At 71.9% G+C, this 57,179-nt stretch carries 51 protein-coding genes and 2 tRNA genes (1 of these 53 running past the window's edge); 42 read left to right on the top strand and 11 right to left on the bottom strand.

Annotation, left to right across the window (positions count from 1 at the left end):
- Positions 1–315: the 3' portion of an SCO2584 family spore wall biosynthesis protein gene (locus ACZ4VW_RS14285; protein WP_467961990.1), read on the top strand. Its footprint begins 228 nt before the window's first position; 315 of the gene's 543 nt are visible here — the last part of the coding sequence; the start codon falls outside the window, past its left edge; its stop codon occupies positions 313–315.
- A 163-nt stretch (positions 316–478) separates the two neighbouring features.
- Complete coding sequence (locus ACZ4VW_RS14280; RefSeq protein WP_467961988.1) at positions 479–1,558, top strand: SCO2583 family membrane protein; 1,080 nt, start codon at positions 479–481, stop codon at positions 1,556–1,558.
- On the opposite strand, the gene ACZ4VW_RS14275 is transcribed toward ACZ4VW_RS14280, so the two are convergent.
- On the bottom strand, positions 1,543–2,661 hold the full coding sequence (locus ACZ4VW_RS14275) for a M48 family metallopeptidase (protein ID WP_467961986.1): 1,119 nt from the start codon (positions 2,659–2,661) through the stop codon (positions 1,543–1,545). The two genes, ACZ4VW_RS14280 and ACZ4VW_RS14275, sit on opposite strands and share 16 nt — an antisense overlap.
- Before the next feature lie 228 nt (positions 2,662–2,889).
- Between ACZ4VW_RS14275 and ACZ4VW_RS14270 the strand changes: the two genes are divergently transcribed.
- The 7 genes from ACZ4VW_RS14270 (at position 2,890) to ACZ4VW_RS14240 (ending at position 7,519) form a co-directional block, all read left to right on the top strand.
- Complete coding sequence (locus ACZ4VW_RS14270) at positions 2,890–3,054, top strand: hypothetical protein (protein ID WP_329120641.1); 165 nt, start codon at positions 2,890–2,892, stop codon at positions 3,052–3,054.
- Positions 3,055–3,106: 52 nt separating this feature from the next.
- The gene (gene nadD, locus ACZ4VW_RS14265; RefSeq protein WP_467961984.1) at positions 3,107–3,727 is read left to right on the top strand and encodes a nicotinate-nucleotide adenylyltransferase; all 621 of its coding nucleotides are present in this window, start codon (positions 3,107–3,109) and stop codon (positions 3,725–3,727) included.
- 19 nt (positions 3,728–3,746) lie between these two features.
- On the top strand, positions 3,747–5,441 hold the full coding sequence (locus tag ACZ4VW_RS14260; protein ID WP_467961982.1) for an LCP family protein: 1,695 nt from the start codon (positions 3,747–3,749) through the stop codon (positions 5,439–5,441).
- A gap of 80 nt (positions 5,442–5,521) precedes the next feature.
- Complete coding sequence (rsfS, locus tag ACZ4VW_RS14255) at positions 5,522–5,962, top strand: ribosome silencing factor (protein ID WP_383554842.1); 441 nt, start codon at positions 5,522–5,524, stop codon at positions 5,960–5,962.
- Positions 5,959–6,612: a histidine phosphatase family protein gene (locus ACZ4VW_RS14250; protein WP_467962503.1), complete on the top strand. Its 654-nt coding sequence runs from the start codon at positions 5,959–5,961 to the stop codon at positions 6,610–6,612. The genes rsfS and ACZ4VW_RS14250 overlap by 4 nt, the downstream gene beginning before the upstream one ends.
- Positions 6,613–6,697: 85 nt before the next feature.
- Positions 6,698–6,770, top strand: a tRNA-Ala gene (locus ACZ4VW_RS14245).
- Positions 6,771–7,285: 515 nt separating this feature from the next.
- The gene (locus tag ACZ4VW_RS14240) at positions 7,286–7,519 is read left to right on the top strand and encodes a hypothetical protein (protein WP_260226316.1); all 234 of its coding nucleotides are present in this window, start codon (positions 7,286–7,288) and stop codon (positions 7,517–7,519) included.
- Here ACZ4VW_RS14240 and ACZ4VW_RS14235 read toward each other — a convergent pair.
- Positions 7,498–8,724, bottom strand: a complete 1,227-nt coding sequence (locus tag ACZ4VW_RS14235) for a glycosyltransferase 87 family protein (protein WP_467961979.1) — start codon at positions 8,722–8,724, stop codon at positions 7,498–7,500. The genes ACZ4VW_RS14240 and ACZ4VW_RS14235 overlap by 22 nt on opposite strands.
- A gap of 120 nt (positions 8,725–8,844) precedes the next feature.
- Here ACZ4VW_RS14235 and ACZ4VW_RS14230 point away from each other — a divergent pair.
- Positions 8,845–8,917: transfer RNA gene (locus tag ACZ4VW_RS14230), tRNA-Ala, on the top strand.
- A gap of 55 nt (positions 8,918–8,972) precedes the next feature.
- Here ACZ4VW_RS14230 and ACZ4VW_RS14225 read toward each other — a convergent pair.
- Positions 8,973–10,550, bottom strand: a complete 1,578-nt coding sequence (locus tag ACZ4VW_RS14225) for an NADH-ubiquinone oxidoreductase-F iron-sulfur binding region domain-containing protein (RefSeq protein ID WP_467961977.1) — start codon at positions 10,548–10,550, stop codon at positions 8,973–8,975.
- On the bottom strand, positions 10,547–11,692 hold the full coding sequence (locus ACZ4VW_RS14220) for a hypothetical protein (protein WP_467961975.1): 1,146 nt from the start codon (positions 11,690–11,692) through the stop codon (positions 10,547–10,549). Before ACZ4VW_RS14220 ends, ACZ4VW_RS14225 begins: the two co-directional genes overlap by 4 nt.
- Positions 11,693–12,180: 488 nt before the next feature.
- Between ACZ4VW_RS14220 and leuS the strand changes: the two genes are divergently transcribed.
- The 6 genes from leuS (at position 12,181) to ACZ4VW_RS14190 (ending at position 21,737) form a co-directional block, all read left to right on the top strand.
- Positions 12,181–15,072, top strand: coding sequence for a leucine--tRNA ligase (leuS, locus tag ACZ4VW_RS14215; RefSeq protein WP_467961973.1), 2,892 nt, complete (start codon positions 12,181–12,183; stop codon positions 15,070–15,072).
- 130 nt (positions 15,073–15,202) lie between these two features.
- Positions 15,203–16,027 carry a hypothetical protein gene (locus ACZ4VW_RS14210; protein ID WP_467961971.1) on the top strand — a complete coding sequence of 275 codons (825 nt, stop codon included), beginning with the start codon at positions 15,203–15,205 and terminating at the stop codon, positions 16,025–16,027.
- An 88-nt stretch (positions 16,028–16,115) separates the two neighbouring features.
- On the top strand, positions 16,116–16,961 hold the full coding sequence (locus ACZ4VW_RS14205; protein WP_467961969.1) for a DegV family protein: 846 nt from the start codon (positions 16,116–16,118) through the stop codon (positions 16,959–16,961).
- A 313-nt stretch (positions 16,962–17,274) separates the two neighbouring features.
- On the top strand, positions 17,275–18,258 hold the full coding sequence (locus ACZ4VW_RS14200; protein WP_467962501.1) for a ComEA family DNA-binding protein: 984 nt from the start codon (positions 17,275–17,277) through the stop codon (positions 18,256–18,258).
- Positions 18,255–20,711, top strand: coding sequence for a ComEC/Rec2 family competence protein (locus tag ACZ4VW_RS14195; RefSeq protein WP_467961968.1), 2,457 nt, complete (start codon positions 18,255–18,257; stop codon positions 20,709–20,711). The genes ACZ4VW_RS14200 and ACZ4VW_RS14195 overlap by 4 nt, the downstream gene beginning before the upstream one ends.
- 216 nt (positions 20,712–20,927) lie before the next feature.
- The gene (locus ACZ4VW_RS14190) at positions 20,928–21,737 is read left to right on the top strand and encodes an arylamine N-acetyltransferase family protein (protein ID WP_467961966.1); all 810 of its coding nucleotides are present in this window, start codon (positions 20,928–20,930) and stop codon (positions 21,735–21,737) included.
- Between the two features lie 28 nt (positions 21,738–21,765).
- Here the strand turns inward: ACZ4VW_RS14190 and ACZ4VW_RS14185 are convergent, their stop codons facing one another.
- Positions 21,766–22,011 carry a hypothetical protein gene (locus ACZ4VW_RS14185; protein ID WP_467962500.1) on the bottom strand — a complete coding sequence of 82 codons (246 nt, stop codon included), beginning with the start codon at positions 22,009–22,011 and terminating at the stop codon, positions 21,766–21,768.
- A gap of 53 nt (positions 22,012–22,064) precedes the next feature.
- On the opposite strand from ACZ4VW_RS14185, the gene holA reads away from it, so the two are divergent.
- Positions 22,065–23,051, top strand: coding sequence for a DNA polymerase III subunit delta (gene holA / locus ACZ4VW_RS14180; protein ID WP_467961963.1), 987 nt, complete (start codon positions 22,065–22,067; stop codon positions 23,049–23,051).
- A 358-nt stretch (positions 23,052–23,409) separates the two neighbouring features.
- Here holA and rpsT read toward each other — a convergent pair whose 3' ends face one another.
- Positions 23,410–23,676 (bottom strand): 30S ribosomal protein S20, encoded by a 267-nt coding sequence (rpsT, locus tag ACZ4VW_RS14175; RefSeq protein WP_137989361.1) that lies wholly within the window; start codon positions 23,674–23,676, stop codon positions 23,410–23,412.
- A gap of 184 nt (positions 23,677–23,860) precedes the next feature.
- Between rpsT and lepA the strand changes: the two genes are divergently transcribed.
- The 3 genes from lepA to hemW all read left to right on the top strand — a co-directional run bounded on the left by lepA (position 23,861) and on the right by hemW (position 29,159).
- A complete protein-coding gene (lepA, locus tag ACZ4VW_RS14170; RefSeq protein WP_467961961.1) occupies positions 23,861–25,732 on the top strand; it encodes a translation elongation factor 4 in 1,872 nt (623 codons plus the stop codon).
- A gap of 220 nt (positions 25,733–25,952) precedes the next feature.
- Positions 25,953–27,827: an AMP-dependent synthetase/ligase gene (locus ACZ4VW_RS14165; protein ID WP_467961960.1), complete on the top strand. Its 1,875-nt coding sequence runs from the start codon at positions 25,953–25,955 to the stop codon at positions 27,825–27,827.
- Between the two features lie 99 nt (positions 27,828–27,926).
- Complete coding sequence (hemW, locus tag ACZ4VW_RS14160; RefSeq protein WP_467961958.1) at positions 27,927–29,159, top strand: radical SAM family heme chaperone HemW; 1,233 nt, start codon at positions 27,927–27,929, stop codon at positions 29,157–29,159.
- A gap of 192 nt (positions 29,160–29,351) precedes the next feature.
- Here the strand turns inward: hemW and ACZ4VW_RS14155 are convergent, their stop codons facing one another.
- Both ACZ4VW_RS14155 and ACZ4VW_RS14150 read right to left on the bottom strand, forming a co-directional pair.
- Positions 29,352–30,152, bottom strand: a complete 801-nt coding sequence (locus ACZ4VW_RS14155) for a DUF3097 domain-containing protein (RefSeq protein ID WP_467961957.1) — start codon at positions 30,150–30,152, stop codon at positions 29,352–29,354.
- A 10-nt stretch (positions 30,153–30,162) separates the two neighbouring features.
- The gene (locus ACZ4VW_RS14150) at positions 30,163–30,888 is read right to left on the bottom strand and encodes an MBL fold metallo-hydrolase (protein ID WP_467961956.1); all 726 of its coding nucleotides are present in this window, start codon (positions 30,886–30,888) and stop codon (positions 30,163–30,165) included.
- Positions 30,889–31,042: 154 nt separating this feature from the next.
- Between ACZ4VW_RS14150 and hrcA the strand changes: the two genes are divergently transcribed.
- The 4 genes from hrcA (at position 31,043) to ACZ4VW_RS14130 (ending at position 35,154) form a co-directional block, all read left to right on the top strand.
- Positions 31,043–32,062 (top strand): heat-inducible transcriptional repressor HrcA, encoded by a 1,020-nt coding sequence (gene hrcA / locus ACZ4VW_RS14145; protein ID WP_467961954.1) that lies wholly within the window; start codon positions 31,043–31,045, stop codon positions 32,060–32,062.
- Complete coding sequence (gene dnaJ, locus ACZ4VW_RS14140) at positions 32,063–33,202, top strand: molecular chaperone DnaJ (RefSeq protein ID WP_361594062.1); 1,140 nt, start codon at positions 32,063–32,065, stop codon at positions 33,200–33,202.
- Between the two features lie 135 nt (positions 33,203–33,337).
- The gene (locus ACZ4VW_RS14135; protein WP_467961952.1) at positions 33,338–34,414 is read left to right on the top strand and encodes a nitronate monooxygenase; all 1,077 of its coding nucleotides are present in this window, start codon (positions 33,338–33,340) and stop codon (positions 34,412–34,414) included.
- A complete protein-coding gene (locus ACZ4VW_RS14130; protein ID WP_467961950.1) occupies positions 34,411–35,154 on the top strand; it encodes a 16S rRNA (uracil(1498)-N(3))-methyltransferase in 744 nt (247 codons plus the stop codon). Before ACZ4VW_RS14135 ends, ACZ4VW_RS14130 begins: the two co-directional genes overlap by 4 nt.
- 248 nt (positions 35,155–35,402) lie before the next feature.
- Here ACZ4VW_RS14130 and ACZ4VW_RS14125 read toward each other — a convergent pair whose 3' ends face one another.
- Positions 35,403–35,798: a hypothetical protein gene (locus ACZ4VW_RS14125; protein WP_467961948.1), complete on the bottom strand. Its 396-nt coding sequence runs from the start codon at positions 35,796–35,798 to the stop codon at positions 35,403–35,405.
- A gap of 66 nt (positions 35,799–35,864) precedes the next feature.
- Between ACZ4VW_RS14125 and ACZ4VW_RS14120 the strand changes: the two genes are divergently transcribed.
- From ACZ4VW_RS14120 to ACZ4VW_RS14090, 7 genes are all read left to right on the top strand, one after another.
- On the top strand, positions 35,865–37,280 hold the full coding sequence (locus ACZ4VW_RS14120) for an ATP-binding protein (RefSeq protein ID WP_467961946.1): 1,416 nt from the start codon (positions 35,865–35,867) through the stop codon (positions 37,278–37,280).
- Complete coding sequence (locus ACZ4VW_RS14115; protein ID WP_467961944.1) at positions 37,277–38,341, top strand: tetratricopeptide repeat protein; 1,065 nt, start codon at positions 37,277–37,279, stop codon at positions 38,339–38,341. The genes ACZ4VW_RS14120 and ACZ4VW_RS14115 overlap by 4 nt, the downstream gene beginning before the upstream one ends.
- Positions 38,341–39,426: a tetratricopeptide repeat protein gene (locus ACZ4VW_RS14110; RefSeq protein ID WP_467961942.1), complete on the top strand. Its 1,086-nt coding sequence runs from the start codon at positions 38,341–38,343 to the stop codon at positions 39,424–39,426. Before ACZ4VW_RS14115 ends, ACZ4VW_RS14110 begins: the two co-directional genes overlap by 1 nt.
- Positions 39,427–39,547: 121 nt before the next feature.
- Positions 39,548–39,907 carry a histidine triad nucleotide-binding protein gene (locus ACZ4VW_RS14105; RefSeq protein WP_467962498.1) on the top strand — a complete coding sequence of 120 codons (360 nt, stop codon included), beginning with the start codon at positions 39,548–39,550 and terminating at the stop codon, positions 39,905–39,907.
- A gap of 3 nt (positions 39,908–39,910) precedes the next feature.
- Positions 39,911–40,813, top strand: coding sequence for a ribonuclease Z (locus ACZ4VW_RS14100; RefSeq protein ID WP_467961940.1), 903 nt, complete (start codon positions 39,911–39,913; stop codon positions 40,811–40,813).
- A 98-nt stretch (positions 40,814–40,911) separates the two neighbouring features.
- Positions 40,912–41,916: an adenosine deaminase gene (locus ACZ4VW_RS14095; RefSeq protein WP_467961938.1), complete on the top strand. Its 1,005-nt coding sequence runs from the start codon at positions 40,912–40,914 to the stop codon at positions 41,914–41,916.
- A 181-nt stretch (positions 41,917–42,097) separates the two neighbouring features.
- Entirely contained in the window at positions 42,098–43,564 is a 1,467-nt protein-coding gene (locus tag ACZ4VW_RS14090; protein ID WP_467961936.1) for a purine-cytosine permease family protein, read from the top strand.
- A 59-nt stretch (positions 43,565–43,623) separates the two neighbouring features.
- On the opposite strand, the gene ACZ4VW_RS14085 is transcribed toward ACZ4VW_RS14090, so the two are convergent.
- Positions 43,624–44,967: an MFS transporter gene (locus tag ACZ4VW_RS14085; RefSeq protein WP_467961934.1), complete on the bottom strand. Its 1,344-nt coding sequence runs from the start codon at positions 44,965–44,967 to the stop codon at positions 43,624–43,626.
- A 260-nt stretch (positions 44,968–45,227) separates the two neighbouring features.
- Here ACZ4VW_RS14085 and ACZ4VW_RS14080 point away from each other — a divergent pair, with 260 nt between their 5' ends.
- The 5 genes from ACZ4VW_RS14080 to ACZ4VW_RS14060 all read left to right on the top strand — a co-directional run bounded on the left by ACZ4VW_RS14080 (position 45,228) and on the right by ACZ4VW_RS14060 (position 49,639).
- A complete protein-coding gene (locus ACZ4VW_RS14080; protein ID WP_467961932.1) occupies positions 45,228–46,343 on the top strand; it encodes a carbohydrate kinase family protein in 1,116 nt (371 codons plus the stop codon).
- A gap of 105 nt (positions 46,344–46,448) precedes the next feature.
- Positions 46,449–47,471: a PhoH family protein gene (locus tag ACZ4VW_RS14075; RefSeq protein ID WP_467961930.1), complete on the top strand. Its 1,023-nt coding sequence runs from the start codon at positions 46,449–46,451 to the stop codon at positions 47,469–47,471.
- A 12-nt stretch (positions 47,472–47,483) separates the two neighbouring features.
- Complete coding sequence (gene ybeY, locus ACZ4VW_RS14070) at positions 47,484–47,981, top strand: rRNA maturation RNase YbeY (protein ID WP_017239253.1); 498 nt, start codon at positions 47,484–47,486, stop codon at positions 47,979–47,981.
- A gap of 7 nt (positions 47,982–47,988) precedes the next feature.
- Positions 47,989–49,296, top strand: a complete 1,308-nt coding sequence (locus tag ACZ4VW_RS14065) for a hemolysin family protein (RefSeq protein WP_467961927.1) — start codon at positions 47,989–47,991, stop codon at positions 49,294–49,296.
- Positions 49,286–49,639, top strand: coding sequence for an MmcQ/YjbR family DNA-binding protein (locus ACZ4VW_RS14060; protein ID WP_467961925.1), 354 nt, complete (start codon positions 49,286–49,288; stop codon positions 49,637–49,639). Before ACZ4VW_RS14065 ends, ACZ4VW_RS14060 begins: the two co-directional genes overlap by 11 nt.
- Positions 49,640–49,686: 47 nt before the next feature.
- Here ACZ4VW_RS14060 and ACZ4VW_RS14055 read toward each other — a convergent pair whose 3' ends face one another.
- Entirely contained in the window at positions 49,687–51,099 is a 1,413-nt protein-coding gene (locus ACZ4VW_RS14055) for an MFS transporter (RefSeq protein ID WP_467961923.1), read from the bottom strand.
- A gap of 113 nt (positions 51,100–51,212) precedes the next feature.
- Here ACZ4VW_RS14055 and ACZ4VW_RS14050 point away from each other — a divergent pair, with 113 nt between their 5' ends.
- The 6 genes from ACZ4VW_RS14050 to era all read left to right on the top strand — a co-directional run bounded on the left by ACZ4VW_RS14050 (position 51,213) and on the right by era (position 57,007).
- Complete coding sequence (locus tag ACZ4VW_RS14050; RefSeq protein ID WP_467962496.1) at positions 51,213–52,079, top strand: helix-turn-helix transcriptional regulator; 867 nt, start codon at positions 51,213–51,215, stop codon at positions 52,077–52,079.
- Positions 52,080–52,194: 115 nt separating this feature from the next.
- A complete protein-coding gene (locus ACZ4VW_RS14045; RefSeq protein WP_467961921.1) occupies positions 52,195–52,920 on the top strand; it encodes a hypothetical protein in 726 nt (241 codons plus the stop codon).
- Positions 52,921–52,947: 27 nt separating this feature from the next.
- Positions 52,948–53,310, top strand: a complete 363-nt coding sequence (locus tag ACZ4VW_RS14040; RefSeq protein WP_467961919.1) for a cytidine deaminase — start codon at positions 52,948–52,950, stop codon at positions 53,308–53,310.
- A 347-nt stretch (positions 53,311–53,657) separates the two neighbouring features.
- Positions 53,658–54,992, top strand: a complete 1,335-nt coding sequence (locus ACZ4VW_RS14035; protein WP_467961917.1) for a WxL domain-containing protein — start codon at positions 53,658–53,660, stop codon at positions 54,990–54,992.
- Between the two features lie 101 nt (positions 54,993–55,093).
- Positions 55,094–56,035, top strand: a complete 942-nt coding sequence (locus tag ACZ4VW_RS14030) for a DUF916 domain-containing protein (protein ID WP_467961915.1) — start codon at positions 55,094–55,096, stop codon at positions 56,033–56,035.
- A 21-nt stretch (positions 56,036–56,056) separates the two neighbouring features.
- The gene (gene era / locus ACZ4VW_RS14025) at positions 56,057–57,007 is read left to right on the top strand and encodes a GTPase Era (RefSeq protein ID WP_467961913.1); all 951 of its coding nucleotides are present in this window, start codon (positions 56,057–56,059) and stop codon (positions 57,005–57,007) included.
- Positions 57,008–57,179 lie beyond the last annotated feature (172 nt).

The following is a 57,179-nucleotide window of genomic DNA, read 5'->3' as shown; positions in this document are numbered from 1 at the left end:
GACGAGTTCCACGAGGACGGCTACGACCCCTTCGCCGGTCCCTACGGGGACGGGCACGACGACCCCGACGACGACTCCGGGCCGTACGGACGCCACGGCGGCGCCCTGCGCCCCTACCGGGGCAGCGCCCGCTGGCACCGGCCGGTCGCCTGGGTGCTCGCCCTCGTGATGGGCGTCGGCATGGTCGCCCTCGCCTTCACCGCCGTCTACCGCGGCGCCTCCGCCAATCGCCAGGACCAGGTCCCCGCGCCCGCCACCACCGGTATCGACAAGCCCCGCGCGGTCCCTCCCGCGGTCACCGCCCCTTCCCCCTGAACCCTCTCGGCCGGGGGAGGGCCGTGCGTGGAACCCTCCGGGGTGGGGGGAGGGCCATGCGTGGAACCCTCCGGGGCGGGGGGAGGGCCATGCGTGGGAATTCTTCCGAACTTGTCGTGTACCTGGGCGTTTACCAGGGCTTCCGCGGACCTACTCTGAAGGTATGGCAGGGCGTGGCGACCCGCCTGAGGGGCCGGTACCCGACCCCGGCGGTGGTGAGGACGAGTACCGATCCGTCGTCTTCGACGAGTCGTTCGTCCGCGCTGCCCGGCTCCAGGAGTTCTCCGCCGAGGAGCGGATGGGCGAGCACTCCCAGGCCGTGCGGTCCCGCTCCACCTGGGAGGGCGGAAGCGGCTCCCGCCAGGCCGTACTGCTGGTGTTGGTGATCCTCCTCGCCTTCGGAACGGCCATCTATCTCGGTGTGCGCAACCCCTATCAGCCCCCGATGGACCAGCGCGCGGAACCCCTGCGGATCGCTCTGGTCCCGCTGGCCCCCCAGGACCCGGTGACGGGCGGTGAACCCGCCCAGCTGTTCGCGCGCAGCCCTGCTGCCGCGTACCGCAGCGGAGCCGCCGGCATCAACCTCCCGGTCACCGGACGCACCACCCACTTCTCGGAGAGCCAGGTGGTGACCGCCCTGACCATCGCCAAGGACTACCTCGTGGCCTCCTCGCTGGAGCCCGACGTACTGGCGGGTGTGACCGTCCGTCCCGCCCGGCTGCTGCTCGACCCCGACCAGCTGGCGCAGTTCGACCGGAGCGTCGAGTCCTCGCTCGACGACGGCCGCCACGCGGTCTCCGGCTGGCTGGTGCGCTTCGATCCGGCCGAGGTCGCCCTCGCCGATCCCTCGGTCCGCGTCCAGGGCATCCTCCGCTTCGCGGAGACGGGCACCGACATGCTGGAGGTCACCGCGGACCACACGTTCACCTACGCCCTGCGCCCCGCCGCCTCGGGCCCCGGCCCGGTCGGTCAGGCGTCCCTCTTCACCGTCCACCGGGAGATGCACTTCCGCTTCGACCGCGAGGACCTGCGGATGCACCGAGCGGAGTTGCTGACCAGCAACGTCGAGGCGGGCCCACAGGCATGCGGCCCCGACACCAGCGGGTCCTTCCGGCCACTCCTGGCGGGCGAGCGGACCCCCTCCTCCGGCGACCCGGCGGTCACCGACCCGTACGCCACGGGCCGGCCCGCCGTCTCCTCGCTGTGCGGGACCCTGGCCCCGAGCGCTCAGCCCTCGCTCTGACCCTTGCCGCTCTCGCCGCTGCCGTCCTGGCCGTCACCGTCGCTCCGGCCCGCGCCGTTCTGACCCCCACCGAACCGGCTGCGCAGCTTGCCGCCCAGATCGCCCGCCAGATCGCCCGCGCCGCCGGCTATGTCACCGACCAGCTTCATCAGCGGATCCTTGCTGGTGCGCACCGATTCGGCGTAATGCCCGGCCGATTCCCGGAAGGCGTCGGTCACCGAGGTGTCCTTGTCCTCCGAGCGCCGCGGGTAGTGCCCGTCCATGATCCGCTGGTACTCGCGGGTCTCGGCCCACTTCTTCAGCTCGGCCGCCCGAACGGTGGTGAACGGGTGCGAGCGCGGCAGCATGTTGAGGATCTTCAGGACGGAGTCACGCAGGTCGCCGCCCTTCTCGTACTCGTCGGCCTGGGCGAGGAACGCGTCCACGTTCATCTCGTGCAGGTGGTTGCCGCCGGCGATCTTCATCAGACCACGCATCGAGGCATGGAGATCCTGGCCGACCAGCAGACCCGCCCGGTCCGCCGAGAGCTCGGACTTGCGGAACCACTCCCGCAGCGCCGTCACGATCGCCATGATCGCGACGTTCCCAAGCGGGATCCAGGCGACCTTGAGCGCCAGGTTGGTGAGGAACAGCAGGATCGTGCGGTACACCGAGTGGCCGGAGAGGGCGTGGCCCACCTCATGGCCGACGACCGCCCGCATCTCCTCCTCGTCGAGCAGCTCCACGAGCCCGGTGGTGACCACGATGATCGGCTCGTCCATGCCGATGCACATCGCGTTCGGCTTCGGGTCCTGGGTGACGTACATCGGCGGGACCTTCTCCAGGTCCAGGATGTAACAGGCGTCCCGCAGCATGTCGTTGAGGTGCGTGAACTGCGCGTCGCTCACCCGCACGGAGTCGGAGAGGAAGAGCAGGCGAAGACTGCGCTCGGGCAGCAGCCCGCTCAGCGCCTTGAAGACTGTGTCGAAACCGGTGAGCTTGCGCAGGGCCACGAGCGCCGAGCGGTCGGCCGGATGCTCGTAGGCCCGTGAGGAGATGCCGGGGAAGCGCTTGCGCTGCCTGCTCGGCACGTTCCCGTTTCCGTTGTCGGTCTTCTCGGTCATGGATGCCCCCTGGTTCGTACGAGACCTTGCTCGTCCCCCTGATCGAAACCCAGCCTAGGCGCTGGGCCCACCGAGTGCCGGAGCCTGTGGATAACTCGGGCGCGGTGGACGACCGTGGGGTACGACCGCCGTGAGAACGACTGAGTCGGCGTGAGCGTGCCCGGACGGCCCGCATACGATGTGCGCGAAGTCTCCGCTCCCATCTCCGATCGATAGGTCCTGCCGAAGATGAGCCTCCACAGCACCGCCGCCAACCTGGTCTCGCTCGCCGAGGGCGCCGCCGAGCACGGCGGCAACCACGACAGCCTCAACCCGTACCTCACCGGCTTCGGCGCGCTGGGCGCGCTGCTTCTGCTGCTGTGGATCACCACGCGCTTCAACCGCGACCGCTGAGCCGGCGACCGCGGATCGGACGTTCGAAGCGGTGCCAGTAGGCTCTGCACGCATGGGAGAGCAGGAAGTGCCTACTGGCGCCCGCGGCAAGCGCCGACTCGGGGTGATGGGCGGAACGTTCGATCCGATCCACCACGGACACCTGGTGGCCGCCAGCGAGGTGGCCGCCCTGTTCCACCTCGACGAGGTGGTGTTCGTGCCGACCGGGGAGCCGTGGCAGAAGAGCCACAAGGCCGTATCGGCGCCCGAGGACCGCTATTTGATGACGGTCATCGCCACCGCGTCCAACCCGCAGTTCTCGGTCAGCCGCATCGACATCGACCGCGGCGGGCCGACGTACACCATCGACACCCTGCGGGACCTGCGCTCCCTCAACAGCGACTCGGACCTCTTCTTCATCACCGGGGCCGACGCGCTGTCGCAGATCCTCACGTGGCGCGATGCGGAGGAGCTCTTCTCGCTCGCCCACTTCATCGGCGTCACCCGGCCGGGCCATGACCTCACGGACGACGGACTGCCCAAGGGCGGGGTCTCGCTCGTGGAGGTTCCCGCGCTCGCGATCTCCTCCACCGACTGCCGGGCGAGGGTCGCGCAGGGCGACCCGGTCTGGTATTTGGTGCCGGACGGCGTGGTGCGCTACATCGACAAGCGCCAGTTGTACCGCGGCGAGTGAGCCTCGGAGAGGGGCACCGGTGAACGATCAGAACCCGTACGACCCGTACTACCCGCAGCCGCAGATCATCGGCTACGACGAGTACGGGCAGCCGGTGTACCAGCAGGTCCCACCGCAGGCACAGCAGCCGTACGACCCGTACGCCCAGCAGCGTCCGGCGCAGCAGCAACCGGGCGGGCAGCAGGGGTACGGCTACGACGCCTACGGGCAGCCGGTCCACCCCCAGCAGGCTCAGCAGCCGCAGCAGGCTCCCTACGACCCGTACGGGCAACAGCAGCAGCACGGATACGACCCGTACGCCTCGTACGACACCGGGCAGCAGTGGGCCGTGCAGGGAGATCCCGCGCCCGCCGCCCAGCCGCCGGCACCCGCACCCGCACCCGCCTCCGTGGCCGCTCCCGCGGGCGTGCCCGGTCAGCGCCCCGCCCCGGACGACGGCGGCGACGACCGTGCCTACCGCACCGAGCAGTTCTCGTTCATCGAGGAGCCGGACGAGGACTCCGAAGACGTCATCGACTGGCTGAAGTTCACCGAGAGCCGCTCCGAGCGCCGCGAGGAGGCCAGGCGGCGCGGCCGCAACCGGGTCGTGGCCCTGGTCGTGGCCCTGGTCCTCGCCGCCGTCGGCGGAGTCGGCTACCTCTGGTCCGCGGGCAAGCTCCCCGGCATGTCCGCCGAGGAGCAGAAGCAGAACACCGCGACCGGACCGCAGAAGCGGGACACGATCGTCGTCCATCTCCACGACACCAAGGGCGGCGGCACCAGCACCGCCCTGCTCGTGGACAACACCACGACCAAGCAGGGCACCACCGTCCTGCTCCCCAACGCGCTCTCCGTCGCCAACGACGAGGGCTCCGCCACCACCCTCGCCAAGTCCGTCGAGGACGACGGCTCCAGCGGCACCCGCGAGGCCATCGGCAACCTCCTCGGCGCGAAGATCACGGGCACCTGGCGGCTCGACACCCCGTATCTGGAGAACCTCGTCGAGCTGGTCAGCAACATCGACATCACCACCGACACCGACGTGCCCAGCGGGAAGAAGGGCGAGGCCCCGCTCGTCACGAAGGGCGAGAACCAGACGCTCAACGGTCGCGCGGCCGTCGCCTACGCCACGTACCGCGGGCCCGGCGAGGCAGAGGCGAAGCAGCTCCAGCGCTTCGGGCAGGTCCTCTACGGAGTGCTGCGGAAGATGTCCGACGACCCGCAGGCCGCCACGGTCACCGTCGAGACGCTCGCCCAGATCCTCGACCCGTCCCTGCCGGAGAAGGACCTCGGCGCCTCGCTCGCGAAGCTCGCCGAGCACGCCAAGGGCGGCGACTACAAGACGGCGCTGCTCCCGGTGGAGGAGGACGGCTCGCTGAGCGAGGGTGCGGCGGACAGCGTGGTCAAGGACATCCTCGGCGGCAAGGTCAGCGCCCCCGACCAGGGCAGCGCGGTCCGTGTCTCGATCCGGGACGCCAGCGGCAAGGACGCGACCGAGGCCGCCAGGGTCGTCCTGATCAACGGAGGCTTCGCCTTCGTGGGCGGGGCCAAGGCGGAGACCGTGGAGACCTCGCAGGTCCTCTACGGTGACGACGCCCAGAAGACGACCGCCGGCGAGGTGGCCAAGACCCTGGGCCTGCCGGCGAGCGCGGTCAAGAAGGGCAAGGCCGGCGGAAGCGGCGATGTCACGGTGGTTCTGGGCCGGGATTACAAGATCCCCGAGCGCGGAGAGTGATCCGGTTATAAGGGTTTGCGGGGTGGTCGGCGGTACGTGAGACCCTTGATGTGTCTCTGACCGCCGACGAAAGCCTGCTTGTGACCGCCACGGATCGCTCCATCGAGCTCGTCAACGCCGCCGCCCAGGCGGCGGCCGACCGGCTCGCGCACGACATCATCGCGTACGACGTCAGTGATGTGCTGTCGATCACCGACGCCTTCCTGCTCGCCTCCGCGCCCAACGACCGCCAGGTCAAGTCGATCGTCGACGAGATCGAGGAGCGGCTCAACAAGGAGCTCGGCGCCAAGCCGGTGCGCCGTGAGGGCGACCGAGACGCCCGCTGGATCCTCCTGGACTACGTCGACATCGTCGTCCACGTCCAGCACAGCGAGGAGCGTGTCTTCTACGCCCTGGAGCGGCTCTGGAAGGACTGCCCCGAGCTGCCGCTGCCCGAGGACGCCCTGAAGACCCGCGGCAAGGCCGCCGAGCACGCCGCGCTGACGGGTGCCGCCGACGAGACGGACGGTGAGCTGAGCTGAGCACCACCAAGGGCGGCAGCGGCCGCCGTATCGTCCTGTGGCGTCACGGCCAGACCTCGTGGAACCTGGAGCGCCGCTTCCAGGGCTCCACGGACATCGAGCTGACCGAGACCGGCGTCGCCCAGGCGCGCCGGTCCGCACGGCTGCTCGCCTCGCTGAGGCCCGACGCGATCATCGCCTCCGACCTGAAGCGGGCGGCGGCCACCGCCGCCGAGCTCGCCGGCCTCACCGGCCACCCCGTCGCGTACGACTCCGCCCTCCGCGAGACGTACGCGGGGGAGTGGCAGGGGCTGACCCACGACGAGATCGTGGCGCGCTACGGCGATCAGTACGCGGCCTGGAAGCGCGGCGAGCCCGTGCGACGGGGCGGCGGCGAACTGGAGACCGAGGTCGCCGACCGGGCCGCTCCGGTGGTCCTGGAGCACGTCGACAAGCTGCCCGACGACGGCACGCTCGTCGTGGTGAGCCACGGCGGCACCATCCGCACCACCATCGGTCGGCTGCTCGGCCTGGAGGCGCATCACTGGGAGAGCCTCGGCGGGCTCTCCAACTGCTGCTGGTCCGTTCTCGGCGAGGGCGCCCGGGGTTGGCGGCTCCTGGAGCACAACGCCGGCACGCTGCCCGAGCCGGTCCTCGGCGACGACGACTGAGCTGCCTCCTGGCCCGGATTTCACTTTCCGGCAGGTCGCAGGCTAAAGTTCTTCTTGTTCGCAGCGCGGAGCGCGAAGGACACGAGGGGCTATAGCTCAGTTGGTAGAGCGCCTGCATGGCATGCAGGAGGTCAGGAGTTCAATTCTCCTTAGCTCCACAGTCACCGAATCCCGTCCCCACCAGGGGGCGGGATTCGTCGTTTCGCGCGGCGGTCCCCCACCCGGGGCTCGCCCCCAGGGGCCGGATTCGCGCTCGTCCTCGGCACACTCACCTCGGCCGGCCGCATACGCCGGTGGCGCATGACTCCGCCGCAGCGCCGTCGGCGTGCGCCCTGGCCTCGGCGGTCGCATCGATCTTGGCAGCATCGGCCGACCTGGTAGGCCGAGCGCGCTGACCCCCTTGCGTGGCCATGGCAGAATCGGACGGCCGGAGGGGACCGAGGGTCCGGACGGGAGGGAGTGTGCGATGGCCGCGAGCGGTGCCCGGGGTGCCGAGACGGATGCCGTCGCCGAGCCCCCAGGAGGCCGCGCCACGGCCCACGGGGCGGCCCATGAGGCCGGAGCCCCGCCCGCCTGTCCCCCGTGCGGTTCCGCCCGGGTCGTCCACATGCTCGGCGACAACGGCGGAGTGTCCCTCGTGTGCACGTCCTGCGGCCACAGCTGGAGCTGATTGATGGGTGCACACAGGCGGAAATGCGACTGGTGCGGCAGTGGTACGCCCATCGTCCGCGACATGGACCCCGTCAACGCCGAGTACCAGTACTGGTGCGAGGAGTGCGCGCGGGCGCTGATCATAAAAGGCGACCCCATCGAGACCTACCGCGAGCTCGAAGGGGAGCCGATCTACGGACGGCTGCTCGACGAGCACTGCACCCTCAAGCGCTTCTACTCCTTCGCCACGGCCTGACGCCACCGGCCGAGGCCGTACCCCAGGAACAGGGCGGTCGCGGTCAGCGGATAGATCGCCGAGAGCAGCATCTGGCCGGGGTTCTGGTCGAGTTCGGGGCGACCCGGGTCGTGCGGGACCCACCACAGCGCGAACGAGGCGAAGGCCAGCGCCACCGCCACCACCGCCCACCGGGGCCGTACGCGATCCCGACGGTCCACCAGCATGATCAGCAGCGGCACGCACCACACCCAGTGGTGCGACCACGAGATCGGGCTGATCATCAGCGCCGTCACCGCACAGACGATCACGGCCAGTGCCTTGTCACCGCGCAGCGCGGCCCGCACCGCGAGCACCATGGCCGCGCCACCGAGCAGGGCGGCGACCACCGCCCACCACAGGCCCGGGTCGTCGGTGTGCATCAGCCGCGCGAGCACCCCGCGCACCGACTGGTTGGCGGTCTCCTCGGCGAAGCCGACCCGGCCGGTCTCGAAGAGCTTCTCGGTCCAGAAGCGCTTGGAGTCGTACGGCAGGAGCAGCGCGCTCGTCAGGGTCGCCCCGAGGAACACCGCGACGGCCGTGGCCGCCGTCCGCAGCCACTGGTTCCAGCCCTTCTCGCGGCGCCACAGGAGCAGGCCGGCGGCAAGGAGGAGGACGACGAACAGGCCGGGTGTGAGCTTCACCGCAGTCGCCAGGCCGATGCCCAGGCCCGCCCAGCGATTGCCCTCGCGGCGTGTGAAGTCCCACAGCACCGCCACCGCGACGAGCAGGTTGATCTGCCCGTACCGCAGCGTCGTCCACACCGGCTCGCACCAGACCACGACCGCCGCCACCCAGAGCGTCGCCCGCCACAGCCGCTCGCGGGACAGGGAGGGGCGGACGAGCTGCAGGGAGAGCTGGACCAGCGCGACCACGAGGAGGAGGTTCCCGGCGGTCGCCAGCGTCCGCATCAGCGGAACACCGACGAACGTGAGCGGGACGAACAGCAGCCCCGCGAAGGGCGGATAGGTCATGGCGAGATTCGCCGAGGTGGCGCGCATCGCGTAGAGGTCGCCGCCGGCCCGGACGGTCTCCCCCTCCGCCCGGTAGACCATCACGTCGAGCATGTTCACGTGGGCGAGCCGTTGCGCCACCCAGAAGGCTATGAACGACACGAGGCAGGCCGCCACGGCGGTGGCGAGAGGCCGCTGGCGGGCACGGGTTCTGGCAAGCACGGACACGGTCACAGAGGGGGACCCTACCCGCCGGTCCGGGACCGTCCGGGAAACGATTTGGTGATCCCCAGGGGGGCCGGTTAATGTTCTGTCTGTCGCCGCGGGGGAAACCCGGAACGGGGCGGACAGCACGGGGCTATAGCTCAGTTGGTAGAGCGCCTGCATGGCATGCAGGAGGTCAGGAGTTCAATTCTCCTTAGCTCCACAGAAAAGAAGCGGATCATCCGAATCGGATGATCCGCTTCTTCGTGTTCGGGGGCTCAACCCCTGCCGCTCCCCAGCGCCTTACGGCCCGTGCCCGGCGGCAGGGCCGGCCGCTCCTGGGGAGGCTGCTCGATCCGGAGCGCCAGCGCGGGACAGCGGCGTACGGCTCGCTGGGCCCGCCCCTGAAGGTGCATCGGCACGGAGGCGTCGGCGAGCACGGGGTAGCCGTCCGGCCCCAGCCGGATCAGCTCCGGGACGATGTCCGCGCAGAGACCGTGGCCTTGGCACAGCGTCCAGTCCACGGCCAGCTTCTCGCCGCTCGGGATCGACTCCTCCGCGTCCTGGTAGCCGGGGGCGGGGAGCGGCAGCACGCCGACGGTCGGGCGCCCGCAGCCGCCGTCGAGGACATGGGCGGCCAGATCGTCCGTGAAGGCCGAGAGCGTCGACGAGAAGAAGCGGGCCGAGCCGTCCGGGTGCTTGCAGGCGCCCCGGCCCTTCACCGCCTGGGTGACCTCCCGCAACGCCTCCAGGGCGGCGGGACCGCCGCCGTTCAGCACGTCGGAGAGGCCACCGGCCGCCGCGGGCAGGCCGAGCCGGCACGGGCCGCACTGGCCCGCGGTCTCCGCCGCGAGCCAGCTCGCGATCCGCAGCGACTCACCGAGCGGGCAGGTCCCGGGGCCGATCGGCAGGATCGCCCCGGCGCCCAGGGAGCCGCCGACGGCCGCCAGGGAAGCCCGCGAGACGACGGCGTTGTCGACGGCCGCGGAGTCGATCCAGTTGCCGTGGTACCCGCCCGTGAGGACGCCCTGCGGCAGCGGTGGGGCCCCGGCCAGCTGGAGCACGTACCGCAGCGGGACGCCCGTCGGGACTTCGATCACCATGGGCCGCGCCACCGCTCCGGAGAGCGTCAGAAGCACCGTGCCGGGCTCCGAGTCCAGGCCGCTGTGGCCGTAGCGGCGCGGACCGATCCGGGCGGCCACGGCCAGCTGCGCGAAGGTCTCGGCGTTGGACAGCAGGGTGGGCGCGCCGCCCACCCCGGACTCCGCCGCCCGCTCCCGACGCCCGGCCGGCAGCGCGGGCCCGCCGCCCGCCGCGCGGATCACCGCCGACGCCTCCCCGGAGACCATGCGCTCGGGAGTCCGGACGACACGCGCGCGCAGAGGCTGTCCACGGCGGTCAGACAGGCCCCGCTCGGCAAGGGCCGACCGGATGGAGATCTCCGTGGAGTTACGGGTCACGGCCACGATCAGCGTCCGGGCCCCGAGCGCCTCGGCCGCCAGCAGGGCGCCGTCCAGGATCAGATGCGGGGCCCGGTTGAGCAGCACCGTGTCCTTCCGGCAGGCGGGTTCGCCCTCGCTGCCGTTGACCACCACCACGGGACGCACCCCGCGGCGGATCGCCGCCTGGGCCACGGCCCTCAGCTTGCGGCCGAAGGGAAAACCGGCTCCACCGCGCCCGTGGAGGGATATCTCCTCGGCGAGCTGGGCGAGCCGCTCGCCGTTCATGGGATCCAGCGGCCCGTGCACCTTCAGGTGCATCTCCAGACCGAGCCGCTCGACCAGGTCGAACCCTTGGGTGAGCTGCGGCAGCCCGACCACGCGGACCTCGGGCACGTCGGGGAGCGGAGCGTTCACGGTCGGTCTCCTGCGGGGGCGGTCCAGGGCTCACCCGCGGGAGGCGGGGTGGAGTAGGTCGGCATCGGGGGCGAGGGCGTGGGCCAGAACCCGGGGCGCAGGGTGGGGTCGGGGACGACGGGGATCTCCTCGGTCATGGGGACGCGTTCGGCGAACGGAGCGCCGCCGGAGGCGTACGGGTCGGGGCCGGGGGCCTGGGCCGCGCGGGACACCGCGCGGTAGGCGGCCGAGAAGCCGGCGGAGGAGCCGGGGCCGGTGGTCGGGACGGCCTGGGGAGCCGCCTCGTAGGGCGTGGGAGGGCAGGGCGGGGGAGGGGGCGCGTAGAGCCGGCTGCTCGGCACGGGGGGCGGGAGAGGCGCGAGAGGAGGGAGATGAGGGCGGCCGGTGGGCCGGTCCAGCCATTCGGCGGACATGGTGGGCCGCCCGTGGCCGCCGCCCTCCTCCTCCGTCCCGGAGATCCCGGCGGTGGCCTCGGCCGGGGTCTCGGCCGAGGCCGTCGGGGCGTCGCCCCGAGGCGCCCGGGCGGTGCCTTCCAGGGACGCGAGGAGCCCGGTGAGCCGGTCGGCGAGCGCCCGCTGCGTGGGGGCGGGCAGCATCCGGAACGAGACCGCCGCGGCGACGGCGGTCAGTGTCAGGCCGTACATGACGACGACCCAGGTGGCGGCGGGCCGGCCCGCGTACAGACCGTGGACCAGGGCGAAGCACCACGCCGGGTACGCCAGCATGTGCAGCGGCCGCCAGCGGGCCGCGAAACGGCTCCGGCCCGCCAGAGTGCTGCGCAGGGCGCCCGTCGAGGCGGCGACGACCATGAGGAGCCCGGCGAGCGAGCCGAAGCCGATGAGCGCCGAGGTGCCCGTGACGCCGAGGCCGAAGGGGATCAGCGCGCCGATCGGCTCGACATGGCCGAGGGACACCTTGACGGTGCCGTGCAGCAGCAGGAAACCGAGGGAGGCGACCGCCGTGGCGCGGTGGACGCCCTGCGCGAGCAGCCGATGACGTGGGGAGAGCAGCAGCCGGTCGGTGGCGAGCAGGCCCCAGCCGACCGAGGCGGTGAGGGACACCAGCGACAGCACGCCGCTGGTGAAGTCGAGCGCGGCCCGGAAATCGTCGCTGCCGCCGATGGCGAGCAGCGGAATGATCACCAGTGCCGCGACGGAAATCCCGCCCTGAACCGGCCGGCTCAAACCGGTTCGCAGGGCGGGAGAAGAGCGGATCGTGCGATGAGGGTTCATGGGGGCGACTCCGAATGGTGCGGATAAGCGGTCCCGTTGCCGCATGCTAAGTCGCTCCATACCGGCTGGTAGGGGGTTTGCGCGTTTCCGAGGCGGTCGCTCCGTTACTGACTCTGGGGTTGCCCTGGATAAGGTCGATACGCGGAGTAACCCGGCGGCTCGGGCCGCTCCGGATCCGCCGACCGGAACGTCGGTGCGGCCCGCTCGGGCCCTGCGGTACCCTGGCGCCATGCGTGCCGTACGCCTTCTGCTTAGCGAGCCGCGCTGATCAGTCCCGACGGATGAAAGATCCGGTCGGAATCGGCGCGGCGTCCCCTCCTGTGCGAGGGGATTTTTCATTTCGTGGCAGTGCAGTTCGCGGGCAGTGGGCAGAGACGATCGATGGAGCTTCAAGGATCATGAGCGAGATGAATTCGGCTGCCGAGACGGCGGCCCCGCATCGTTATACGGCGGTCATGGCCGCCGACATCGAGGCACGCTGGCAGGACTTCTGGGACGCCGAGGGCACCTACGAGGCGCCGAACCCCACGGGTGACCTGGCGGGCGATCCGGCGATCGCCGCACGGCCCAAGAAGTTCATCATGGACATGTTCCCGTATCCCTCGGGCGCGGGTCTGCACGTCGGCCACCCGCTGGGCTACATCGCCACGGACGTCTTCGCCCGTCACCAGCGCATGACCGGCCACAACGTCCTGCACACCCTGGGCTTCGACGCCTTCGGCCTGCCGGCCGAGCAGTACGCCGTGCAGACGGGCACGCACCCGCGCGTGTCCACCGAGGCCAACATGGAGAACATGAAGGCCCAGCTGCGCCGGCTGGGCCTGGGCCACGACAAGCGCCGGTCGTTCGCCACGATCGATCCGGAGTACTACAAGTGGACTCAGTGGATCTTCGTTCAGATCTACAACTCCTGGTACGACGACGAGGCGAAGAAGGCCCGCCCGATCGCCGAGCTGGTCGAGCAGTTCGAGAACGGCACCCGTGAGGTGCCCCGTACGGCCGGCGCCGCCGCCACGCGCGCGTGGAGCGAGCTGACCGCCGCCGAGCGCGCCGACGTCCTGGGCGAGTACCGCCTGGCCTACGCCTCGGACGCGCCGGTCAACTGGTGTCCCGGCCTGGGCACCGTCCTGGCCAACGAGGAGGTCACCGCCGACGGCCGTTCCGAGCGCGGCAACTTCCCCGTCTTCAAGGCCAAGCTGCGCCAGTGGAACATGCGCATCACGGCCTACGCGGACCGCCTGCTGGACGACCTGGACGCGCTGGACTGGCCCGAGGCCATCAAGCTGCAGCAGCGGAACTGGATCGGCCGCTCCGAGGGCGCCCGCGTCGACTTCCAGGTCGGTGACGCCGGTGCGATCACCGTCTTCACCACCCGTCAGGACACCCTGTTCGGAGCCACCTACATGGTGCTGGCCCCGGAGCACGACCTGGTCGAGAAGATCGTCCCGGACGCGTGGCCCGCCGGCACCCACGACGTGTGGACGGGCGGACACGCCACCCCGGCCGACGCAGTCGCCGCCTACCGCAAGCAGGCCGCCTCCAAGTCCGACGTCGAGCGTCAGGCCGAGGCCAAGGACAAGACCGGTGTCTTCACCGGTGCGTACGCGACCAACCCCGTCAGCGGCGAGCAGGTCCCGGTCTTCATCGCGGACTACGTCCTGATGGGCTACGGCACCGGCGCGATCATGGCCGTCCCGGCGCACGACACCCGTGACTTCGCCTTCGCGCGCGCCTTCGAGCTGCCGATGCGCTGCGTCGTGGAGCCGTCGGACGACCGCGGCACCGACCCGTCGACGTGGGACGACGCCTTCTCCTCGTACGAGGCGAAGCTGGTCAACTCCTCGAACGCGGACGTGAGCCTGGACGGCCTGGGCGTCGTCGAGGCCAAGGAGCGGATCACCGCCTGGCTGGCCGAGCGCGGCATCGGCGAGGGCACCGTCAACTTCCGGCTGCGCGACTGGCTGTTCAGCCGCCAGCGCTACTGGGGCGAGCCCTTCCCGATCGTCTACGACGAGGACGGCGTCGCGCACGCGCTGCCCGAGTCGATGCTGCCGCTGGAGCTGCCGGAGGTCGACGACTACTCCCCGCGCACCTTCGACCCGGACGACGCGGACACCCGGCCCGAGACGCCGCTGTCCCGCAACGAGGACTGGGTCAACGTCACCCTGGACCTGGGCGACGGACCGAAGAAGTACCGCCGCGAGACCAACACCATGCCCAACTGGGCCGGTTCCTGCTGGTACGAGCTGCGCTACCTGGACCCGCACAACTCCGAGAAGCTGGTCGACCCGGCGATCGAGCAGTACTGGATGGGTCCGCGCGAGGGCATGCCGACGGGCGGCGTCGACCTGTACGTCGGCGGTGCCGAGCACGCCGTACTGCACCTGCTGTACGCGCGGTTCTGGTCCAAGGTGCTGTTCGACCTGGGGCACATCTCCTCGGCCGAGCCGTTCCACAAGCTGTACAACCAGGGCATGATCCAGGCCTTCGTCTACCGCGACGCGCGCGGCATCGCCGTGCCGGCGACCGAGGTCGAGGAGCGTGACGGCGGTTACTGGTACCAGGGCGAGAAGGTCAGCCGCGTCCTGGGCAAGATGGGCAAGTCCCTGAAGAACGCGGTCACCCCGGACGAGATCTGCGCCGAGTTCGGTGCGGACACCCTGCGCCTGTACGAGATGGCGATGGGCCCCCTGGACGTCTCCCGCCCGTGGGACACGCGCGCGGTGGTCGGCCAGTACCGGCTGCTGCAGCGCCTGTGGCGCAACATCGTCGACGAGGCGACGGGTGAGGCCACCGTCGTGGACACCGATGACGCCGACATCGACGCGGACACGCTGCGCGCCCTGCACAAGGCCATCGACGGTGTCTCGCAGGACATGGCGGCCATGCGCTTCAACACCGCCATCGCCAAGGTGACCGAGCTGAACAATCACCTGACCAAGACGGGCGGCGCGCTCTCGCGCTCGGTCGCCGAGCGTCTGGTGCTGCTGGTCGCCCCGCTGGCCCCGCACATCGCCGAGGAGCTGTGGCGCAAGCTGGGCCACACCGACTCGGTCGTCCACCAGGACTTCCCGGTCGCCGACCCGGCGTACGTCGTGGACGAGACAGTGACCTGCGTCGTGCAGATCAAGGGCAAGGTCAAGGCGCGTCTGGAGGTCTCCCCGTCCATCACGGACGCGGAGCTGGAGGCGCTGGCGCTGGGCGACCCGAACGTGGTCGCCGCCCTGGGCGGTGCCGAGATCCGCAAGGTGATCGTGCGGGCCCCGAAGCTGGTCAACATCGTCGCCTGACGCCTCGGACGCATAGGGGATATCACCTACGGGCAGGTTGGGGGTTCCGATGGAACCCTCGGCCTGCCCCTTCCGTTTACCGTTGAGGGACGACAACCGAGGAAACTCGATCCACGCCGGAGGGGCGCACATGGAAGCCGCGATTGTGATCATGGCGCTGCTCTTCGTCGCGTTGGTGGCACTGGGGGTCTACGCCACCGTGAAGGTGGTCAAGGCCGCCAAGCGCGGCGTCGACCGCACCATCGACCAGGCACGGCGGACGGTCGAGGACACCACGCTGCGTGCCAAGAGCTACGGACAGGGTGGCGTCGCGGGTGAGCTGGCCCAGCTGCGGCTCTCACTGCGCACCTCGATGCGCGCGACACAGGACGCCCTGCAGGCCCGCGTCGCCGAGGACGCCTCCCTGAGGGAGTCCCTCGACCTCTTCCGCCGGCTGAGCGCCCACGGCCAGGAGCTGGACGAAGATCTCAAGCGGCTGGAGCGGGAGCCGGACCGATCGAGGGTGGCCGGACAGCTCGGCGACCTCCGCAAGCGCACGGAGCAGATCACACAGTCCGCGGACTCGCTTCGGTGGGCGGCCAGGGACCGGGCGCGGAAGTTCGCCGAGGACGACCTTTCTTCCCTGAGCACGCAGATCGACATGGAGGCGGGCGCGCTGCGCCACTGGTCGGAGCCTGCCGCCCAGGACCCAGCGTCGCGTGATTTCTCGTGGCCCGATGCCGGCGCCGCCGCGCCGGGCGCCGAGCGGGGGCAGGTGTGGCCCGCGGACGCCGAGGCGGAGGCCGCACCGGGTCCGCGACCGGATGGGCGTTCCGACGCGCAGGGGGACGGGCGACCGGATGCGCAGGCCGGTGGCGCCCAGGGGCAGCAGCCGCCGCAGGCGATCACGGCGCGCGATCCGCGTCAGGCCGCTTATCCGTGGGAGAAGTCGGCGCGTCCCGAGACCACCACCTGACATCCCGGGGCCCGCACGGGCGGAACGGATGATCAACGAGCGAGGGCCGGGCTGCCATGCGGCGGCCATGACGGGTAACCTCCCGGTCATGTCCCGGCATGTCGCGATCGTCACCGATTCCACGGCCTACCTGCCACCCGAGGCGATGGAGCGGCACGGCATCACCGCGGTCCCGCTCACCGTCGTCATCGGCGACCGGGCGCTCCAGGAGGGGACCGAGATCTCGGCCCGCTCCCTGGCCCAGGCGCTCCAGAAGCGGCGGTCGGTGACCACTTCACGGCCGAGCCCCGAAGTCTTCGCGGAGACCTATCGCGCGGCCGCCGAGGCCGGTGCGCGGGGAGTCGTCTCGCTGCATCTCTCCGCCGAGTTCTCCGGTACGTACGACGCCGCCGTGCTGGCGGCGAAGGACGCCCCCGTACCGGTCCGGGTGGTCGACACGCGGATGGTGGGCATGGCTCTCGGTTTCTGCGCGCTCGCGGCGGCCGAGGTCGTGGACGCGGGCGGCTCCCTCGACGAAGCGGTCGCCGCCGCGGAGAAGCGCGCGGCGGGGACCTCCGCGTTCTTCTACGTCGACACTCTGGACTACCTCCGCAGGGGCGGCCGGATCGGAGCCGCGCAGGCGCTGCTCGGCTCCGCGCTCGCGGTGAAGCCGCTTCTCCAGCTCGACGGAGGGCGGATCGAGCTGCGCGAGAAGGTACGGACGGCGTCGAAGGCGATCGCCCGCCTCGAGGAGATCGCCGTGGAGCGGGCTGGTTCCGGAGCGGTGGACATCGCGGTGCACCACCTCTCCGCGCCCGAGCGGGCCGCCGTCCTGGCCGACCGGTTGCGCGAACGCCTGGCGGGGATCGAGGAGTTGCGGGTCAGCGAGGTGGGCGCGGTGATCGGAGCGCACACGGGACCCGGGCTGCTCGCCGTCGTGATCTCGCCCCGCTGACAAGCGGCCCTCCCTCGTGTGAGTGACGGGTTTATCCCCAACCGGCTGCTCCTCCACGGAAATCGAGGCGTCTCAGCGGGTTCGGACAGGTGTACCTACCGTCCTGTCCATGGCTCTTCACACGGATACCGCAGCAGGTGACCCCACCCGGACCCACGACGTGACACGCGACGCGCCACGCAGCGCGACGCCGACCCCGACGCCGACGCCGACGCCGACGCGGACGCCGACCCCGACGCCGACGCCGACGCGGACGCGGACGCCGACCCCGACCCCGACAACCACGGCTAGGGCGACCGCGGCCGCGTCCTCGGTGCGGAGGGCGGGTGCGACCAGCGGACCGGGCCGCGCGCGCGGCTCGGACGGGCGGACCCGCGCCGGCGGGCGGGGTTCGCCTCCCGTGCGGGCGCGGGCGCGGGGGCGGGCGCGAGGGAGACACGCGGTCGCGGCGAGCCGTGCCGCCGTACGACGCCGGGGTGAGGCGCTGTTCCCCTCCGCCGCGTCGCCCGCCGAGCCCGAACCGGCCGGGGGGTGGGGGGCGTCGGAGGTCGTGGCTTCGCCCGGAGTGCGGGAGGAGGAAGGCGCGCCGGGCAGGTGGGAACGGTTGAGGCTCGCGCTGAACGACCGGCTGCCGGTGTGGGCGCAGTCCCGGTGCGGTCTCGAACCGAGGACGCTGGCCGCGCTCGCCGTGCTCCTCGTCGTGGCCGTGGGGTTCGCCGGGCGGCACTTCTGGGCCGGACGGCCCGAAGCCGTCCGGGCGCCGGAGATCGTGCGCGCGGCGCCGCTGCCGGAGAGCGGGGCATCTCCGGCGGTGTCGGGGGTGGCGGCGGAACCGACGGCCGGGGTGTCGCCGGCGGCGGTCGTGGTCGATGTGAGCGGCAAGGTACGACGGCCCGGGGTGCTCACCCTGCCTGCCGGATCGAGGGTCGCGGACGCGCTGCGGGCGGCCGGTGGGGTCAGGCCGGGCACGGACGTCAGCGGACTGAATCGTGCCCGGGTCTTGATGGACGGCGAACAGGTGGTGGTCGGTCTGCCGGCCCCGAACGTCCCAGGCGCGGGGGCAGGTACGGGCGCGGGGGCCGGGGCGCAGGCCGGTGTCCGGGCAGCGCCGCTGAGCCTCAACGCGGCGACCGTGGAGCAGCTCGACACGCTGCCCGGCGTCGGGCCCGTGCTCGCCCAGCACATCGTCGACCACCGCCTGGAGCACGGCGGGTTCCGGTCGGTCGAGGAGTTGCGTGAGGTCAACGGGATCGGTGAGCGGCGGTTCGCCGACCTGGCACCCCTGGTCCGGCCATGAGGACGTCCGCCGCCTCCCGCGGTGTGCGTGAGGAGGGGCCGGCCGACCTTCGCCTCGTACCCCCGGCGTTGGCGGCCTGGGGAGCGGCCGCGCCGGCGGTGGGCGCCACCGGGTGGTGGGTGGTCGCGGGGGTCCTCGCATGCCTGGCGGCAGTGGCGATCCTGCCCGTGGTCGTCCGAGGACGGCCCGGTCGGCGGCTGAGGGTCACCGCCGCCGCGGCGGTGTTGCTCGGTGCCGCGGCCGGAGCCGCGTCGGGCGGGCTCCACGCCGCCGACCTGACGCGCGGTCCCGTCCCGGGGCTCGCAGGGCAGTACGCCCGGGTGACCGTGGACGTGACGGTCACCTCCGATCCGCGACTGACCCGTCCCCGGATCCGAGGTGACCGGACGGCACCTGTCTCCGTCGTCCTGAACGGGGAGGTGAGCCGGGTGGAGGCGCCCAAAGGCGTGGTCCACCGGACCAGGACGCCGGTGCTGGTGGTCGTGCCGGCCGGTGACGGCCGGGGGGAGTGGCTGCGGACTCTGCCCTCGACCCGGCTGCGGGTCGCGGGGCGGCTCGCGCCCCCGATGCGTCCGGGCGACCGGTTCGCGGCGGTGCTGCGGGCCGAGGGGTCCGGTCCACCGCAGGTCACGGGGCCCGCGAGTACTGTGCAGCGCACGGCCGGGGAGCTGCGGGCGGGGCTGCGGCGCGCCACGGAACACCTCGAACCGGACGCTCGGGCGCTGCTCCCCGGGCTGGTCGTCGGAGACACCTCACGGATCGAACCGGATCTGAGCGACGCCTTCCAGGCGACCGACCTCGCCCATCTGCTCGCTGTGTCCGGCTCCAACCTCACGGTCGTGCTGTTGCTTCTCGTCGGCCGGCCGGGCGCCGCGATGCGGGCCGAGCGGGGCGGGCTCGCGCCCCGGCTCGGCATCCCGCTGCGGTCCACCGCGCTGATCGGGGGAGGACTCACACTCGCCTTCGTCGTCGTCTGCCGGCCGGACCCGAGCGTGCTGCGGGCCGCGGCCTGCGGACTGGTCGCCCTGCTCGCGATCGGCACGGGCCGCCGCAGATCGCTGATTCCGGCCCTGGCCGCGGCCGTGCTGCTGCTGGTCCTGTACGACCCGTGGCTCGCACGGAGTTACGGCTTCCTCCTCTCGGTCCTGGCCACCGGGGCGTTGCTCACCATCGCGCCGCGCTGGAGCGAGGCGCTGCGGCGGCGCGGGGTCCCCGGCCGGATCGCCGAGGCGCTGGCCGCGGCCCTGGCGGCGCAGGCGGTGTGCGCGCCCGTCGTGGCGGTCTTCGCCGCTCGGGTGAGCCTGGTGGCGATCCCCAGCAACCTACTGGCGGAGCCGGCGGTCGCCCCGGCGACGGTTCTCGGGTTCGCCGTGCTCGCCCTCGCTCCCGTCTGGCCGACGGCCGCCGAGCTGGTCGCCGGGATCGCGGCTTGGCCCGCCGAGTGGATCGCGGGGGTGGCCCGCACCGGAGCGGCGCTGCCGGGCGCCGAGACCGACTGGCCGGGCGGCTGGTGGGGCGGGCTGACGCTGGCCGCGATCTTCGGGGTGGTGGTGCTGGGGGCATGGAGACTGCCGTACCGGCGGCGGATCGCCGTGGGCTGCGCCGTGCTGCTGCTCCTCGCGGTGGTCAGGCCGCCACCGCTGACCCGGGTGGTCACCGGGTGGCCGCCACCGGGCTGGGTGTTCGCGATGTGCCAGGTCGGGCAGGGCGACGCGGCCGTGCTCGCGGCGGGTGGGGACGCCGCCGTCGTCGTGGACGCCGGACCCGATCCGGCCCTCGTGGACCGTTGCCTCCACGATCTCGGGGTCCGCCGGATTCCTCTCGTGGTGCTCACGCACTTCCACGCGGACCATGTCGCGGGACTGCCCGGGGTGTTGCGCGGGCGGTCGGTGGGAGCGATCCAGACGACAGGGCTGGAAGAACCGCGGGGGCAGGCGGAGTTCGTGCGGCGCACCGCAGCGGCGGCCGGGGTCCCGTTGGTGCGGGCCGGGCCCGGGGAGCGGCGGCGACTGGGCCCTCTGGACTGGCGGGTGCTATGGCCGCGTGGCGGCCCGGGCATGGTGGAGCCGGAGGAGTCCGGGCCGAACGACGCGAGTGTCACCCTGCTCGTGCGGACCGCCGCAGGGCTGAGCCTGCTCCTCCTGGGGGACCTCGAACCGCCCGCCCAGCAGGGCCTGTTGCGGGCGTACCCCGCGCTGGCGCCGGTGGACGTCCTCAAGGTCGCGCACCACGGCTCCGCCTACCAGGATCCGGGGCTGATACGGGCCGTCCGGCCGCGGCTGGCGCTGGTGTCGACCGGCAGGGGCAATCCGTACGGCCATCCGTCGCCGCGGACGGTGGAGGCGCTGCGGGCCGGGGGAGCGGAGGTGCTGCGGACGGACCGGGACGGAGCGATCGCGGTGACCGGCGCCGGCCGGGACCTGCTGGCCGTATCGACCGAAAGGAGCTCGTAGAGGAAGCCGCCCGACACGGATCGACCGGAAGGAGCTCGTAGAAGAAGCCACCTGCCCATGAATGACACCGGTCGGCTGCGGCGGAGCGGTCCGTTCACCGTCGGCCGGCCGGCCGACGCGCCGTGGCCCGGGTCCGGTATCCGCGGCCCAGCCCTGCGGCCGCCGGAGTTCGGCCGCCCATTCGGACGGAGGGCGGAGGCCCGGCACACTCTCCGCATGAGCACTGGCATCGAGCCCGTCCCGGATGCGACCGTCGAGGCCTACCTGCGTCGGATCGGAGCCACGCGTCCGGACCGCCCCGACGTGGCGGCACTGCGCGACCTGCAACTGCGGCACCTGAGGACGGTCCCCTTCGAGAACCTGTCGATCCACCTGGGCGAGGCCATCGTCCTGGAGGAGAAGCCGCTGCTCGACAAGGTGGTCGGCGCCCGCAGGGGCGGGTTCTGCTACGAGATCAACGCCACGTTCGCCGTCCTCCTGCGCGAGCTCGGCTTCGCCGTCAGCCTCCTTCAGGCGCGCGGCTTCGGGGAGGGCGGCCGGCTGGGCATCCCGTACGACCACATGGCGGTGCTGGTCGAGGCGGACGGGGAACGGTGGCTCGCGGACGTCGGCTTCGGCGACCACACCCACTTCCCGCTGGCGCTGGACGAGCGGGGCGACCAGGAGGATCCGGGCGGGAGGTTCCGCATCGTCGAGACGGAGCACGGCGACCTGGACGTGCTGCGGAACGGCAGGCCGCAGTGCCGGCTGGAGACCCGGCCGCGGGTGCTTTCCGACTTCACGGCGGGCGCCTGGTACCACCGCACCTCCCCGGACTCGCACTTCACCCGCTCCCTCGTCTGCTCCCGGCTCGGCGAGGAGGGCAGGGTCACCCTCAGCGGCCGGAAGCTCGTCACGCACGTGGACGGCCGGCGGGCCGAGCGGATGCTCGACTCCGACGACGAGGTGAGGGCGGTGTACCGAGAGCGGTTCGGCATGGAGCTGACGGAGCTGCCCGTGGCCCCGCCCCGGTCGTCGGATGGGTGACCAGGTCCCCTGAGGCGTGAACGAGCAGTTACGGGGCCTCCAGCCAGCCCTCGTACTCGGCGGCGAGCTCGTCGAGCGCCGAGGAGTCCAGCCGGCCCCCCGGGTCCTCCACGACCACCAGCCACTGCGCGTCCTCGGCGTCGTCCTCCCCGGCCAGCGCGTCCCGCACGAGCTGCGGCTCCTCCGTGACGCCGAAGCGGGCGGGCAGCTCCTCGGCGACCTCCTCGGCGGCGTCGCGGTCGGGCAGGACGAGTACGTGTCGTTCGCTCACCAGGCCATTCTCCGGTACGCGCGGGAGTGTCGGTGGCCCGTGGGATGCTGGACGCGATGGCCACCAGAAAGACTTCGCCCGACGACCTCCTCGCCCCCGTCACGCTCGCCGTGGGCCAGGAGGACCTGCTCCTCGACCGCGCCGTGCAGGAGGTGGTGGCGGCCGCGCGGGCCGCCGACTCCGACACGGACGTACGGGACCTCACCTCCGATCAGCTCCAGCCCGGGACGCTGGCGGAGCTGACGAGCCCGTCGCTGTTCGCCGAGCGCAAGGTCCTGGTCCTGCGGAACGCGCAGGACCTGTCCGCCGACACGATCAAGGACATCAAGGCGTACCTCGACGCGCCCATCGAGGAGATCACGCTCGTGCTGCTCCACGCGGGCGGAGCCAAGGGCAAGGGACTCCTGGACGCGGCGCGGAAGGCGGGCGCGCGGGAGGTGGCCTGCCCGAAGACGACCAAGCCGGCGGAGCGGCTCACGTTCGTACGCCAGGAGTTCCGGGCGCTGGGGCGGTCGGCGACGCCCGAGGCGTGCCAGGCGCTGGTCGACTCGATCGGCAGCGACCTGCGGGAGCTGGCATCGGCGGTGTCGCAGCTGACGGCGGACGTCGAGGGGACGATCGACGAGGCGATCGTCGGGCGGTACTACACGGGGCGGGCGGAGGCTTCCTCGTTCAACGTCGCGGACCGCGCGGTGGAAGGGCGGGCCGCGGAAGCCCTGGAGGCGCTGCGCTGGTCGCTCTCGACCGGCGTCCCGGCGGTCTTGATCACGAGCGCGCTGGCGCAGGGGGTCCGGGCGATCGGCAAGCTCTCGTCGGCGCGGGGCGGCCGGCCGGCGGATCTGGCGCGGGAGCTGGGGATGCCGCCGTGGAAGATCGACCGGGTGCGCCAGCAGATGCGGGGCTGGACGCCGGACGGGGTCTCGATCGCGCTGCGCGCGGTGGCGGAGGCGGACGCGGGCGTGAAGGGCGGGGGCGACGATCCGGAGTACGCGCTGGAGAAGGCGGTCGTGGCGGTGGCGAGAGCGGCGCGGCTGCGTCGGTAGCGACGGGTTTCCACCACCCCGCGTCTCCTCCGAAGCCAGCCCTACCGGGGCTCCGCCCCCGGCCCCGGCCCTGTGCCGCAGCCCTACCGGGGCTCTGCCCCCGGCCCCCGGCCCTCGGCCCCAGGCCCCCGGCCCTGCGCCGCGGAGCGGCCGCTTCCCGCTGCGCCCGCCCCACCCGCTCCCCTCCACGACGAAGGCCCCGCGCCCTCCTGGGGAAGGAGGAGGCGGGGCCTTCGTCGTACGGCTGGGTGGGCTCGCGCACGCGTGGCGAACGCGTGTCGCGCGCGAGTCCGGGGTGCCGGTTCGGGAGCGGGAGAGAGGGCCCGCTGGGTCCCGTCCGGCGTTACATCAACGGAGCTCAGCCCTGCAGAGCGGCAACCTTGGTGGCCAGCGCCGACTTCTTGTTGGCGGCGGCGTTCTTGTGGATGACGCCCTTCGAGACAGCCTTGTCGAGCGCGCGGGAGGCGGCGCGAGAAGCCACGACGGCCTTCTCGACGTCACCCGCGGCGACGGCCTCGCGGGCCTTGCGGATCGCGGTCTTGAGCGAGGACTTGACGGCCTTGTTGCGCAGGCGCGCCTTCTCGTTCGTCTTGTTCCGCTTGATCTGGGACTTGATGTTCGCCACGAAAGAGCCTTTTCAGGTTCGGTGTTGTTTCTGAGGTGTGCCTCTTCGCTGAGAGGGCGTAGGAGACACAGCTGTCCACGGTATCAGGGGCCGTAACCTCTGCCCAAACCGAGCGGACCTCCGCAGTCGTGGGACCATAGAGCCTACGTATCGATCCGACCATCGCCCCGAGACGAGACCTTGCGTGCCCGCGACTCCTACCCACGTGCCTGAGCCGAGCCGTACCGACCCGGCGTTGATCCGCAATTTCTGCATCATCGCGCACATCGACCACGGCAAGTCCACGCTTGCCGACCGGATGCTCCAGCTGACCGGTGTGGTCGACCAGCGGCAGATGCGCGCCCAGTACCTCGACCGGATGGACATCGAGCGCGAGCGCGGCATCACGATCAAGTCCCAGGCGGTCCGTCTTCCCTGGGCGCCCACCGAGGGTGCGGATCAGGGGAAGACCCACATCCTCAACATGATCGACACCCCCGGGCACGTCGACTTCACGTACGAGGTCTCCCGGTCCCTGGCGGCCTGCGAGGGCACGATCCTGCTCGTCGACGCGGCCCAGGGCATCGAGGCGCAGACCCTCGCGAACCTGTACCTCGCGATGGAGAACGACCTCACGATCGTTCCCGTACTCAACAAGATCGACCTCCCGGCCGCCCAGCCGGAGAAGTTCTCCGAGGAGCTCGCCAACCTCATCGGCTGCCAGCCCGAGGACGTGCTGAAGGTCTCCGCCAAGACGGGCATCGGTGTCGAGGCGCTGCTCGACCGGGTCGTGGAGCGCGTGCCGGCCCCCGTCGGTGTCGCCGACGCCCCCGCCCGCGCGATGATCTTCGACTCGGTCTACGACTCCTACCGCGGTGTCGTCACGTACGTACGAGTCGTCGACGGGCAGCTCAACAAGCGCGAGCGCATCAAGATGATGTCGACCGGCGCGACCCACGAGCTCCTCGAGATCGGCGTCTCCTCGCCCGAGATGACGCCGGCCGACGGCATCGGCGTCGGCGAGGTCGGCTACATCATCACCGGCGTGAAGGACGTCCGTCAGTCCAAGGTCGGTGACACGATCACCTCCCTGAACAAGGGCGCCACCGAGGCCCTCGGCGGGTACAAGGACCCCAAGCCGATGGTGTTCTCCGGCCTCTACCCGCTGGACGGCTCGGAGTACCCGGACCTCCGCGAGGCCCTCGACAAGCTGCAGCTCAACGACGCCGCGCTGGTCTACGAGCCGGAGACCTCCGCCGCCCTCGGCTTCGGCTTCCGCGTCGGCTTCCTCGGCCTGCTCCACCTGGACGTCATCCGGGAGCGACTGGAGCGCGAGTTCGGCCTCGACCTGATCGCCACCGCCCCCAACGTGGTCTACCGCGTGGTCATGGAGGACGGCAGCGAGCACACGGTCACCAACCCGAGCGAGTTCCCCGAGGGCAAGATCAACGACGTGTACGAGCCCGTCGTACGCGCCACGATCCTCGCCCCGAGCGAGTTCATCGGCGCGATCATGGAGCTCTGCCAGACCCGTCGCGGCACCCTGCTCGGCATGGACTACCTCTCCGAGGACCGGGTCGAGATCCGCTACACCCTCCCGCTGGCCGAGATCGTCTTCGACTTCTTCGACCAGCTGAAGTCCAAGACGCGGGGTTACGCCTCCCTCGACTACGAGCCCACCGGCGAGCAGGCCTCCAGCCTGGTCAAGGTCGACATCCTGCTGCACGGCGACAAGGTGGACGCCTTCTCCGCCGTCACCCACAAGGACGCCGCGTACGCGTACGGCGTGCGGCTCGTCGCCAAGCTGCGCGAGCTGATCCCGCGGCAGGCGTTCGAGGTGCCGATCCAGGCCGCGATCGGCTCCCGGATCATCGCCCGCGAGACCATCCGCGCCATCCGCAAGGACGTCCTCGCCAAGTGCTACGGCGGTGACATCTCCCGTAAGCGGAAGCTGCTCGAGAAGCAGAAGGAAGGCAAGAAGCGGATGAAGATGGTCGGCTCCGTGGAGGTCCCGCAGGAGGCCTTCATCGCCGTCCTGTCGAGCGACGACTCCGCGGGCGGCAAGTCCAAGAAGTGATCGGAAGTAATCAGCCAATTAGCTGATAGATACATCGAACGGGCTCACGCGCGCACGGCGCGGGGGCCCGTTCGTTATGAACCGGGTATGAAGAGGCGGCCCGCAGCCTCTTACGCGCCGGTCCCCGGCGCCTTACTCTGATCGCGGCTCGAAGGTTACTCGCCAGTTAGTACGCATGGAACGCACCGCCAGAACGCACCGCCGCCGCCCGGAGGACGTCGTGAGCGACACACAGACCCTGATCGAGAACCGGCCGCCTTCCGTGGCGACCCTCTTCCTTGAGCGCGTGGAGCGTACTCCCGACGCGGAGGCCTATCGCTATCCGGTCCCGGCCGCTTCCGGCCAGGGCCCGGACGACTGGAAGTCGCTCAGCTGGGGGCAGGCCGCCGAGCGGGTCTACGCCATCGCCGCCGGTCTGATCGACCTGGGCGTCCAGCCGGAGGAGCGCGTCGCACTGGCCTCCTCCACCCGGGTGGAGTGGATCCTCGCCGACCTCGGCGTGATGTGCGCGGGCGCCGCCACCACCACCGTGTACCCGCAGACCAACGCGGAGGAGTCGGCGTTCATCCTCTCCGACTCCGAGTCGAAGGTGCTGATCGCGGAGGACGCGGCCCAGGTCGCCAAGGCCGTCGAGCGGCGCGCTGACCTGCCGAACCTCCACCACGTCGTGGTCGTCGACCCGACGGGCGTGGAGACCGACGACTGGGTCCTGTCCCTCGCCGACCTGGAGGCGCGCGGCAAGGCGTACCTCGAGAAGCACGCCGAGGCGGTCAAGGAGCGGGTCTCGGCCATCACCGCCGGCCAGCTCGCCACCCTCATCTACACCTCGGGCACCACCGGCCGCCCGAAGGGCGTCCGGCTGCCGCACGACAACTGGTCGTACATGGCCAAGGCCATCGCGGCGACCGGCCTGGTCACCGCGGACGACGTCCAGTACCTCTGGCTGCCGCTCGCGCACGTCTTCGGCAAGGTGCTGACCTCCGGCCAGATCGAGGTCGGGCACGTCACGGCCGTCGACGGCCGCGTCGACAAGATCATCGAGAACCTGCCGGTCGTCCAGCCGACCTACATGGCCGCCGTGCCGCGCATCTTCGAGAAGGTCTACAACGGAGTCGCGGCCAAGGCCCGGGCCGGCGGTGGCGCCAAGTACAAGATCTTCCAGTGGGCGGCCGGTGTCGCCCGTGAGTACGCCAAGGCCACCCAGGACAACTTCCGCCGCACCGGCACCGCCTCCGCGCCCTTCGGGCTCACTGTCAAGCACAAGGTCGCGGACGCGCTCGTCTACTCCAAGCTCCGCGACGCCTTCGGCGGCCGGCTGCGCGCCGCCGTCTCCGGCTCCGCCGCCCTCTCGCCCGAGATCGGCTTCTTCTTCGCCGGCGCGGGCATCCACATCCTGGAGGGCTACGGCCTGACGGAGAGCAGCGCCGCCTCCTTCGTCAACCCGGGCGAGGCGTACCGCACCGGCACCGTCGGCAAGCCGCTCCCCGGCTGCGAGGTCCGCATCGCCGACGACGGCGAGATCCTGCTGCGCGGCCCCGGCATCATGGAGGGCTACCACGGTCTGCCCGAGAAGACGGCCGAGGTCCTGGAGTCCGACGGCTGGTTCCACACCGGCGACATCGGCGAGCTGTCGGCCGACGGCTACCTCCGCATCACCGACCGCAAGAAGGACCTGATCAAGACGTCCGGCGGCAAGTACATCGCCCCGGCCGAGGTGGAGGGCCAGTTCAAGGCCGTCTGCCCCTTCGTCTCCAACATCCTGGTCCACGGCGCCGACCGGAACTTCTGCACGGCGCTCATCGCCCTCGACGAGCCCACCATCCTCGGCTGGGCCGCCGAGAACGGCCTCGGCGGCAAGTCGTACGCCGAGATCGTCGCCTCCCCGCAGGCCGAGAAGCTGATCCAGGGGTACGTCGACCGCCTCAACGAGGGTCTCCAGCGCTGGCAGACGATCAAGAAGTTCCGCCTGCTGCCGCGCGACCTCGACATCGAGCACGGCGAGCTGACCCCGTCGCTGAAGCTGAAGCGGCCCGTGGTGGAGCGGACGTACAAGGACCTGATCGAGGACATGTACGCGGGCTCCCGCGAGGCGTAGCGGGCGCGGCGCGGGGCTCTTCCACGGGCTTCCGCGGGGCCTGCCGCGAGTTATCCACAGGCTGGAGGCTCACCTCGGGCAGTACGGGACAATGGGTTCATGCCTTCCGTACTGCCCGATGGTGAGCCCATGCCCGAGGACGGGGCGCTGCCCGCGCACGCCCTGGAAGGGGCCGGGGACCGGCCGCTCGGGTTCTATCTGCACGTGCCGTACTGCGCGACGCGCTGCGGCTACTGCGACTTCAACACGTACACCGCGAGCGAGCTGCGCGGTGCCGGAGGCGTGCTCGCCTCCCGGGACAACTACGCCGGGCAGGTCGCGGAGGAGATACGCCTCGCCCGCAAGGTCCTCGGCGACGACCCGAGGCCGGTGCGGACCGTCTTCGTCGGCGGGGGCACACCGACGCTGCTCGCCGCCGGAGACCTCGTTCGGATGCTGGGGGCGATCCGGGACGAGTTCGGCCTCGCGGACGACGCCGAGGTGACGACGGAGGCGAACCCGGAGTCGGTGGACCCGGCGTATCTGGCCGAGCTGCGGGCCGGCGGCTTCAACCGGATCTCGTTCGGCATGCAGAGCGCCCGGCAGCACGTCCTGAAGGTCCTGGACCGCACGCACACGCCCGGGCGGCCCGAGGCGTGCGTCGCGGAGGCACGGGCGGCGGGTTTCGAGCACGTCAACCTGGACCTCATCTACGGCACGCCGGGAGAGTCCGACGACGACTGGCGGGCGTCGCTCGAGGCGGCGATCGGCGCCGGGCCCGACCACGTCAGCGCGTACGCGCTGATCGTGGAGGAGGGCACGCAGCTGGCCCGGCGGATCCGGCGCGGCGAGGTGCCGATGACCGACGACGACGTGCACGCGGACCGGTACCTGATAGCGGACTCGGTCTTCGCCGAGGCCGGCTTCGACTGGTACGAGGTGTCGAACTGGGCCACCTCGGAGGCCGGGCGCTGCCTGCACAACGAGCTGTACTGGCGGGGCGCCGACTGGTGGGGCGCAGGACCGGGCGCGCACTCGCACGTGGGCGGGGTGCGGTGGTGGAACGTGAAGCATCCCGGCGCGTACGCGGCGGCGCTGGGAGAAGGGCGGTCTCCCGGCGCGGGGCGGGAGGTGCTGTCGGCGGAGGACCGGCGCGTCGAGCGCGTGCTGCTGGAGCTACGGCTCCGGGAGGGCGTCGAGCTGGGGCTGCTGCGGGCGGCCGGACTGGCCGCGTCCCGCAAGGCGCTGGAGGGCGGACTCCTCGATCCGGCCGCGTACGAGTCGGGACGCGCGGTCCTGACCCTGCGAGGGCGTCTGCTCGCGGACGCGGTGGTCAGGGACCTGGTGGACTAAGGGCCCTCGCCCCGCGGCCCTGCCCCCAGCGGCCCCCCGCGCCGGCGGCCCCGCGCCAGCGGCGCCCCGCCCCTAGGCCCCGCACCGAGCGGCCCCGTGCCCCTCGGGCCCCGCGCCGGCGGCCCCTCGGGCGCGGGGCCCTTCGGGCGAGCGGCCCGGGGGCCCGAGGGGCACGGGGCCGCTGCCCCGGCCCTACGGCGCCGTCACGAAGTCGATCAGTTCTTCCACGCGGCCCAGCAGCGCCGGTTCCAGGTCCTTGTAGGAGTGGACCCGCGACAGGATGTGCTGCCAGGCCGCGCCCGTGTTCTCCGGCCAGGAGAGGGCGCGGCAGACGCCCGTCTTCCAGTCCTGGCCGTGCGGGACCGTCGGCCACGCCGGGATGCCCACGGACGACGGTTTCACCGCCTCCCAGACGTCGATGTACGGGTGGCCCACGATCAGCACGTCCGGAGACGTGACCTGCGCCGCGATGCGGGACTCCTTCGAGCCGGGGACCAGGTGGTCGACCAGGATTCCCAGCCGCGCGTCGGCCGCCGGGGCGAAGTCCGCGACGATGGCAGGGAGGTCGTCGATGCCCTCCAGGTACTCCACCACCACGCCCTCGATGCGGAGGTCGTCTCCCCAGACCCGTTCCACCAGCTCGGCGTCGTGGCGGCCCTCCACGTAGATCCGGCCCGCCCGGGCGACCCGGGCCCGGGCGCCTGGCACCGCGATCGAACCGGAGGCCGTGCGGGTCGGGCGCGCGGGGGCGGCCGAGGGGCGGACCAGGGTGACCACCCGGCCCTCCAGCAGGAACCCGCGCGGTTCCAGCGGGAAGACCCGGTGCTTGCCGAAGCGGTCCTCCAGCGTCACCGTGCCCGCCTCGCAGCGGATCACCGCCCCGCAGAAGCCCGTCGAAACCTCCTCGACCACGAGATCGGCCTCCGCCGGGACCTCCGGCACGGGCGCGGAGCGCTTCCAAGGGGGCGTCAGGTCCGGGTTGTAGCTGCGCATTTCCGGGACGTTATGACACTCCGAAGCGGCGTGCCAGTTCTTCCCGCTGCGCGCGGACGAATGTCGCGTCCACGACCGCGCCGTGGCCCGGCACGTACACCGCTGCCTCCCCGCCCAGACCCAGAAGCCGGTCCAGGGCGTCCGGCCAGCGCGCCGGGATCGCGTCGGGGCCCGCCTGCGGCTCGCCCGACTCCTCGACCAGGTCGCCGCAGAACACGATCTCCTCCGTGCCGGCGGGGACGAGGAGCACCAGATCGTGGCCGGTGTGTCCCGGCCCGACGTTCGCGAGCAGCACCTGGCGGCCGCCCAGGTCCAGCGTCCACTCGCCCGACACGGTGTGGTGGGGGGCCACCAGGACGTCGACCGCCTCCGCCGCGGCCGCCGGGTCCACCCCCTGGCGTACCGCGTCCGTGAACAGCTCCTGCCCCTCCCGCCGCAGCAGCTCGTCGACGCCCACCGCGCCGTACACCTCCGCCCCGGCGAACACCGCCGTGCCCAGCACATGATCGAAGTGCGGGTGGCTCAGTGCGATGTGCGTCACTCTTCGCCCGCCGGTCAGCGCCTCGATCTGGGCCCGCAGCTCGGCGCCCTCCAGGATCGTGGAGCCCGTGTCGTAGAGCAGGACCCCCTTCTCGCCCAGCACCAGGCCCACCGTGGCGTCCCAGCCGGGCAGGCGGCGCCGGCCCACCCCGTCCGCGAGCCGCTCCCAGCCGAACTCTTCCCAAGCGACATCCATACCGCGACGCTATCCGCTACGACGCGACCTCCGAAGCGGCCTCCTTGCCAGGAGCGATGCCCGCCGCCGTACACTGGCCGGGGGATTCCTGGCACTCGGGCAGGGCGAGTGCCAAAAGCGGAGCAAACCGATACGACAGCTGGAGGTGTGCGCGATGCTCAGCGAACGCAGACTCGAGGTGCTCCGTGCCATCGTCCAGGACTATGTCGGGACGGAGGAGCCGGTCGGCTCCAAGGCGCTCACGGAGCGTCACAAGCTCGGCGTCTCGCCCGCCACCGTGCGCAACGACATGGCTGTCCTGGAGGACGAGGGCTACATCGCCCAGCCTCACACCAGCGCCGGACGCATCCCGACCGACAAGGGCTACCGCCTCTTCGTCGACCGGCTCGCCGGCGTCAAGCCGCTGTCGACGCCCGAGCGGCGCGCGATCCACAACTTCCTCGACGGCGCGGTCGACCTCGACGACGTCGTCGGCCGTACGGTCCGGCTGCTCGCGCAGCTGACCCGGCAGGTCGCCGTCGTGCAGTACCCGTCGCTGACCCGCTCGACGGTCCGGCACGTGGAGCTGCTCTCGCTCGCGCCCGCCCGCCTGATGCTCGTGCTGATCACGGACACGGGCCGGGTGGAGCAGCGGATGATCGACTGCCCCGCGCCGTTCGGCGAGGCCTCGCTCGCCGACCTGCGGGCCCGGCTCAACAGCCGGGTGGTCGGCCGCCGTTTCGCGGACGTGCCGCAGCTGGTGCAGGATCTTCCGGAGTCGTTCGAGGAGACGGAGGACCGCGGCACGGTGTCGACGGTGCTCGCCACCCTGCTCGAAACGCTGGTGGAGGAGCACGAGGAGCGGCTGATGATCGGCGGCACCGCCAATCTCACCCGCTTCGGCCATGACTTCCCCCTCACGATCAGGCCGGTGCTGGAAGCACTCGAGGAGCAGGTCGTGCTCCTCAAGCTTCTCGGCGAGGCCAAGGACTCGGGCATGACCGTACGGATCGGGCACGAGAACGCCCACGAAGGGCTCACCTCCACGTCCGTCGTCGCGGTCGGCTACGGTTCGGGCGACGAGGCAGTCGCCAAACTCGGCGTGGTCGGACCGACCCGCATGGACTACCCCGGAACGATGGGAGCGGTACGCGCAGTGGCACGTTACGTCGGACAGATCCTGGCGGAGTCGTAAGTGGCCACGGACTACTACGCCGTACTCGGCGTGCGCCGCGACGCGTCCCAGGACGAGATCAAGAAGGCATTCCGTCGGCTCGCGCGCGAGCTGCACCCGGATGTCAATCCCGATCCGAAGACGCAGGAGCGCTTCAAGGAGATCAACGCCGCCTACGAGGTGTTGTCGGACCCGCAGAAGAAGCAGGTCTACGACCTCGGAGGCGACCCGCTGTCCGCGTCCGGCGGTGGCGGCGGAGCCGGTGGCTTCGGCCAGGGCGGCTTCGGAAACTTCTCGGACATCATGGACGCCTTCTTCGGTACGGCGTCGCAGCGCGGGCCGCGCTCGCGCACCCGCCGCGGCCAGGACGCGATGATCCGGCTGGAGATCGACCTCAACGAGGCAGCCTTCGGCACGACCAAGGACATCCAGGTCGACACGGCCGTCGTCTGTACGACCTGTTCGGGCGAGGGCGCCGCACCCGGCACCTCCGCGCAGACCTGTGACATGTGCCGCGGCCGCGGTGAGGTCTCGCAGGTCACCCGGTCCTTCCTGGGCCAGGTCATGACCTCCCGCCCCTGCCCCCAGTGCCAGGGCTTCGGCACCGTCGTCCCCACCCCGTGCCCCGAGTGCGCGGGCGACGGCCGGGTCCGCTCGCGTCGCACGCTGACCGTGAAGATCCCGGCCGGTGTCGACAACGGCACCCGCATCCAGCTGGCCGGCGAGGGCGAGGTCGGCCCCGGCGGCGGCCCGGCCGGTGACCTGTACGTCGAGATCCACGAGGTCCCGCACGAGACCTTCCAGCGGCGCGGCGACGACCTGCACTGCACGGTCACCATCCCGATGACGGCGGGCGCGCTCGGCACGAAGGTGCCGCTGCAGACGCTCGACGGCGTCGAGGAGGTCGACATCCGCCCGGGCACGCAGTCCGGGCAGTCGATCCCGCTGCACGGGCGCGGCATCACGCACCTGCGCGGCGGCGGTCGCGGCGACCTGATCGTGCACGTCGAGGTGACGACGCCGTCGAAGCTCGACGCCGAGCAGGAGCGGCTGCTGCGCGAACTGGCGAAGCTGCGCGGCGAGGAGCGGCCGACGGGCCAGTTCCAGCCCGGGCAGCAGGGGCTGTTCTCGCGCCTGAAGGACGCGTTCAACGGCCGGTAGGCACGACGGTTCGACGGCCGGTCGAAAACGTCACGGAGGAGGGGCGGCGCCCGCGTCATCGCGGGCGGCGCCCCTTTCCCGTACCACCGGAACCACCGATTCGGTCCCCGACCGACGTCATGAAACGATGCCCGCATGTCCACCGCGCTGAACGGTCTCTCCCGGTACCCGATCGTGCAGGCCCCCATGGCGGGTGGCGCGTCCTGCCCGGAACTCGTCGGCGCCGTCTGCGAGGCCGGCGGACTCGGCTTCCTCGCCGGGGGGTACAAGACCGCCGGCGGGCTGTACCAGGAGATCAAGCAGGTGCGCGGGCTGACCGGGCAGCCCTTCGGGGTCAACCTCTTCATGCCCCAGAGCGGCCAGCCCACGGACCCCGCCGCCGTAGAGGTGTACCGGCACCAGCTCGCCGGTGAGGCCACCTGGTACGAGACGCAGCTCGGCTGCCCGGACAGCGGGCGGGACGACGCCTACGACGCCAAGCTCGCGATCCTCCTGGACGACCCGGTCCCCGTCGTCTCCTTCACCTTCGGCTGCCCCGGCCGCGAGACCTTCGACGCGTTCGCCCGCGCCGGTACGTACACGATCGTCACCGTCACCTCGCCCGAGGAGGCCCAGGCCGCCCAGCGGGCCGGCGCCGACGCCGTCTGCGTGCAGGGCGTCGAGGCGGGCGGACATCAGGGCACGCATCGGGACGACCCCGACGCCGCCCTCGCCGGAACCGGGCTCCTGGCGCTCGTCACGCAGGTCAGGGAGGCCGTGCGGCTGCCGATCGTCGCGACCGGCGGGATCATGCGCGGCGCGCAGATCGCCGCCGTCCTCGCCGCAGGGGCCGAGGCCGCGCAGCTCGGCACCGCGTTCCTGGTCTGTCCCGAGTCGGGGGCGCACGCCCTGCACAAGCGGGCCCTGACCGACCCCCTCTTCGTCCGCACCGAGCTCACCCGGGCCTTCTCCGGGCGTCCGGCGCGCGGGCTCGTCAACCGCTTCATGCGCGAGCACGGCCCGTACGCCCCCGCCGCCTACCCGGAGGTCCACCACCTCACCGCGCCCCTGCGCAAGGCCGCGGCCACGGCAGGGGACGCCCAGGGCATGGCCCTGTGGGCCGGTCAGGGGCACCGGCTGGCCCGCGAACTCCCGGCGGGACAACTGATCGAGGTGCTGGCCGCCGAGCTCGACACCGCACTCACCGCGCAGGCCCACAGGAGCGCCTCATGACCGCACCCGTCTTCGTCGTCGAGGCCGTCCCCGGCACCGGCACCTTCCTCCTCGACGGCCCCGAGGGCCGCCACGCCGTCTCCGTGAAGCGGCTGCGGGGAGGTGAGGACCTCGTCCTGACCGACGGCTGCGGTCGGTGGGCGGACTGTACGGTGCTCAGCGCCGAGGGCAAGGACCAGCTGACCGTCCAGGTCTCGGGTACGTACGAGGACCCCGCGCCCGACCCCCGTATCACCGTCGTCCAGGCGCTGCCGAAGGGCGACCGGGGCGAACTCGCCGTCGAGATCATGACGGAGACCGGCGTCGACGCGATCGTGCCGTGGGCCGCGTCCCGCTGCATCACCCAGTGGAAGGGCGACCGCGGCCTGAAGGCCCTGGCCAAATGGCGGGCGACCGCGCGCGAGGCCGGCAAGCAGTCGCGCCGTACCCGGTTCCCCGAGGTCGCCGACGCGATGACGACCAAGCAGGTGGCGGCGCTCCTGGCGGACGCAGACCTCGCCGTCGTCCTGCACGAGGACCGGGACCACCCCAGTGGCGCGCTCGCCGAGGCCGAACTCCCCACCGGGGGCGAGATCGTGCTGGTCGTCGGGCCCGAAGGGGGCGTGTCACCGGAGGAGTTGACGGCCTTCGAGGCGGCGGGCGCGAAGCCGTACCGACTGGGCCACAGTGTGCTCCGCACCTCCACGGCCGGTACGGCGGCCACCGCCCTGCTGCTCGGCCGCACGGGCCGCTGGTCCTAGGCCGTGTCCGGAAAGTAGCGCCGTCTGCCCGCAGGGCAGGGCCCGCGGCGTCCGGTGCGTGCGATCGCAAGGCGGAGGGCCGCCCTCGTACTGGGCGTACTCGGGCGATCCGACAACGCAGCGTGGGGGCCCCTCCCGTGCCCGAAGGGCTACGGGGGAGGGCGTGCCAGGCGTCGCGGGCCAGGCGGGACCTTCCGGACACGGCCCAGCGGCGGGCTGGAGGTGAGCCGCGCTCGGCGACTCGTGCCTCATGAGCCGGCCCCGGGGCCGGGGCGCCCGGCGTCCTCCCGCGGCCCGTCCGCCACGAGCGCGTGGAACAGCGGCCAGCCGTCCTCCTCCCGCACGCCGTTCGTGGTGGGGAGCAGGCCGCGCGCCAGGGCCTCGTCGAGGAAACGGCGTGCCACCCCGGGCTCGTTGAGATTGAGGACGCGGCCGCCCGCGCCGATGATCTCGCCCTCGCCCAGAGGCCAGCCCCCCACCGCCCCGCTCTCGCCGGAGCGGAAGACCAGGCGGAGTTGGGCCTGCGGGGCGTCGGCGCGACGCAGGGAAAGGGTTTCGCGGCAGTCCGGGTGCCGGTGCCGTCGGCCCCAGAGCCAGACGGTGTCGCCCACCACCAGCTTGCGCGGCACGCCCTTTCGTCGCATCCGCCCACCGTAATCTTCCGGGAACCCGGTGGACCAGTGCCCAGGGGTTCTTCATAGGGTGCTCGCATGCCCGACGAGTCTCCCCTGATCCGTAGTCTGCGCGCCGCGGTCGCCGCCGCGCCCGAAGACGTGCCCCTGCGGCTCCACTTCGCCGAACTGCTCCTCGCCGAGGGCCTCGGTGACCAGGCCGTCACCGAGGCGGCCGTCGCGCTCCAGCACGCGCCCGGCGACGCCGCCGCCCGCGCCCTGATGGCGCGGGCGATGGGCCTGCCCGCGGCGCCGAAGGAGACACCCGCCGAAGCGCCCGTCCCGGCCCGGGAAACCCGCGCGGCCGGACCCCAGTCCGGACCCGAGTCCGGACCCGAGTCCGGACCCGAGTCCGGACCCGAGTCCGGACCCGAGTCGGGACCCGAGTCCGGGCTCGCGCCCGAGCGGCCCGCGCCCGAGGAGCCCGTCTCCGGGACCTCCGCCTTCGACTGGGCCGCCGCCGAGCAGGAGGTCGGCGACCTCGTCGGACCCCGTTTCGTCACCGGCGCGGACGGAGAGACCGAGCAGCCCCTCACCTCCGACGGCAGCGGGGACGCCGGCGACGTGTCCGCCTGGGACGTCGACGTCCCCGGTTCCGTACGCCTCGCCGACGTCGGCGGCATGCAGGAGGTCAAGGACCGCCTGGAGGCCGCCTTCCTCGCCCCCATGCGCAACCCCGAACTGCGCAAGCTGTACGGCAAGTCCCTCCGCGGCGGCCTTCTCCTCTACGGTCCGCCCGGCTGCGGCAAGACCTTCATCGCCCGCGCCGTCGCCGGCGAACTCGGCGCGAGCTTCATGTCGATCTCGCTCTCCGACATCCTCGACATGTACATCGGCACGTCCGAGAAGAACGTCCACGACATCTTCGAGACCGCCCGCCGGCTGGCCCCCTGCGTCGTCTTCCTCGACGAGCTGGACGCGCTCGGCGCCAAGCGCTCCCGCACGAACCACGGCGGTCTGCGCAATGTCGTCAACCAGCTCCTCACGGAGCTCGACGGCGTCAACGGCGCGGAGAACGAAGGCGTCTTCGTGCTCGCCGCCACCAACGTCCCCTGGGACGTCGACCTCGCGCTGCGCCGCCCCGGCCGGCTCGACCGGACGCTGCTCGTGCTGCCGCCCGACGCCCCGGCACGCGAGGCGATCCTCCGCTACCACCTGCGCGAGCGCCCCATCGAGTCGGTCGACCTGGGCAAGCTCGTCAAGGCCACCGAGGACTTCTCGGGCGCCGACCTCGCCCACGTCTGCGAGACCGCGGCCGAGTCGGCGCTCCTCGACTCCGCCCGCACCGGCACCGTACGCATGATCAACATGAAGGATCTGCTGGGCGCGGCGAAGCAGATCAAGCCCTCCAGCGAGTCATGGTTCGCCTCCGCCCGCAACGTGGCGATGTTCGCCAACGACGGCGGGACGTACGACGACCTGGTCGTCTACCTGAAGAAGAAGCGCAAGCTGTGAGCGCGACACCCTCGCACCCGCGGGTCGAACAGGCCGACGCGCTGTACGGCATGGAGCGGTACGAGGAGGGCTTGGCCCTGGTCGACCGACGGCTCGCCGAGGCACCCGACGACCATGAGGCGTGGACCACGCGCGCCCGGTGCCTGTGCGGTCTCAAGCGGTACGAGGAGGCGCTCGACGCCGCCGACGAAGCGCTGAAGATCGAACCCGAGCTCGCCGAGGGTTTCTTCATGCGCGGATTCGCCCTGCGCAGGCTGGGCCGGCTGCCCGAGGCCGATCAGGCCCAGCGTGAGGCGATCCGCCTCGCGCCGCACCGCTGGGGGCCGCGCGCCCAGCGCGCCGAGATGCTGATCTTCGTCGGCACGAAGGAAGAGGCGTTCGAGGAGGCCATGGAGGCGGTACGCCTCGGTCCCGACGTGGTCGACACGTGGCACACCATGTACAAGGTCGCCTCGTTCAACGAGCGCTTCGACCTGGTGGAGGAGTCCGTCCAGCAGCTTCTGCGCATCGACCCGACCGACAGCCTCGCCGTCACCCGGGTCACCGAGCGGGAGGCCCGCAAGCCCGGCACGTCCGCCGCCCGGGCCGCCGATCTGTACGCGGGCGGCCTCGCCGCCAGCCCCGGCGCCCCGGCGCTGCGCAGGGACCTCGACAGGGCCGTCTACCGCATGCTGCGCGGCACCCGGTGGCTCGCCCTGCTCTGCCTCGCCGTGGCCGCCGTCACCGCCGACATCTTCGTGACCGGCGGCGAGGACCCGAAGGAGCTGCCGATCCACCTCGGCACCCGGCTCTGGGCCCTGTGCCTGATGGCGGCGGTGTGGGGATTCGGCGCCTGGCGCCGCTATCTGCGGATGCGCACCGGCGCGCAGCTGACCGTACGCGCCCTCGTACAGCGACTGTTCTGGCCCCGGGTGGTCCTCGGGCAGGCCATCCTCGCGACCCTGTGCGCCCTGCTGATCGTGCTCGTGCCGTGGACGGACCGTACGATCCCCCAGATCCTGTTCTGGCTGGGACTCGTGCCCAACCTGCTCAGCATCACGCACGACCGGGACAAGGTGTGATGAACCACCTGGGAGACAACACTCTGGACAGGGCCGACGCGCTCTTCGACGTCGGACGGTACGAACAGGCAGCCGCCCTCGCCGCCCAGCGCCTGGCCACCGACCCGCACGACGTCACCGCGCTGGTCCTCCTGGCCCGCTGTCAGCACCGCCTGGGCCGGGAGCAGGAGGCGTGCGACTCCGTCGAGGCGGCCCTGCTCGCCGAGCCCGACTCGCTGCCCGCCTGGCTGATGCGCACCCACATCCTGCTCGCGCTGAAGAGGTACGAGGAGGCCGAGCGGTCCGCCCGGTACTCCGTCCAGCTCGCCCCGCACTACTGGGGCAGCCATTACGCCCTCGGCACCGTCCTGGACCGGTCCGTCCGCGTCGAGCGCCGGCGTGAGGCGTACGAGGCGGCCCGTACCGCCGTCGCGCTCGCCCCCGAGGAGAGCGACGCGCACTTCCTCGTCGGTCTCACGGCTCAGCGCAACGGCGACCACGGAGTCGCCAAGCAGGCCTACGAGACGGCTCTGCGGCTCGACCCGCAGAGCAGCGAGGCCCACAACAACCTCTCCCTGCTGCATCTGCGCCGCCGCTGGTTCCGGCCGGGGGCGTGGACGAAGGCCGCCGAGGGCTTCGTCGAGTCCGCCGCCCTCGATCTGAACGACCGGCAGGCCCGCTACAACCTGGAGACCATGGCCTGGGGCACGGCCGCGGGCGCCCGTTGGGTGGCTCTTCTCGGCTTCGTCGCGGCAGCCCTCGGCTCGGCTCCGCTGCGTACGGGGGCGTCGGGCGGCGAGGCGCTCGTCCCGTACGTGATCGGCGCGGCCGTCCTCGTCGGAGGCTGGGCCGGCTGGGCGCTGTGGATCACCCGGCGCGTGCCGCCGCGGCTGCGTCGCCCGCTGCTCCTGGTGGCCCGCGGCTGCAGACCGGTCATCGCGATGGCGGTCGCCGTCGGCCTGCTCGGTCTGCACTCGGTGGTGTCCCTCGCGCTGTGGCGGGCGGACGCGGGGGTGGTCGGCGGTCTCGGTACGCCGCTGTTCTGGGCGGTGGTCATCACGTACTGGGTGAGCCGCTCGGCCCTCGGCCGCCGCGCTCCGTCGTAGGGGCACCGCACCGTGCGGGGAGGGCACGGAGCGCCGCGCCCCGCCGCGACCCGCGCCCCGGCCGCGCGTGGCCGATAGCATGCCCGAGTACCTGATCATCGAAGGCGAGGAGGCCCGGGCCATGGCCGGAGAGCCGCAGAGCGACTGCCTGTTCTGCAAGATCGCGGACGGGGAGGTTCCGGCGACGATCGTGCGCGAGACGGAGACGACCGTCGCCTTCCGGGACATCAACCCCCAGGCGCCCACGCACGTGCTCGTCATCCCGCGCGTCCACTACCCCGACGCCGCGAGCCTCGCCACGGCCGCGCCGACCATCGCCGCCGACGTGCTGCGCGAGGCCGGCGAGATCGCCGCGCAGGAGAAGGTCGAGGGCAGCGGTTTCCGGATCGTCTTCAACACCGGGGCCGGCGCCGGCCAGACCGTCTTCCACGCCCACGCGCACGTCCTCGGCGGCCGCGGTCTCAACTGGCCGCCGGGATAAGACGTGTCCGTACGAGAACTCGTCGTGCTCGGGACCGCCAGCCAGGTCCCGACACGGCACCGCAACCACAACGGCTATCTGCTGCGCTGGGACGGCCAGGGCATCCTCTTCGACCCCGGCGAGGGCACCCAGCGCCAGATGCTGCGGGCCGGGGTCGCCGCCCACGACATCGACCGGATCTGCGTCACGCACTTCCACGGGGACCACTCCCTGGGCCTGGCGGGCGTGATCCAGCGGATCAATCTCGACCAGGTCCCGCACCCCGTCACCGCGTACTACCCGGCCAGTGGACAGCGCTTCTTCGAGCGGCTGCGGTACGCGACGGCCTACCGCGAGACGGTGAAGCTGAGGGAGACGCCGGTGGCCGCCGACGGCCCGCTCGCCGTCACGGACGCGTACACCCTCGACGCGTGCAAGCTCTCGCATCCGGTGGAGTCGTACGGCTACCGGCTCACCGAACCCGACGGGCGCCGCATCCTGCCCGAACGGCTCGCCGCGCACGGCATCACGGGCCCGGACGTCGGCCGGATCCAGCGCGAGGGCGTCCTGGACGGTGTGACGCTGGAGGAGGTCAGCGAGGTCCGGCGCGGACAGCGGTTCGCCTTCGTCATGGACACCCGGCTCTGCGACGGGGTGTACGCGCTCGCCGAGGGCGCCGACATGCTGGTCATCGAGTCGACCTTCCTCGACGAGGACGTCAGACTCGCCGCCGACCACGGTCATCTGACGGCCGGACAGGCCGCCGCCGTCGCCCGCGACGCGGGGGTGCGGCACCTCGTCCTCACCCACTTCTCGCAGCGGTACGGCGAGCCCGCCGAGTTCGAACGCCAGGCTCGGGCGGCCGGGTACGACGGCGAACTGAGCATCGCCCAGGACCTGATGAGGGTCTCCCTCCCCAAGCGATAACCCCCAGCCGCAGCCGCCGGGCGTCCGGCCTCCCCGAGCCCCCCGAGCGTCACCCCCCACCGAGCGTCAGCCCTCCCCACGAGATAGACGAACCACCCATGCCCCTCCGCGTCCCCAAGGCAGAACTCCACCTCCACATCGAGGGCACCCTCGAACCCGAGCTCGCGTTCGCGCTCGCCGCGCGCAACGGCGTCACGCTGCCGTACGCGGACACCGAAGAGCTGCGCAGGGCCTACCTCTTCAGCGACCTGCAGTCCTTCCTGGACCTGTACTACGGCCTGATGGCCGTGCTGCACACGGCCGAGGACTTCACCGAGCTCGCCGACGCGTACCTGGCGCGGGCGGCGGCCCAGGGGGTGCGGCACGCGGAGATCTTCTTCGACCCGCAGGCGCACACGGCCCGCGGGGTCGCGCTCGGCACGGTGATCGAGGGCCTGGCCGCCGCGCTCGACCGGGCCGAGGAGCGGCACGGCGTCTCGACGCGGCTGATCATGTGCTTCCTGCGGGACGAGTCCGCCGAGTCGGCGATGGCGACCCTGGAGGCCGCGCGGCCGTATCTGCACCGGATCACCGGGGTCGGCCTGGACTCGGCGGAGGTCGGCCACCCGCCCTCGAAGTTCCGCGAGGTGTACGCGGCGGCCGAGGCGCTCGGGCTGCGCAAGGTCGCCCACGCGGGCGAGGAGGGGCCGCCGGCGTACATCCGTGAGGCCCTGGACGTGCTCGGCGTGGAGCGGATCGACCACGGTCTGCGCTGCATGGAGGACCCGGAGCTGGTGGAGCGGCTCGTGCGGGAGCGGGTGCCGCTCACGCTCTGCCCGCTGTCGAACGTACGCCTCCGGGCGATCGACGTCCTGGAGGACCACCCGCTGGCATCGATGCTGGCCGCCGGTCTGATGGCGACGGTCAACTCCGACGACCCGGCGTACTTCGGCGGCTATGTGGGCGAGACCTTCGACGCGGTCCGGGGCGCGCTCGGGCTGGACCGCGAGCAGCTGCGGACGCTGGCCCGCAACTCCTTCGAGGCGTCCTTCCTCGACGACGACGAGGAGCGCAGGGCGCGCTACCTCGCCGAGGTGGAGGCGTACGACTTCGACGCGGAGTAGCACGACCCAGGAGCCCGGGCGTCAGCCCGGCGCAGCCGCCCAGGGGGCGTGGCTCGATGAGCCACGCCCCCTGGGCGGCTGCGTTCCCGCTTCCCGCCAAACCCTTGACGCCATGGAACGGATGCTATTGAGTGTGCGACCAATAACCTATTAGCCGGTTGACCAATACCCGGAGGGCTCCGTGGCGTCCACGCTTCCTGACCCGCACCCCAGAACGGACGACGCGTCCGGAGCCGCCCCGCCGGCCTCGGGCGGTGCGGGCCGCGCGGGTCGCATCGAGGCGCACGGCGTCGACCGCGTCCCCGACTCCGAACGCCACGGCCGCCCCCGCGAGCTCTTCTCCGTCTGGGCGGCGGCGAACGTGAACTACCTCAGCCTGGTGATCGGCGGCGCCCTCGTCCTCATGGGCCTGAACCTCTGGCAGTCCCTCGCGGTCATCGTCGTGGGCAATCTCTTCTGGCTGCTCACAGGGCTCCTGGCCACCTCCGGACCCGCCGCGGGCGCGCCCAGCGAGGTGATCACCCGGTCCCTCTACGGCGTCATCGGCAACCGGTTCAACAACGCGATCGGCGGCTGGCTGGTCTCGGTCTGTTACTTCGCCCTCAACCTGGCCGCCGCCGCGGCCGCCGCCTTCGCTCTCGTCGAGAAGGCCGGCGTCACCGCGAACACCGGCGTCAAGGTCGTCGTCGTGGTGGTCATCGCGGCGCTCACCCTGATCATCAGTGTCTACGGACACGGGATGATCATGAAGCTGTACCTGCCGATCACCCTGGTGCTCGCCGCCGCCTTCGCTGTCGTGGCCTTCGCGGTGGCCGGCCACGCCGACTTCGCGTACCGGCCCGCCGAGCCGCTGACCGGCATCGACCTCTGGGCCGTCCTCGTCGCGGGCGTCACCATGATCGCCTCGGGGCCGCTGTCGTACACCACCAGCGCCGACTTCTCCCGTTACCTGCCGCGGACGGCCTCGCGGAAGGGGATCGCCGGCTGGACCGCCTTCGGCGCCTTCCTGCCCAGCGTCCTCACCTGCTCCCTGGGCGCCGTCGCCGCGACGGCGGTCGACATGACGGACCCCCAGAGCGGGCTGGAGCAGATCCTGCCCGGCTGGTTCCATCCGGTCTTCCTGCTCGCCCTGGTCCTCGGCACCATCGCCATCAACGCCCTGACGGCCTACAGCGCCGGACTGGCCCTCCAGGCCGTCGGCCTCCGCGTCCGCCGCTCGGTCAGCGTCGTCTTCGACGGCATCGCCGCCGTGGCCCTGACGCTCTACGGCCTGCTGGCCTCCACCCTCCTCGACACCGTCAGCAACGCCCTCCAGCTGGCCGTCGTCCTGATCGGGCCCCTCATGGCCGTCTACGCCACGGACATCGTGCTGCGCCGGGGCCGCTACGACGGAGCCGCCCTGTCCGACGAGACCCCGGACAGCCCCTTCTGGTACACCGGCGGCGTCAACCTGGCGGGCGCCCTCGCGCTCGGGACGGGCGTGGCCTCGGCGGCCCTGTCCGTCAACACCCTCTACGCGGGCCCGGTCGCCGACGCGCTGGGCGGCGTGGACCTCTCCCTGCCCGCCGGCATGGCGGTCTCCGCCGCGGTCTACGCCGTCCTGATGCGGAAGCACCCGACCGTGCGGGCGGCGAGGGCGGAGGCGTGAGCGACCGTACGAACCTCCGTACCACCGGCGACGGCCCGGGACGCCACCGTCGCCCTGGCCTAGCCCCGGTCGCCGGGGCGGGCCAGGCGGAAGGCGCGGCGGTCGGCGCGGCGGCGGGACGGGACCGGGATCTCGGCGACCTCCTGTTCCGGCGCGCCCATCTGCGGGACGAGGCCCGTGGCCGCCGTCGTCGTGCCCGCGACCACGGCCGCCGGAGCGCCACCGCGGCGGCGCACGGACCCCGGGACCAGCGGGCGGCCCGAGGTGTGCAGGGCGACCGCCGTCATCGGGACCGCGACCAGCAGGAGCAGGACGCACAGCACCAGGCCCATGCCCGGATACCCGGCCTGCGCGGACAGGACGCTGCCGGTGACCGGGCCGCAGGCCACCCCGAGGGAGGACGCCGACCCGACCAGCACGGCCCAGCGGCCGCGCGGGTCCAGGGAGGCGGCGAGGCCCAGCAGGTAGGACAGGACGACCGGGTAGAAGAGGTTCCAGAGGATCTCGCCGGTCGCGAAGGCGGCCAGGCTCCCGGCGCTCGAACTCACCAGGACGCACACCGCGATGATCGCCGTACCGGCCCCGATCGGGACCGCGCGGCCCAGCCGTGACCCGAGAGCCCCGGCGGCCGAGACGCCCGCGAGCCCGGCGCCCAGCGCCACGGCGAAGACCGCGCCGACGGTGACCTCGCCGAGTCCCGCCTGGGTGAGGCCGATGTGGCCGCTCACGCCCCACAGGGCGTTCTGCGCCATGGACCACAGCAGGATCGCCGCGGCGAGCACGAGGCCCGAACGGCGGTGGGGGAGCACCACGCCGTCGCCGCCCCGCTCCGGCACGTCCGCCGCGTCGCGCACCGCGTCTCGCGCCGACCCCCTCGCCAGGCCGCCCGTCAGCGGCCACACCAGCGCCGCCGCCAGCGCGATCGACGCGAACGGCAGCGCGTGGCCGCCGCCGAGGTGCGGCAGCGTGAGGTACAGCGCGCCGGCCGCCGCCGAGACCGACAACAGGCCGAGCGTGGAGGCCCGGTGCGGGTCCCGCTGGGCCGCGATGCCCGCGGCGGCCACCGCCAGCGTCGTACCCGAGCCGAAACCGCCGACGACCGCGCCGCTCACCACCAGCGGCACGCTCGTGGTGAGCGCCGCCGCGCCGTAACCGGCGCACATCGCCAGCAGGCCCGCCCGCGCGGCCCGGCGCGGGCCGATCCGCTCCACGCGCGCGGCGAGGGTGAAGCCCGCCGACGCGGAGGCGAGGAGGAGGACCGATCCCACCAGGCCCGCCTGGGCGGGGGTGAGACCGAGACCCGCGGAGAGCCGCCCGACGACGGTCGGCAGCAGATACGGGGCGAGATAACCGGCCGTGAACAGGGCGACGAGAGGCCCCAGGGCACGCGGGCGCGACAACATGGGCGTTCCAGGAAAGGGGGAAAGAGGGGTGGAGCGCCCGGTGTTGCACGGGATCGCGGGACATATGTATCAAGCGATGGAGGGCCCCGAGAAGAGAGGAGAGGCCGGAATTTACCCGTTACGCTTGTGATCTGGGTCACTATAGGTTTGGGGTTCGATTCCCCGGGTAACGAAGCGCCCTCTCGGTGCTGCGTCACCCCCGTCACCGGACCCCCATCAGGCACACTGACCTGATCCGCACCACGTACGGGGAGGCCGCCGTGACCACACCAAAGGGAGACCAGCAACACGACGCCGGAGTCGACCCGTTGGTGTGCCTGCGGGAGCCCACCGACCCCGACTGCGACGTCTTCCTCACCGGCACGGTCTTCCTCGACATCATCTTCACCGGACTCGACAGCGCCCCCGTGCGCGGCACCGAGTCCTGGGCCAGGGGCATGGGTTCCAGCCCCGGCGGCGTCGCCAACATGGCCACCGCCCTCGCCCGCCTCGGCCTGCGCACCTCGCTCGCCGCCGCCTTCGGGGACGACCACTACGGCGAGTACTGCTGGGACGCCCTGGAGCAGGGCGAGGGCATCGACCTCTCGCTCTCCCGGACCGTGCCCGGCTGGCACTCCCCGGTCACCGTCTCCATGGCGTACGAGGGCGAGCGCACGATGGTCTCCCACGGTCACGACGCGCCGCCCCAGGAGGGCGCCCTGCCCGCCTACCCGCCGCACGCCCGCGCCGCCGTCGCCTCGCTGGTGCCCGGGCGCTCCGAGGAGTGGATCGCGCAGGCCGCCCGCGGCGGGGCGAAGGTCTTCGCGGACGTCGGCTGGGACGAGACCGGCCGCTGGGACCTGAGCGGGCTGGCCGACCTGGAGCACTGCCAGGCATTCCTGCCCAACGCGCAGGAGGCCATGCGGTACACCCGTACCGACTGCCCGCGGGCCGCCGCCCGGGCGCTCGCCGACAAGGTCCGCTACGCCGTGGTCACCCTCGGTGCCGAGGGCGCCTACGCGGTGGACGGGGCCACCGGCGAGACCGCCGAGGTGCCGGCGATCCAGGTCTCCGCCCTCGACCCGACCGGCGCCGGCGACGTCTTCGTGGCCGGCTTCGTCACCGGCACGCTCGCGGACTGGCCGCTCGCCGACCGCCTGGCCTTCGCCGGGCTCATCGCGGCGCTGTCGGTGCAGGAGTTCGGGGGCTCGCTCTCCGCACCCGGCTGGGGTGAGGTCGCCGCCTGGTGGGAGCACGTCCAGGACCACGTCTGCCAGGACCCGGAGGCCCTGCGCGCCCGCTACGCCTTCCTGGAGCGGCTGCTCCCCGCCGCCGGCCGCCCCTGGCCACTGCGCCGGGCGGTCCCCACGATCGGCTTCCGAGCGGCGACCCTGTAAAAGCCTTCGGCCTTGTCAGCGCCACGTCGTAGGCTTGTATCCCAGAGGTTGTCGAGCAGCGAGAACCCTGCAACGGGAGGTATGTGCAGGCCACAGTGCCGGCCCATGACTCAGACACCCACAGCCCGCAATGGCGCGCAGGGCGAGGCCCGCGCCCACTTCACCGTCCCCGCCAAGCATCCGATGGTGACCGTTCTCGGCTCCGGTGACGCACTCCTGCGCGTGATCGAGAAGGCGTTCCCGAAGACCGACATCCATGTCCGGGGAAACCAGGTCAGCGCGGTGGGCGAGGCGACGGAAGTCGCTCTCATCCAGCGACTGTTCGACGAGATGATGCTGGTGCTCCGCACCGGACAGCCGATGACGGAGGACGCAGTGGAACGCTCGATCGCCATGCTCAGGGCGAGCGAGAACGGCACGACGGAGGCAGGCCAGGAGACCCCGGCCGAGGTGCTCACCCAGAACATCCTCTCCAGCCGTGGCCGCACCATCCGCCCCAAGACCCTCAACCAGAAGCGGTACGTCGACGCGATCGACAAGCACACGATCGTCTTCGGCATCGGCCCGGCGGGCACCGGCAAGACGTATCTGGCCATGGCCAAGGCGGTCCAGGCCCTGCAGTCCAAGCAGGTCACCCGGATCATCCTGACCCGGCCGGCCGTCGAGGCCGGTGAGCGGCTCGGCTTCCTGCCCGGCACGCTCTACGAGAAGATCGACCCGTATCTGCGTCCGCTCTACGACGCGCTGCACGACATGCTCGACCCCGACTCGATCCCGAAGCTGATGGCCTCGGGCACGATCGAGGTCGCGCCGCTGGCGTACATGCGAGGCCGCACGCTCAACGACGCGTTCATCATCCTCGACGAGGCGCAGAACACGAACCCCGAGCAGATGAAGATGTTCCTCACCCGCCTCGGCTTCGACTCCAAGATCGTCATCACCGGTGACATCACCCAGGTCGACCTGCCGGGCGGTACGAAGAGCGGTCTGCGGCAGGTCCGCGAGATTCTGGACGGCGTCCAGGACGTGCACTTCTCGCTGCTCACGTCGCAGGATGTCGTCCGGCACAAGCTCGTCGGCCGTATCGTCGACGCGTACGAGCAGTACGACAGCCGCAACGGGAAGTAGTAACAGAGCACCATGTCGATCGACGTCAACAACGAGTCCGGAACCGAGGTCGACGAGCAGGCGATCCTCGACATCGCCCGCTACGCCCTCGCGCGCATGCGCATCCACCCGCTCTCCGAGCTCTCGGTGATCGTCGTGGACGCTGAGGCGATGGAGCAGCTCCACATCCAGTGGATGGACCTGCCGGGCCCGACGGACGTCATGTCCTTCCCGATGGACGAACTGCGCCCGCCGTCCAAGGACGACGAGGAGCCCCCGCAGGGGCTCCTCGGCGACATCGTGCTCTGCCCCGAGGTCGCCACCCAGCAGGGCAAGGACGCGCCGACGGAGCACTCCATGGACGAGGAGCTCCAGCTCCTCACCGTCCACGGAGTGCTGCACCTGCTCGGATACGACCACGAGGAGCCGGACGAGAAGGCCGAGATGTTCGGCCTCCAGGCGGCCATCGTCGACGGCTGGCGCGCGGAGAAGGGCCTCACCGGCCCGTCCCCGGCGCCGACCGTCTCCTGAGCCCCCGATGAACGCATCGCTGATCCTCGGCGCGGTCGGCCTGGTCATCGTCGCCTGGCTGGCCGCCTGCGCCGAGGCCGGTATCGCCCGCGTCTCCAGCTTCCGCGCCGCCGAGGCCCTCCGGTCGGGGCGGCGCGGCGCCGAGAAGCTCGTCGAGGTCGCCTCCGACCCCACCCGCTATCTCAACGTGGCGCTGCTCGTACGCGTCTCCTGCGAGATGGCGGCAGGGGTCCTCGTCACGTACGCCTGCCTGGAGGAGTTCTCCGAGACCTGGGAGGCGCTGCTCATCGCGATCGCGGTGATGGTGCTCGTCTCGTACGTGGCCGTCGGCGTCTCGCCGCGCACCATCGGCCGGCAGCACCCGCTCAACACGGCGACCGCCGCCGCGTACGTCCTGCTGCCGCTGGCCAGGATCATGGGCCCCGTCCCGCAGCTGCTCATCCTCATCGGCAACGCGCTCACCCCCGGCAAGGGCTTCCGCAAGGGCCCCTTCGCCTCCGAGGCCGAGCTGCGGGCGATGGTCGACCTCGCCGAGCAGGAGTCGCTGATCGAGGACGACGAGCGCCGGATGGTGCACTCCGTCTTCGAGCTCGGCGACACGCTCGTACGCGAGGTCATGGTGCCCCGAACCGACCTGATCTGCATCGAGCGGTTCAAGACCGTCCGCCAGGCCCTCACGCTCGCGCTGCGCTCCGGTTTCTCCCGCATCCCCGTCACAGGCGAGAACGAGGACGACATCGTCGGCATCGTGTATCTGAAGGACCTGGTCCGCAAGACGCACATCAACCGGGACGCCGAGGCGGACCTGCTGTCGACGGCGATGCGCCCGGCCGCCTTCGTGCCGGACACCAAGAACGCCGGCGACCTGCTGCGGGAGATGCAGCAGGAGCGCAACCACGTCGCCGTCGTCATCGACGAGTACGGCGGCACGGCCGGCATCGTCACGATCGAGGACATCCTGGAGGAGATCGTCGGGGAGATCACCGACGAGTACGACCGCGAGCTCCCGCCGGTCCAGGAACTGGGCGACGACCGCTACCGCGTCACCGCCCGCCTCGACATCGGGGACCTCGGCGAGCTGTACGGCTTCGGCCCGGACGAGTACGACGACGAGGACGTGGAGACCGTCGGCGGACTCCTCGCCAAGGCGCTGGGCCGAGTGCCCATCGCGGGCGCCAAGGCCGTCGTGGAGCTGCCCGACGGGCGCTCCCTGCGACTGACGGCCGAGTCCCCGGCGGGCCGCCGGAACAAGATCGTCACAGTGCTCGTGCAACCCGCGCCCGTCGTGTCCGAGGAGCCGTCCGGTGACGCCTGACCAGCTGCGCGCCTTCTGCCTGGGGTTCAACGACGCCGCGGAGGAGTTCCCCTTCGGGCCGGACACCTCCGTCTTCAAGGTCGCCGGGAAGATGTTCGCGCTGTCCTGGCTCGACGGCCGACCGCTGCGGATCAACCTCAAGTGCGAGCCGGAGGAGGCCGTACGGCTCCGCGAGGAGTACCCGGCGGTCACCCCCGGTTACCACATGAACAAGCGCCACTGGAACACCGTGACCGTCGGCGAGCTCCCGGACCGGATGGTCCGGGAGCTCGTCGAGGACTCGTACGACCTGGTCGTCGCGGGTCTTCCGAAGGCGGTACGGCTCCGCCTCGACCGCCCCTAGCGGACCTCCCGCCTCCGTGGGCCTCCGACGTCCGCGGACCTCCCGCCTCAGGGGGTCGCCCGCCTCCGCCGCAGGCCGAAGGCCAGCAGGAGCGCCGCCGCCAGCACGATCGCCGCGTCGACGGCGAGGACGGTGCGGACACCGTCGTACAGCTCCCCGCCCGTCGTCGCCAGCACACCGAGCAGCGGGATGCCGACGGTGAGGCCGACCTGCTGGGTCGTCGTCACCAGACCGGTCGCCAGCCCCTGCTCCTCGTCCGGGACGCCGGAGGTGACGGTCAGGCCGTACGAGATGATGGCGCCCAGGTGGCACATGCTCGCCAGTGAGACGCCGACGCCGGCCAGGAGGGCGCCCGACTCCGTGCCGATCGCGAGCAGCGTCGCCACGAACAGGCCCTGTCCCGCGAGGGAGAACACCAGCGTGCGGCGGACGCCGATCCGACCGATCACCTTCGGGACGACCGTCCCGGCGAACATCGACACGGCGCCCTGCACGCCGAAGACAAGTCCGGTGGCGAAGGCGGAGAGCCTCAGCGTCTCCTGCAGGTACAGGGTCAGCACGAAGATGACCGTGGACATCATCGAGAACGTCACGAGGCCACCCAGATTGCCGAAGGCCACCGTCCTCCGCCGCAGCATCGGCAGCGAGACCAGCGGGGCGTCGTGCCGGGACTCCACCACCACGAAGGCCACGAGCAGCAGCAGGCCCGCCCCCAGGGCGACGAGGACGTCCGTGCCGCCGAAGCCGCGTTCGGCGGCCGTCGTCAGGGCGTAGATCAGGGCGAGCAGCCCACCGGTCACGGTCACCGCGCCCGGCACGTCGAGCCGCGGCCGGTCCGTGGTCCGCGACTCGGGCAGCAGACCGGGGGCGAGCGGCAGCACGATCAGGGTGAAGAGCGCCAGCAGGCCCATCGTGGAGCGCCAGCCGAGGGTGTCCGTCATGACCCCGCCCAGGACCATGCCGATGGTGAAGCCGAGCGAGAGCAGGGTGCCGGAGATGGCGAGCGCCCGGTCCCGCAGCGGGCCCTCGGGGAAGGTGGTGGTCAGCAGAGACATGCCGGTCGGCACGATCGCCGCCGCGCCCACGCCCTGCAGAGCGCGCCCGGCCAGGAACGAGGCCGGGTTCCAGGCCAGGGTGGCCAGCAGCGAGGCCGCGCCGAAGAGCGCGAGGCCCGCGAGGAAGAGCTTCTTCCGCCCGTACAGGTCGCCCATCCGGCCGAACAGCAGCAGGAACCCGCCGGACGGCAGGGCGAACGCGGTCACCGCCCACTGGAGGGCGGACGTGCCGAGGCCGAGATCGGCGCCGAGGACGGGCAGCGCCACGTTCAGTACGGAGAAGTCCAGGGCCACCATGAACTGGGCGGCGCACAGCACGAACAGGATCAGACGGGAACGGCCGGTCAGGGCGGCCGGAGGGGCGGGGGCCGGGGCGGATGCCGGCGGAGTGGCGGTCGTTGTCATGACCCCCACCCTCGGCGTGCGGGAACAAGCGTGGGGAGCGGGAACTTATCCTGTTGGTCGCACCACCAGGCATTCCGGGGGAGGAAGCACACGTGGCCCCAGCGGTCGAGAGCATGGACGCCAAGGCGCACCGACTGGCCGAACTGCGCGAGTTCCTGATGAGCCGTCGGGCCCGGGTCACCCCGGCCGAGGCCGGTCTTCCGGACGGTGGCGCCCGCCGCCGTACACCCGGCCTGCGCCGGGAGGAGGTCGCCGTCCTCGCGGGTGTCGGCGTCTCCTGGTACCAGTGGCTGGAGCAGGGCCGGGACATCACCGTCTCGCCGCAGGTGCTCGACTCGGTGGCGCGGGTGCTCCGGCTCAGTGGGGCGGAACGCCGCCATCTGTACGTCCTCGCCGGGCTCAACCCGCCCGCGCCCGAGGTGGATCCGGCGGCGCGGGAAATGTGCGCGGGTCTGCGGCGGCTGATCGACGCGTGGATGCCGTTCCCGGCGCACATCATGGACGTGTACTGGAACACGATCATGTACAACGAGTCGGCGTCCGTCGTCCTCGGCATGCGGCCCGAGATCTCGCAGAACTGCCTCGTCTCGTTCTTCACCGACCCGATCTACCGCTCCCGTTCGACCGACTGGAAGCGGCTCGCGCCGCAGGTCGTCGCACAGTTCCGGGCCGCCTGCTCGGAGTGCCCCGACGACGAGGGCTTCCGCGCGGTGGTCGAGGAGGTGAAGGCGGCGAGCGAGGAGTTCGCCGAGCTGTGGGAGCGGCGGGACATCTCCCCGGGCGGCCAGATCCGCAAGGAGATCGAGCACCCGCTCGTCGGCGTCCTGCACGTGGAGTCCACACAGTTGAGGGTGCCGGCCCGCCCCGACCTGACGATCGTCATGCACACCCCGCTGCCGTCGGCGGACACGGCCGCGAAGCTGGAATGGCTGGTCTCCCCGGAGGGACGGCGCGGGGCGATGTATCCGATCGCGGGCTGAACGGGCTCTGCCGTCCCGCCCTGTCGGTGGCCCCGTATATCCTCCTGGCGATCCGGCCGTCCCCCACCGGTGCCGGTCTGTCCCACCACCCTCACCCGCAAAGGGCTCATTCACCATGCGCACTCGCATTCGCCACGGACTGGCCGCCGCTCTCGCCGTCTCCGCGCTCTCCCTCACCGCCGCGTGCGGTGGCGGCGCCGCCAAGGACGACGCGAAGAAGGACAACGCGGCCGACAAGCCGGCCGCCGAGCAGACCACGTCGGCGGCTCCGGCCGCGCCGCTGACCTCCGAGCAGCTGAAGGCGGCGTCGCTGACCGTCAAGGATCTGCCCGCCGGCTGGAAGAGCGGCACGTCCGACACGGACCAGGTCCAGCCGAAGGCGGACAAGGCGGAGTGCCAGCCGCTCGCCGGGCTGATGGCCGACGCCATCACCGGGGCGACGATGGGCCCGTCCGGCAGCTTCGAGCGCGGCAGCGACTCGGCCGTGCTGGAGAGCCAGCCCTTCACCTTCCCGGCCGCCGGTGCCACGGACTTCGTCAAGGCGATCGGCACCTCGCTGGACGCCTGCAAGGGGTTCGCCGCCGACTTCCAGGGCATGAAGATGACCGTCACGGCCGAGAAGCTCACCGGCCCGAAGGCCGGCGAGGAGTCGCACGCCTTCCGGCTGAACATGAAGATCGCGGACATCTCCATGACCGTCGAGTCGAACATGCTCGTCGTGCGGCAGGGCACCGGCGTCGCCCGTGTCTCCCACGTGCCGCCGAACGCCGCCGGCCACAAGGACTTCGAGGCCCTCGCCAAGCTCGCCGCCGACAAGTTCGTCAAGGGTGCCCAGAGCTGACCCCCTGCCCCGACCTATGCTCGGGGTATGACACTCAAGCCCGACCACGGCGATCTCGGCGCCGAGGACCTCAAGATCATCACGCTGGCGCGCAGCGCCCGCGCCCGCAACGGTGTGCCCGAGGGCGCGGCGGTACGGGACGAGACCGGCCGCACGTACGTGGCGGGGACCGTGGCCCTGGAGTCGCTCAGGCTGAGCGCGCTCCAGACCGCGGTCGCGATGGCCGTGGCCAGCGGGGCCCAGTCCCTGGAGGCCGCGGCCGTCGTCTCGACCGCCGACGCCGCCTCCGACGAGGACCGCGCGGCGGTACGGGACCTCGGCGGCCCCGAGACCCCGGTACTGCTCGCCGGCCCCGACGGGCAGCTGCGCGCGGCGGTCACGGCGGGCTGAGGTCCGGCAGACTCGAAGGGGCCCGGCGGTTCGACCGCCGGGCCCCTTCGCGCGCCGATGAAGGATCAGCGGAGATTCTCTTGCCTTCCCCGGCCCGCTGCGCGTCAATGAACGCGGTCCGCCCGACGGTCCGTCAGATTCGCGCCTCACGCAGCGTCCCCGCACCACCCCCCGACCGGCGTCGCCCCAGGCGGCGCCGGCACCTGTGCTGACCAGGTGAAACGCCCTCCGGCTCGGTGATGTTGACAGTGTCTGATGGGTCATCAGTCGGCGCATTTCGATTCCATTGACTTCTCCTGGCGCGCGGCCGTCAATGGCGCCCTCTCATCCCTCAGGAGGGGGCACACATGGCACCCAGAACACCGACCCGAAGACGGCGCTGGACCGCCGCACTCGGCGTCGCCGCCCTCGCGGTCACCGCCGGCGGCGTGTCGGCCGCTCCGGCCGGAGCCCTGGCGACCGCGTCCCAGGCGGTCGACTTCCCCACGCACTGCGTCCCGCCGCCGATCGCCGGCATCCCGCCCATCGACGGCACGACGACCGCCGAGATCACCGTGGACAAGCCCACCCCCAAGGTCGGCGACACCGTCACCGTCACCTACAAGGTCACCAAGCCGGCCGCGTCCAACCCGGTCGACCTGGCCCTCCCGGCCGACATCATGACCCCGAGCGGAAAGGTCGTCCTGGGCGGCGCACAGACCGGCGCGGTCACCGTCACCGGCCCCAAGAAGAACGACCCCGTCCCCGGCAAGGGCACGTTCCCGCCGTTCTCCATGACCGGCACGTTCACCGTCACCACGCCCGGCTCGATCACCCTCTCGCCCGGCGACTACAACATCCACACCAGCTACCTGATGGAGTTGGACACCCCCTGCACGGTCACCGACCCGCCCGCCCCCGTCTCCGGGACGATCACGGCGAGCGCACAGCCGGGCGCCAACGAGCGGGCCATCTCGCTCGGCACCGCCTCCGGCGCACCCGGCGTCCCGGTCACCGTGACCGGCGCCGAGTTCACCCCGCTCGCCGAGGTCACCGTCGTCGGCCGGTCCGGAGCGGCGGAGACCGCCGACCGGATGACCGTCACGACCGACGGCGAGGGTGGCTTCACCGCGCGCCTGAGGGTCGACGACAAGGCGACCACCGGCATCGTGGCGTACGAGGGGACGGCCTGGGACCCGGAGAAGGGCGCCGGACCGGCCGCGTACACCGTCGTCGACGACACCCCGCAGCCGCCGAACAGCCAGAAGATCCACGCGGCGGTCACGGCGGGCGAACTGTCGATGACCCAGGCCGGTGACTCGGTCCAGCTGTCGTCCGTCGACTTCGGTCAGGGCGGCGCCGCGACCGGCGATCTGAGGACGGTGACGGTGAAGGACTTCCGCGGCGGCCCCGCGGGCTGGTCCCTGACCGGCAAGGTCACCGACTTCACGGGCCCGGGCGGCTCCATCGGCGCGGGACAGCTCAGCTGGACCCCTGCCTGCGCCACGAAGTCCGGTAGCCCCAGCACCTGCGTTCCCGGCTCGGCGGGGACGGTCGGCAGCGGCGGGGCGACCCTCGCCTCGACCCCGAACGGCACGCTCACCGGCGGCGAGTTCACCGTCGACGCCACGGTCTCCCTCGACGTCCCGGCCTTCACCGCCCCCGGATCGTACGCGGGCGTCCTGACCCTGACGCTGAGCTGATCCATCGTCACGTGTACCTCGGCCGATGAACCGAGCCACACCAAGCGGGCCGGGCGCGCACCCGGTCGGCCCGCTCCGATCCCGGGGGGGTTCACCGCACCGTGCGCAGGAAGCTGTACGTCATCGTCCTCACCGCCACCCTCGTGCTGCTCGGCGCGCCCACCGCTCCGGCCGCCGAGAACGGCGAGTGGGCCGTCCACCCGGCCGCCTCCCGGCTCGGGAGCCGGCCGTACTTCTATCTCTCCGCCGACCCCGGCACGACGCTGACCGATCGGGTCACCGTCACCAACAAGACCGGCTCCCCGCTCACCTTCCGCCTCTACGGCGCCGACGCCTACAACACCGAGCGCGACGGCGGCTTCGCCATCCGCACCCGGCAGGAGAGGCAGACCGGCGCCGGCGCCTGGATCACGCCCGAGCGCACCCGCGTCACCGTTCCGCCCCGCTCCTCCGTGACCGTGCCCTACACCCTCGCCGTCCCCGCCGACGCCGAACCCGGCGACCACCCCGGCGCGCTCGTCGCCCTCGACGAACGGATCCGACCGGGCAGCGGCCCCGTCGCCGTCGGCGTGCAGCGGGCCGTCGGCGCCCGGGTCTACCTCCGGGTCACCGGCCCCACCGTCCCCGCCCTCGCCGTCGAGGACGTCACCCTCGACCAGGACCGGCCACTCGTCCCCGGCGCCGGGACGAGCACCACCCTCATCTCGTACACCCTCCACAACCGCGGCAACGTCACCCTCGAGCCCGCGGTCGCCCTGCGCGCCGAGGGCGTCTTCGGCCGCACCCTGCTCGCCCGCGACCTGGAGAACATCCCCTCGGAGCTGCTGCCCCGCCAGAAGATCCGGCTCACCGAGCGCTGGACGGGATCGCCGCAGTTCGACTGGGGCGAGGTGACCCTCACCGCCACCGCGAAGGACGTACGGGAATCCGGACGGGCGTCCTTCCTCGCGCTGCCCTGGCTCGCCGCCGCGGTGGTCCTGGCCGGGGGAGCGGTGGCCCTTGTCGGCCTGTGGGTACGGCGTCGGCGGGCACTGGGTACGTGAGCCGGCCCGGCATCGGGGAGAATGGCCCTCATGAGCGCTCGTAATCAAGAATCCGAAGCCGTCCACCGGGCCGGCTTCGCCTGCTTCGTCGGCCGTCCCAACGCGGGCAAGTCCACCCTCACGAACGCTCTGGTCGGCCAGAAGGTGGCGATCACCTCCAACCGGCCACAGACCACCCGGCACACCGTCCGCGGCATCGTGCACCGCCCGGACGCGCAGCTGATCCTGGTGGACACGCCCGGCCTCCACAAGCCGCGCACCCTGCTCGGCGAGCGGCTGAACGACGTCGTGCGCACCACGTGGGCCGAGGTCGACGTGATCGGCTTCTGCCTGCCCGCCGACCAGAAGCTCGGCCCCGGCGACCGCTTCATCGCCAAGGAACTCGCGGGGATCAAGAAGACCCCGAAGGTCGCGATCGTCACCAAGACGGACCTCGTCGACTCGAAGACCCTCGCCGAGCAGCTCATCGCCATCGACCAGCTCGGCAAGGAGCTGGGCTTCGAGTGGCAGGAGATCATCCCCGTCTCGGCCGTCGCCGGCTCGCAGGTCCAGCTCGTCGCCGACCTGCTGATCCCGCTCCTGCCCGAGTCCCCGCCGCTCTACCCGGAGGGCGACCTCACGGACGAGCCGGAGATGGTCATGGTCGCGGAGCTGATCCGCGAGGCCGCGCTGGAAGGCGTACGGGACGAGCTGCCGCACTCGATCGCCGTGGTCGTCGAGGAGATGATCCCCCGCGAGGACCGCCCGGCGGACCGGCCGCTGCTCGACATCCACGCGAACGTCTACATCGAGCGCCCCAGCCAGAAGGGGATCATCATCGGCCCGAAGGGCAGCCGCCTGAAGGAGGTCGGGATGAAGTCCCGCAAGCACATCGAGGCGCTGCTGGGGACCCCGGTCTTCCTCGACCTGCACGTCAAGGTCGCCAAGGACTGGCAGCGGGACCCGAAGCAGCTCCGGAAGCTCGGCTTCTAGCCCACCCGGCCGGCCGGGGGGCGGGGGCGTCACGCCGCCGCCTCCCCGTCGCACGGGACGACCGCCGGGCGGCCCCGCTAGGTTCTGTCGTCAAATGTCACGCCCACATCAGGAGCGATGCGAGGGTGACGGCTGCTTCGTAGGACTGGGCGGTCTTGTCGTATCGGGTGGC

Source organism: Streptomyces sp. NPDC029139, assembly GCF_055564335.1.
The sequence above is the reverse complement of the archived record's forward strand: the minus strand, read 5'-3'. Positions and strand labels throughout refer to the sequence as shown.

Coding starts and splice junctions, on each gene's coding strand:
- ACZ4VW_RS14280 (WP_467961988.1), top strand. CDS start 479: ATGGCAGGGCGTGGCGACCCGCCTGAGGGGCCGGTACCCGACCCCGGC.
- ACZ4VW_RS14275 (WP_467961986.1), bottom strand. CDS start 2,661: ATGACCGAGAAGACCGACAACGGAAACGGGAACGTGCCGAGCAGGCAG.
- ACZ4VW_RS14270 (WP_329120641.1), top strand. CDS start 2,890: ATGAGCCTCCACAGCACCGCCGCCAACCTGGTCTCGCTCGCCGAGGGC.
- nadD (WP_467961984.1), top strand. CDS start 3,107: ATGGGAGAGCAGGAAGTGCCTACTGGCGCCCGCGGCAAGCGCCGACTC.
- ACZ4VW_RS14240 (WP_260226316.1), top strand. CDS start 7,286: ATGGGTGCACACAGGCGGAAATGCGACTGGTGCGGCAGTGGTACGCCC.
- leuS (WP_467961973.1), top strand. CDS start 12,181: ATGAGCGAGATGAATTCGGCTGCCGAGACGGCGGCCCCGCATCGTTAT.
- ACZ4VW_RS14210 (WP_467961971.1), top strand. CDS start 15,203: ATGGAAGCCGCGATTGTGATCATGGCGCTGCTCTTCGTCGCGTTGGTG.
- ACZ4VW_RS14205 (WP_467961969.1), top strand. CDS start 16,116: ATGTCCCGGCATGTCGCGATCGTCACCGATTCCACGGCCTACCTGCCA.
- ACZ4VW_RS14195 (WP_467961968.1), top strand. CDS start 18,255: ATGAGGACGTCCGCCGCCTCCCGCGGTGTGCGTGAGGAGGGGCCGGCC.
- ACZ4VW_RS14190 (WP_467961966.1), top strand. CDS start 20,928: ATGAGCACTGGCATCGAGCCCGTCCCGGATGCGACCGTCGAGGCCTAC.
- holA (WP_467961963.1), top strand. CDS start 22,065: ATGGCCACCAGAAAGACTTCGCCCGACGACCTCCTCGCCCCCGTCACG.
- hemW (WP_467961958.1), top strand. CDS start 27,927: ATGCCTTCCGTACTGCCCGATGGTGAGCCCATGCCCGAGGACGGGGCG.
- ACZ4VW_RS14155 (WP_467961957.1), bottom strand. CDS start 30,152: ATGCGCAGCTACAACCCGGACCTGACGCCCCCTTGGAAGCGCTCCGCG.
- ACZ4VW_RS14150 (WP_467961956.1), bottom strand. CDS start 30,888: ATGGATGTCGCTTGGGAAGAGTTCGGCTGGGAGCGGCTCGCGGACGGG.
- hrcA (WP_467961954.1), top strand. CDS start 31,043: ATGCTCAGCGAACGCAGACTCGAGGTGCTCCGTGCCATCGTCCAGGAC.
- ACZ4VW_RS14135 (WP_467961952.1), top strand. CDS start 33,338: ATGTCCACCGCGCTGAACGGTCTCTCCCGGTACCCGATCGTGCAGGCC.
- ACZ4VW_RS14130 (WP_467961950.1), top strand. CDS start 34,411: ATGACCGCACCCGTCTTCGTCGTCGAGGCCGTCCCCGGCACCGGCACC.
- ACZ4VW_RS14125 (WP_467961948.1), bottom strand. CDS start 35,798: ATGCGACGAAAGGGCGTGCCGCGCAAGCTGGTGGTGGGCGACACCGTC.
- ACZ4VW_RS14120 (WP_467961946.1), top strand. CDS start 35,865: ATGCCCGACGAGTCTCCCCTGATCCGTAGTCTGCGCGCCGCGGTCGCC.
- ACZ4VW_RS14110 (WP_467961942.1), top strand. CDS start 38,341: ATGAACCACCTGGGAGACAACACTCTGGACAGGGCCGACGCGCTCTTC.
- ACZ4VW_RS14105 (WP_467962498.1), top strand. CDS start 39,548: ATGGCCGGAGAGCCGCAGAGCGACTGCCTGTTCTGCAAGATCGCGGAC.
- ACZ4VW_RS14095 (WP_467961938.1), top strand. CDS start 40,912: ATGCCCCTCCGCGTCCCCAAGGCAGAACTCCACCTCCACATCGAGGGC.
- ACZ4VW_RS14085 (WP_467961934.1), bottom strand. CDS start 44,967: ATGTTGTCGCGCCCGCGTGCCCTGGGGCCTCTCGTCGCCCTGTTCACG.
- ACZ4VW_RS14075 (WP_467961930.1), top strand. CDS start 46,449: ATGACTCAGACACCCACAGCCCGCAATGGCGCGCAGGGCGAGGCCCGC.
- ybeY (WP_017239253.1), top strand. CDS start 47,484: ATGTCGATCGACGTCAACAACGAGTCCGGAACCGAGGTCGACGAGCAG.
- ACZ4VW_RS14065 (WP_467961927.1), top strand. CDS start 47,989: ATGAACGCATCGCTGATCCTCGGCGCGGTCGGCCTGGTCATCGTCGCC.
- ACZ4VW_RS14055 (WP_467961923.1), bottom strand. CDS start 51,099: ATGACAACGACCGCCACTCCGCCGGCATCCGCCCCGGCCCCCGCCCCT.
- ACZ4VW_RS14050 (WP_467962496.1), top strand. CDS start 51,213: ATGGACGCCAAGGCGCACCGACTGGCCGAACTGCGCGAGTTCCTGATG.
- ACZ4VW_RS14045 (WP_467961921.1), top strand. CDS start 52,195: ATGCGCACTCGCATTCGCCACGGACTGGCCGCCGCTCTCGCCGTCTCC.
- ACZ4VW_RS14040 (WP_467961919.1), top strand. CDS start 52,948: ATGACACTCAAGCCCGACCACGGCGATCTCGGCGCCGAGGACCTCAAG.
- ACZ4VW_RS14035 (WP_467961917.1), top strand. CDS start 53,658: ATGGCACCCAGAACACCGACCCGAAGACGGCGCTGGACCGCCGCACTC.
- era (WP_467961913.1), top strand. CDS start 56,057: ATGGCCCTCATGAGCGCTCGTAATCAAGAATCCGAAGCCGTCCACCGG.